We start from the raw sequence: 57,529 nt of genomic DNA on the forward strand, positions 1-57,529 counted from the left end.
CATCACTGCGGGTGTACGAGGAACTGGCGGCGCGGCCCGGGGAGACCGGGGTGCGGCTGGTGCCGGGGGTGCAGTCGGGCGTCTCGCCCGCCGAACTCGGGCCCTGGGCCGGGGAACTCGCCGGGAGGGTGCGGGAACCGGCGCCCGGAGAGCGTCCGGCGGGCGTCGCGTCCGGGCTGTGGGCCCGACTGCCGCTGATCGACATGCCGGCTCATCTGGCCTGGCTGCGGACCCGGTTCGAGGCGGCGGGCGGAACGATCGAGCTCCGTACGGTCCGCTCGCTCGACGAGGCGGCCGCCCTGGCGCCGGCCGTGGTCAACTGCACGGGACTCGGGGCTCGTGAACTCGTGCCGGATCCCGGAGTCATCCCGGTGCGGGGTCAGTTGGTGCTGGTGGAGAACCCTGGGATCGACACGTGGTTCGCGGCCGCGGACGAGGCGTCGAGCGATTTGACGTACTTCTTCCCCCAGCCGGGCCGGCTCGTCCTGGGCGGTACGGCGGTCGAGGGGTCCTGGTCGCCGGAGCCGGACCCGGCGACGGCCGAGGCGATCGTCCGGCGGTGCGCCCTTGTGCGCCCCGAGATCGCCGGCGCCGAAATCCTTGCCCACCGGGTCGGTCTGCGCCCGGCGCGCTCCGGAGGGGTGCGGCTGGCGGCGGTTCCCGGCCCGCACGGCACTCGTCTCGTCCACAACTACGGGCACGGAGGGGCGGGTGTGACCGTCGCCTGGGGCTGCGCCCGGGCGGCGGCGGACCTGGCGAGCTGACGAGCGGCCCCGCGACCGCCATGTCCCGGCAGCCGCCGCCATCGCCGCTGCCACCACCTCCGCCAGCGGCAGCGGCAGCGACAACGACAACGACAACGACCCGGGTTACTTCTCCGGTGGCGTGGGCCCGATGCGGAGTTCGAAGTCGCCGTCGTACCTCTCGTGCCCCGCGATGACGGCGAGATCGACGGCTTCCTCGCCGCGTTCCCCCCGCACGATGATCGGATCGTGGCGCAGATCGCGCATCAGCGCGAAGCACATCGCGATCATCACCACGAGGAACGGCGCCGCGACCAGGATCGTGAGATTCTGCAGTCCCGCGAGGGCGTCGCCCTTTCCGCCGCCGATCAGCAGCATCACCGCCGCCACCGCGCCGGTGACGGTGCCCCAGAACACCACGACGAAGCGGCCCGGCTCCAGAGCGCCCTTCTGCGACAGCGTGCCCATCACGAGGGAAGCCGCGTCGGCGCCGGAGACGAAGAAGATGCCGACCAGGACCATCACCAGCAGGCTCGTGACCGTGGCAGCGGGGTACTGCTGGAGTACGGCGAACAACTGGCCCTCGGGCGTGGTCTCGTTGCCCAGCCGGCCGCGCTCCTGGAGCGTCATCGCCGTACCGCCGAAGATCGCGAACCAGCAGAGGCTGACCGCGCTGGGGACGAGGATCACGCCGCCGACGAACTGGCGGATGGTCCGGCCCCGGCTGATGCGGGCGATGAACATGCCCACGAACGGAGTCCAGGAGATCCACCAGGCCCAGTAGAAGACCGTCCAGTTGCCGAGCCAGTCGGCGACCCCGGCACCGCTGGACGCCTCCGTCCGGCCGATCAGCTGGGGCAGTTCGCCGAAGTAGGTGGCGATCGAGGTGGGCAGGAGGTCCAGCACGATGATGGTCGGCCCGGCGACGAAGAGGAACACCGCGAGCAGCAGTGCCAGCACCATGTTGGTGTTGGACAGCCACTGGATGCCCTTCTCGATGCCGGACACGGCGGAGAGGACGAAGGCGAGCGTCAGCACGGCGATGATGACGACGAGCAGCGCCGTGCTCACCCTGGTCATCCAGCCCAGTTCGCTGACTCCGCTGCCGATCTGGAGGGCACCGAGCCCGAGGGAGGCGGCCGAGCCGAACAGCGTGGCGAAGATGGCGAGGATGTCGATGAAACGGCCTCCCCATCCGTAGGCGTGCTTCGTGCCGATCAGCGGCTCGAAGACCGCGCTGACCGTCTGACGGCGGCGGCGCCGGAAGGTGCTGTACGCGATGGCGAGTCCGACCACGGCGTAGATGGCCCACGGGTGCAGCGTCCAGTGGAACAGGGTCGTGGCCATCGCGGTCTCCATGGCCTGGGCCGCGTCGGCGGGATCGGTGCCCGGCGGCGGGTTGGTGAAGTGCGCCAGGGGTTCGCTGACTCCGTAGAACATCAGGCCGATGCCCATGCCCGCGCTGAACATCATCGCGATCCAGGAGACGGTGCGGAACTCCGGTTCCTCGTCCTCCCGGCCCAGCGGGATCCTTCCGTAGCGGCTCATGGCGAGCCAGAGCGCGAAGATCACGAAGCCGGAGGCGGCCAGGACGAACGCCCAGCCGCCGTTGTGGATGAGTGCCGACAGCATGCCGCTGGACACGCGTTCGAGGCTGTCCGTGGCGACGGAGCCCCAGAATACGAACGCGACCGTGAGGACGGCGGTGACCCCGAAGACCACCCGGTCCGTGACGGGGCCGTTTCTCGTCACCTCCGGACGACCGGGGATGTCCGTCACCGGCGCATCTCCGCGGTCGTCCGGCTGTTTTGCGTCATGTGACTCGTCATGCGGCACAGAAGGCCCCTTTCACGGGTAAACGGAGCCGGGCTTCGTTCTCCGTAGGCCCTCCTACCACATGCGACGCCGTTCATACGGAATCAGCAGCGGGCGATCGGACTCCCGGTCGTGAGGCGGTAGGCGGCCCGCTCGTCGAGCAGCAGAGGGACGAGCGCCCGCAGCGACTGCCGCAGGGGTACGACCGCGCCGTCCGGAGTGCGCCTGGAGACCGCTCCGTGCAGGGCGAGTTCGTCCTCGACCTCGGCGTACTGCGCGGCGGTGAGCCGGTAGCCGCAGGGCGGGTCCTGGATGGTCTCGTCCGGTGTCGCGGGGTCGTTGTCGGCGCCGCCGGTCCACACCGGGCCGCGGTCGGCGAACCCGGTGAGCCGGGCCTTGGTGGTCGCGGCCTCGATCCGGCCGCGCCGGTCGCCGACGAAGTCGAACGCGCCGTCCAGGGCGGCGAGCTGGGAGTCGACACGGCGCCGGTTGTTGAGGGCCGGGTCCGCCTTCTCGGCGTCGGTGAGGGCATCGACCCTGGTCTCGACGAGCAGGCCGACGGAGTGCTTCAGGCCCGCCGTGTTGCGCAGGATGCGCTCCTGGCCGTCGCCCGCGACCTGCCGGACGGGCTCGCCGGTGACGGGGTCGGTCCAGATTCCGTAGATGCCGGTACTGAATCCGGCCTCGCCGGCGGCGGGGCGGACGTACTCCTCGGAGAGGGTGCGGGCCTCGCGGTGCACGTCCGGCGCGGTGTTGAGGTTGCGCGGCCAGAGCGCGAGGAGGTCCTTGTCGTAGTAGCCGGGAGTGGCACCGTATTCGTGCAGGTCGTAGACGACGTCGGGACGGCGGTCGCGGATGACGGCGGCCATGGCACGGCCCTCGGCGGTCTTCAGCGCGATGTGGTCGCGGTTGACGTCCACGCCGTCGGCGTTGCCGCGGGTGTCCGCCGCTCGTCCGTCGGGGTTGGCGGTCGGGATGACGAGGACGGTCGTGCGGTCGAGGAAGCGGCGGGTGCCGGCGTCCCCGGCCCGGGCGAGGTCGCGGACCGTGGTGAGGCAGGCCTCCCGGCCGGACGGCTCGTCGCCGTGCTGACTGCAGATCAGCAGCATGGTGTTCGCCGTGGGCCGGTCGCCTCCGACGCGGACGAGCTGGAGCGGGCGGCCCTGTCCGGTCGTGCCGATGGTGCGCAGCGACACCCGGTCGCTCGACCGGTCGACGGCGGCGAGGAAGGCCCACTCCTCGGGCTGGGTGGTCCAGCGTGCCCCACCGGAGGCCTCGAATCCGGTGCGCGGCACGTCCGTGTGCGCGGCGGCCTGGACGGGCGCGGGTACGGTCACGGCGGCGGCCGTGAGTGCGCAGGCCGCCACGGCGAGGGTACGGATACGACGGTGCATCAGTTGCTGCCTCCGGGGACGGGTCGGATCGGATGCGGTGCGCTCACGCCGGAGAGCCGGGCGCCTGGGGGCGCTCCGATCCGTGCGGCGGTGCCGTCGGTGGCCCGCAGGAACGCCGCCGTGCCGCCGGTGAACGGCAGCCGCGCCACGGTGCGGGACAGATCGAGGGTCAGTCCGGGACGGGTGGAGGGCGGGTCGATGAGCCCTTCGTCGGTCCCGCCGATGATCAGGGCCAGCCGGTGGCCGGCCGGGACGACGTGGTCCGTGGCGTGCAGGTCGAGGGTGAGGCGGTACGGCCTGCCGGGTGTAAGGGGGCGCCCCTTGGCGGGCGAGGCGTGGGTGCCCAGGTCGGCCCAGCCACGGCTGACGACGGTGTACTCGACGTCGGCCGTGCGTGCCGCGGTCTCCTTGTAGCAGGAGCTGTCCCCCGCGGTGCTCGCGCCCCAGCAGGTGCGCCCGGGAAGGGTGGTGATGCCCTCGCCGGCGTGGGCGTAGTCGCGGATGGTGTCGGGGCCGACGTCGACGAGCACGGCCGTCAGATGCGCGGTGCTCGTGGTCGCGGTGGCGGTGACGGTCACCTCGGGGGAACCGGCGAGGCGCAGTGCGCGGCCGAGCGGCCGGGTGGCGAACCCCGCCTTCGCGGGAGTCGAGCGGTCGATGTCGGCGGCCCAGTCGCCCTCGCCGAGCGACGGGTCGTCCGTGAAGGTCTCCGTGGCGCCGGGCCGTGCGGGCCGCAGGCCGAGGGTGCCGACGCCGGGGACGTCCCCGCTCCCGGGGCGCAGGGCGGTCGTGGCGGTGGAACGGGGCGGCCAGACGCGGTCGGTGGACCACTGTCCGGGGGCGCGCTCGATGTCGGCCATGGGCTCGCGGTCGATGCCGTTGTCGTGGCCGAGGAGGTAGTGGTCGAACCAGCGGTGCAGGGTCCTGACCCACTCGGCGCGGCGGAAGTCGAAGGGGTCGACGTGTCCGGTCTGCGAGAGCCAGACCTTGCGCTCGACGCCGTTGGCCGCGAGGGCGTCCCACCACTGCCCGAAGTGCTTCGCGCGGACGTTGAGGTCCTGCATTCCGTGGACGGCGAGGACGCTCGCCCTCACCTTGGCCGCGTCCCGGACGTAGTCGCGCTCGCTCCACAGCGGGGTAAGGTCGCCGGACCGCGGGGCCCCGTCGACGAGACGCTGCTGCACCGCCTGGCAGCGGGTGCGCGCCTCGGGGCTGTTGACGTATCCGGAGAGCCGGTCGGGGCCCGAGTCGTAGAGCGGGGCGCCCTGGGCGAAGTAGTAGTCGTACCAGGAGGAGATGGCGGCGATCGGCACGACGGTGCGCAGGCCCTCGACCCCGGTGGCGGCGACGCCGTTGGCGATGGTGCCGTCCCAGCTCTTGCCGATCATCCCCACGTTCCCGGTGGTCCAGGGAGCGGCGGCGCGCCGGGGGCCGTTCCGGGTGGTGAAGGCACGGGCCCGGCCGTTCAGCCAGTCGACGACGGCCTTGGCCGACTGGACGTCGGAGCGTCCGCCGACGTCGACGCAGCCGTCGGACCGGCTGGTGCCGGCGAGGTCGACGGCGACGAAGGCATAGCCGCGCGGCACGAAGTAGTTGTCGTAGTACAGCGGGAAGCCGACGGGATCACCGTCGGCGTCATAGGTCTTCCTCTGGCTTTCGTTGCCGCGCCCGCAGCAGGAGTAATACGGGCTGGCATCCATGATGACGGGTATTTTCCGGCCATGTTGCGCCGGTTCCCGCGGCCGGACGATGTCGACGGCGACGCGGTCGTTCCGGCCGTCCCCGTCGCCGTCGAGCCGTGTGTCGACCCATACGGATTCCCGTATCGCGTCGTCGTAGGAGTAGACGGGTCTGCTCTCCCGGGGCGCGGCGCCGTGCGCGCCGCCCGGCGGGACGAGTACGGACATCAGGGCGGCTGCGGCCGTCGCGGCGATGGTTCTGCCGGTGAGCCGGATGCGGTGCACACGTATCGGCATGGGCGGACCGTACCCCCGTCAACTTCCGTGCGACAGAGGGCAGTAGTGAGCCGTTCGAGGACGGGAGTGACGAATGGGAGACCGCGCATCATGTCGGCCGAATGGCGATCGCGTGACGGCGGGCGCCATGGACATGACGGAGCGTCGGACGCGTGAATAGGGTCCGAAGAGATCATCCACCCCTGATGTTTGGAGCATTCGTGCACCGCAGAATTCTCGTCCCGAGCGCGCTTGCGGCATCTCTTCTGCTGGCGATCCCGGCATCCGCCGCAGCCGGGGCTCCGGGGAAATCCTCCGGAGAAAAGACGCCCGGGGCCCCGGGCATCGGCGACCCCTACTACCCGGCCAGCGGAAACGGCGGCTACGACGTATCGCATTACGACCTCCGGCTGAAATACCAGCCGGCGACGGACCTCCTGGAGGGCACGGCGACGATTCTCGCCACCACCCGGCAGGGCCTCTCCCGGTTCAACCTCGATTTCGGTCTGCCGGTCGGCGAGGTGCGGGTGAACGGCCGCAAGGCGGCGTTCACCCGCAGCGGCGACCAGGAACTGGAGATCACGCCCGTCTCTCCGCTGGAGAAGGACCGCGCGGTCTCGGTGGTCGTGCGCTACGCCGGGAAGCCCTCCGAGCTGAAGATCGACGGCTGGACCGCGTGGCACCGCACCCCGGACGGCGGCGTCGCCGCGCAGGAGCCCGCCTCGGCCGTGTGGTGGTTCCCGTCCAACGACCATCCGCTCGACAAGGCCACCTTCGACGTCTCCGTCTCGGTCCCCGACGGCACCCAGGCGATCAGCAACGGCGTGCTCCAGTCCCGCTCCTCACGGCTCGGCTGGACCCGCTTCAACTGGCGGTCCGACAAACCTCAGGCCACGTATCTCGCCACGCTGGCCGTGGGGAAGTTCGACATCACCACGGACACGACCGCGAACGGCCTCCCTGTCCTCAACGCGTACAGCAAGGACCTCGGCGGCAACGCGGGCGCGGCGCGGGCGAGCATCGAGCGGACCGCCGAGGTCGCGGAGTGGCTGGAGGGGGTCTTCGGGCCGTACCCGTTCAACGCGCTCGGCGGCTACGTCCCGAACGTGCCCAGCGGGTACGCGCTGGAGACGCAGACCCGGCCGTTCTACAGCCCGCGGCAGTTCGCGGGCGGCGCGAACGTCTCGGTCGTCGTCCACGAACTCGCCCACCAGTGGTACGGGGACAGCGTCTCCGTGAAGGGCTGGAAGGACATCTGGGTCAACGAGGGCTTCGCCCGCTACAGCCAGTGGCTCTGGTCGGAGAAGGAGGGCGAGGGCACGGCGCAGGAGCTCGCCGACTACGTCTACGCACTGCATCCGGCCGACGACGCCTTCTGGACGGTGAAGCCGGGCGATCCGGGGCCGGACAAGCAGTTCGACCTCGCCGTGTACGACCGCGGCGCGCTCGCCCTGCAGGCGCTGCGCAACAAGATCGGCGACGAGGACTTCTTCGCGGTGCTCAAGGGCTGGCCGGCCGCGCACGCCGACGGCAACGCGAGCGTCGGCGACTTCGTGGAGTACGCGGAGAAGGTCTCCGGCGAACGGCTCGCGGAGCTCTTCGACACCTGGCTGTACCGGCCGTCGAAGCCGGCCGCGTCCGCGGCGGCGACGGCCGGGTCCGCTCAGGCGTCCCGCATCGGGCCCGGGGCCCGGCCGGCGGAGCCCAGGTCGTACCGGAAGATCGCCGCGACCGACACCGTGCACGACCACGGCCGCGCCGGCGGGCACGGCCGCTGACCGCGGCATCCGGCGCCGCCGCCCTGCTCCGGGGCGGCGGCGCCTGCGGCTACGCTGGCCCCGCACGACCCGTGTCACCCGTACGGACACCGCCGGTGAGGAGCGCCCCGTGGCCGATCGGAGCAGTGGGCCCAGACCCACCCTGGAAGCCGTCGCCGCGCGGGCCGGGGTGTCCCGGGCCACGGTGTCCCGCGTCGTGAACGGCGGGGCAGGGGTGCGAGCCCCGGTCGCCGACCGGGTGCGGGAGGCGGTCGCGGAGCTCGGCTACGTGCCCAACCAGGCGGCCCGCAGCCTGGTCACACGGCGCAGCGGCGCGGTCGCCGTGATCATCGCCGAACCCGAGTTCCGGGTCTTCTCCGATCCGTTCTTCGAACGCCAGGTGCGCGGCATCAGCCGTGAACTGGTCGTGCACGACTCGCAGTTGGTGCTGCTGTGGGTCGAGGGCCCGGACGACCACGACCGGATAGCCCGCTATCTCGGCGGCGGGCACGTCGACGGCGCACTCGCCTTCTCGCTCCACGAGAGCGACGAACTCCCCTCGGTGGTGCTCGGGTCGGGGGTGCCGGCGGTGTTCGGTGGCCGCCCCGGCGGGCCGGGCGCCGGTTCCGAGCACGCCGTGCCGTACGTCGACTGCGACAACCGGGGCGGGGCCCGTGCGGCGGTGCGCCATCTCGTCGGTCTCGGCCGCACCCGGATCGCCCACATCGCGGGGCCCCAGGACCAGACATCGGCGCTCGACCGGCTGCACGGCTACCGGGACGTGCTGCCGGACGCCGATCCGGGGCTGACCGCCCTGGGCGACTTCACCGCGCGCAGCGGGGAGTTGGCGATGGCCGGGCTGCTCGACGGGGGCGCGGGCGCGCCCGACGCGGTGTTCGCCTCGAACGACCTGATGGCCTCGGGGGCGCTGAAGCTGCTGCGCGAGCGGGGGCTGCGGGTGCCGCACGACGTCGCGCTGGTCGGCTTCGACGACATGGCGTCGGTGGCGGAGTCCACCGATCCGCCCCTGACGACGGTCCGTCAGGACATCGAGGGCAACGGCCGGCTGATGGTACGGCTGCTGATGGAGTTGCTTGAAGCGGGTGGCGCGGAGGCCGCTGGCCCGGCCTCGCTGATCACACCGACGACGCTGGTGCGACGCGCCTCGGCGTGAGGCGACGCGCGGCCTCCCGGGACGTCGGCCACGGTACGGACGACCCGGCCCCGCGCCCGGGCGCGGACTGCACCGGGAGCGCAGACGGCTCCCCGGGCGCGGACGGCCTCCCGGGTGGAAGCGGCGGCGGCTCGCCGGCGTCCCCGTGCGGCGTGCTCGTCCGGCGTCACCCGGCGCGCCGGGGGGTGGGCCGCCGGCCCACCCGCACCGGCGACCACCGCCCCTCGGCCCGGGCCCGGCGGCGGGCCTCCCTGGCCTGCGGCAGATAGCGCAGCCGCTCCGGAAGCAGGGGCACCACCGCCCGGACGACCCGGCCGAAGCGCCGCAGCCGCCGCTCCTGGTCGTCGCTCCAGGGCAGCCCGATCGTCGCGCGGGCGTCCGGCGGCATCAGCCCGATCGTGAGGAAGCGCCTCAGCCGGAGGAATCGGGGCAGGATCAGCGGCCAGCACAGGCGCAGCAGCAGCCGCAGCGGCAGGGGGCCGAGGGCGGGCGGCGGCAGCCGGAGATCGGTGGCCACGAGTTCCCGGACGACGGCGTTGGCCTCCAGTTCGTCGGCGAGGACCTTGCGGTAGTAGGGCCAGAACTCCTCGATGGTGCCCGGCATGTCCTTGTCGCGGATGCCGAGCACCCGGCCGACCCTCAGCCATTCCTCGTAGAGCCGGCGCTCCTGCGCCTCGGTGAACGGGCGGTACAGGTAGCGGATCGCGTGGCGGTGGACGGGGAAGCCGGTGGCGTGGACCCACGCGTAGTAATCGGGTGTGAGCGCGTGGTAGCGCCGTCCCCGGCTGTCGGTGCCCCGCACGGTCCGGTGCAGCCGCCGCAGGCGGCGCCCCTCCTCGGCCGCGGCGTCACCGCCGTACACCCACAGCTGGAGCGAGCGCAGTGAGCGCTCGCCGCGGCCCCAGGGGTCGGTGCGGAAGACGGAGTGCTCGTCGACGCCCGCGCCGACGGCGGGGTGCGCGACCTGAAGGGCGAGGGCGGAGGGGAGCATCAGCAGCCCGCGGACGTCCCCGACGAGGGTCCACAGCACACCGCCCGGCGGCGGGGGCAAGGGGCCGGGCCCGGTGGTGCCGTCGGCTCTCCGCGTCAGGGGTTCCCGTGGCCTGGTCATGGGTGCGCTCCCGGCGGCCGGCGGGCGCGGTGGGGGCGCGCCCGGTCTCACGCTTCCAGTATGCGATCACGACCCGCACGGCGGGGAGCCGGGCCGATCCGTCCCGGGAAGTCCCCTTGAAGAGCCCCGGGACGCGAATTGTCCGTACACGTTCCGAGGAACGTCGAACTCCGGCAAGAAACCCGGCACCTGGTGGTTACCCGAAGGTAACTGCCGCTGCTTTGATGTGCGCGCCGGTATCACCCCCCACCAGAAACGGGAGTTCCAGTGCCGCAATCCGTGCTCCGCCGCGCGTCCGGCGCAGCCCTCTCCACGGCGCTCGCCGTCGCGACTCTGGCGGTCGCCGCGCCGTCGGCGTCCGCCTCACCCGCCGGGCGGACCGCCGCGGCGACACCCTCGCTGAAGGTCCTGACGTACAACGTCTTCCTCTTCAGCAAGACCCTCTACCCCAACTGGGGCCAGGACCACCGGGCCGCCGAGATCCCGAAGGCCCCGTACTTCCAGGGCAACGACGTCGTGGTGCTCCAGGAGGCGTTCGACAACTCCTCGTCCGACGCGCTGCAGCGCAACGCCCGTGCCCAGTACCCGTACCAGACCCCCGTGATGGGCCGCAGCAAGAGCGGCTGGGACGCGACGGGCGGCGCCTACTCGGCGACGGTGCCGGAGGACGGCGGGGTCACGGTCCTCAGCAGGTGGCCCATCGTGCGCAAGGAGCAGTACGTCTACAAGGACGCCTGCGGCTCCGACTGGTGGTCCAACAAGGGGTTCGTGTACACGGTCCTGGACGTGAACGGCAGCCGGGTGCACGTGGTGGGGACCCATGCGCAGTCCACCGACCCGGGCTGCGCGGCGGGTGAGGCGGCGCAGATGCGCAGCCGCCAGTTCAGGGCGCTCGACGCGTTCCTCGACGCCAAGAACATCCCGGCCTCCGAACAGGTCCTGGTGGCGGGCGACTTCAATGTCGACTCGCGCACTCCCGAGTACGCGGCCATGCTGGCGGACGGCGGGCTCACGGGAGCGGACAGCCGCACCGGGCACGCGTACTCCTTCGACCCGCAGGACAACTCGATCGCGGCCGACCGCTATCCGGGCGAGCCGCGCGAGGACCTGGACCACGTGCTGCACCGGGCGGGGCACGTCCGCCCGGCCGGCTGGCGCAACGATGTCGTCAAGGAGCAGAGCGCCCCCTGGACGGTCACCAGTTGGGGTACCGACTACACCTACACCAACCTCTCGGACCACTATCCGGTCGCGGCCTCCGGGCAGTAGCGGGCAGGGCGTAGTCGCGAGGCGTTCGCAGCTGGTCAGGGGCCGCTCTTCGGCAGTGGCTGCAAACCTGTCCGGCTGTCATGGTGGTGTCCATGACGGCTCATGGACGCACGCACGGGCACGCGGAGGACCACGGGCCCGGCCGTTCACACGGACGTACGGACGGCGGGGAGCACGGGCACGCGCACGGCCGGGGCCGCGGCCGTGGACACCACCACCATCACCACCACGGCGAACGCATCGACTCCGCGCTCGAAGGCTCGGCCGAAGGGCTGCGAACGCTCTGGTTCTCCTTCGCGGTCCTGACCGCGACGACCGTCGTACAGGCGGTCATCGCGGCGCTGTCGGGGTCGGTCGCGCTGCTGGGCGACACGGTCCACAACGCGACCGACGCGCTCACCGCGCTGCCGCTCGCCCTGGCGTTCGTGCTGGGCCGGCGCGCTGCGACCCGGCGGTACACCTACGGCTTCGGCCGCGCCGAGGACCTGGCGGGGGTCTTCGTCGTCCTGGTGATCGCCGTCTCCGCCGCCTTCGCCGGGTACGAGGCGTTCCTGAGGCTGCTGGACCCGCAGGACATCACCCATCTCCCGGCGGTCGCCGCGGCCGGGCTCGTGGGCTTCGCGGGCAACGAGTGGGTGGCGAGGGCCCGGATCCGTACGGGGCGCCGCATCGGCTCCGCCGCGCTCGTCGCGGACGGACTGCACGCCCGCACCGACGGGTTCACCTCGCTCGCCGTGCTGCTCGGCGCCGGCGGCGCGGCGCTGGGCTGGCGGTACGCGGACCCCCTCGTCGGCCTCGTCATCACCGGGGCGATCCTGCTCGTGCTGCGCGGCGCGGCACGAGAGATCTGGCACCGTCTGATGGACGCCGTGGATCCGGCACTGGTCGACACCGCCGAACACGCGCTCGCACACGTCGATGGTGTACGGGCCGTGGGGACCGTGCGGATGCGGTGGATCGGGCACACCCTGCGCGCAGAGACCTCGGTCGAGGTCGACCCCGGCCTCACCGTCGTACAGGCGCACGCCGTGGCGGTCGCCGCCGAACACGCCCTGCTCCACGCCGTGCCCCGGCTGGCGGGCGCGAGCGTGCACATCGACCACCCGGGTACGGCCGGCCAGGACCCGCACGCCGCGCTGGCCCACCACTTCGCGCGCTGACCGCGCGGCCCGGCCGGCGACGGGCCGGTGGCGCTCGGCCCCGCGACCGATCGCGAACCTCTCGGTCCCGACGGCCGCTCCGTCCGGCGACCGCTCCGTCCGGCGGCCGCGCGCCACCAGGCGGTATCCCGCGCTACCGGTACCAGGCTGCGGCACTCCAGGCGTACAGCGCGATGGTCGCGGCCACGCAGAGGATGACGACCCAGGAGCCGAGGCTCGTGTGCCGGACGGTGCGCGCGGTCCGCGGCGGACGGGCGGAGCGCGCGGTCCGCGCCGGGCGGGCCGGGCGCGGGGAGCCTCCCGAACGCGCGGCGAATCGGCCGGACTTGGCGGCGGGCGCGAGGCCGGACGGCACCGTGAGCGGCGAGGGGTCCGCGGCGGTCTCGGCGAGCAGCCGGCGGCACACGGCGGCCAGTTCGCCGGTGCCGGCCCCGATGTGCACCACGGCCTCCGAGCGCGCGGGAGCCGTCGTGCCGCCGTCGAGTATGCGTCCGGCGCGCAGGAGGATCTCGTCCCGGCCGCCGCTCGGCGCGAGGCTGATCCAGCGTTGGACGTGCTCGCCCCGGATGACCACGCCTCCCGCGTGATCCCGGTACACGGTGTGCTCACGCCACAGGACGTCCGCCAACTCCGCTGCGGTCTCCCTCAGTTGCGCACTCATGCTCTCCCCCGCTCCGCCGTGCGCCGCTCGAACAAGCACCGCACTCTAGCGTCAGGCGCGCACCGCGCCGCGCGCGGGCTCCGTGCCGTGGTCGTACACCGTCACCGGTATGCCCTGCTCGACGAGCCGGGCCCGCACCAGCGGCTCCACCCGGGACCAGGTGCCGCCCGCCAGCCCGCAGCCGATCCTCGGCATGTGGACGGAGGCTCCGAGCTCGGCGGCCTTCCCGGCGACCGCGCCCAGCCCCGTGCCGATGGCCTCGTACCGCACGGGGACGCCCTTGCTTCCCGTGCGCATCCCCCGCTGGCCCACCATGTTCGCCACCCACACATACGGCCCGACAGGCACGAACTGGACGGCGCCGAGGCCGAAGTCGTTGCGAGCCCGCTCCCGGTGCCAGCGCCGGTACTCCTTCTCCGGCTCCGGCCAGCGGCGCGACACGGCGACGACGAAGCCCTTTCCCCAGCCGCCCAGATCGTTGCAGACATGCACGATCAGCTTGACGCCCTTGCCCTGCGGCGCGGTGGCGTCCCCCCGTAGGTACGTGATCCCCGTCATGGCCCCACCGTACGAGGCCCCTCGGACAATCGGGCGACTGCTACCGGGGCGTTCCAAGGGCCTCGTCGGCCGTCGTGAAACGGTGGACCGCCGGCTTCAGGACTTCGCGGAGGTAGCCGAAGTAGGCCGTTTCCGCCGTTCCTTCCAGCACTGCCAGCAGGAAGGCGAGACACCCCATGTCATGGTGCTCCCACAGTGGGCCGCGTCCCTCGTTGTAGAGCACGGTCCATTCGTCGGGACGCCGGCCGGGGCGCACGAGCCAGTACAGGAACGCCCCCGTGCCCTCCTCGAACGCCCACGGCAGCACGCGGGCCCCGGGTTCCAGCAGCCCGGCGGGCTTCTCCTCGCCCGTCTCCCACAAGCCGGCGAGGATCTCGTCCCGTTCCGCCGTCTGCGCGTGCAGGTCGCAGTCGTCGTCGGCGGAACCGGGGACGAGCAGCCAGATCGTCTCGTCGAAGATGCCGGCGCCGTACGACTCGACGAGTCGCCTGTAGTCGGCGGGCAGAGCCGTACCGAGAGCGCGCTCGGCCTGCGGCCAGTCCAGCGCGGGCGGCGGATCGGCGGGCGGTGGGCAGAGGCGGACGAGGGCATCCATGGCGGTCACGAGGAGAACGCTACGAGAGCCGTTCACCGGCGCCGGTGGGTGGGTCGCGGTCCCCCGCGGGCGGTCGGTCGCCCTGGGACGATCGGTCCGCGTACTCCCTCCCGGTTTCACAACTCTGGTGAGACAGCAATACTGTTGCACTCGACCGGTGCACGCAGGGAGCGGGGGAAGACGATGGCTACCGAGACCGAGGGGCCGACGCTGACCGTCGACGAGCTGGCCGCCCGCGCGGGCGTCACCGTCCGCACCATCAGGTTCTACAGCACCCGTGGTCTGCTGCCGCCTCCGGAGATCGGCCCGCGCCGCGTCGGCCGCTACGGCGCGGAGCACCTCTCCCGGCTGGCCCTGATCGAGGAACTGCAGCACCAGGGCATGACACTCGCGGCCATCGAACGCTACCTGGAACAGCTGCCGCCGGGGCTGAGCGCGCAGGATCTGGCGATCCACCGGGCCCTGGTGGCCTCCTGGGCGCCCGAATCGGCGGAGGAGACCGGCCTGGAGGAGCTGGTGCGCCGAGCCGGGCGGCCGCTGTCGGACCAGGACGTCGAACGGCTCGCGGCCATGGGCGTGCTGGACCGTACCGGCACACCGGACGTGTTCCGGCTCGACGGCGGGCTGCTGCGGCTCGGGGTCGAACTGCTCGACGTGCCGATCGCCCACGAGACGATCCTGGCCTCCCGCACGGTCCTGCTGGAGCACGCCCGGGCCGCCGCGCAGGAGCTGACCAGGCTGTTCCGCGACGAGGTGTGGGGGCCCTACCGCGAACGCGAGTCGGACCCCGACCATGTCGCCGCGATGAAGTCCCTCTCGGCCCATATGCAGCCGATGGTGATCCAGGCCCTCGTCACGGCCTTCCAGCGGTCGCTGCGGGAGGAACTCCGCGCCGCCTTCGGCACGGCGGTCGAGGACGGAACGGCGGCCCCCGCCGCAGCGGCGGACACCCCGGATGGTCCGGCGCGTCCACCGGAGCGGCCCTGACCACCGCGTACGACGCGGTCGCCGAAGCCCGCTGACGGCTGACGGCTGACGGCTGACGGCACACCTGCCACCGGGCCACGGCTCGTCCCGGCCTTCGCCCGGCTACACGTCCCTCTCCGCCCCCGCCTCCGCCCCGCCCAGCCACAGGCAGAACGGATGCCCCGCCGGGTCCAGGCACACCCGGACGTCGTCCTGCGGCTGGAACGCGGCCAGGCTCGCCCCGAGAGCGAGGGCCTGGGCCACGGCTCCATCCAGGTCGGCGACCTCGATCTCCAGATGGGCCTGCATCTGCTGCCCGCCCGGCACCCCCGGCCAGACCGGCGGGACGTGGTGCGGCTCGGTCTGGAAGGACAGCGCCGTCCCGCCGTCCGGCGGGACGAGCTTCACCCAGTCGGGCTCGTCCGCCGCCACCGTCCAGCCGAGCAGCCGCCGGTAGAAGCCGGCGAGCCGGCGGGCGTCGGGAGCGTCCAGCGAGATGCCGCTGAGCCGTGGCCGCTGTGGTCGTGTCATGGGGACCACCCTGCCGGGAGGGGACGGGCCCGCACCAGTGGCGGACCCGCACCGGAGACGGACCCGCGCGTCGGCCGTCCGCCGACGCACTCGTGGCCGCTCGGCGCCCCGGCCGTAAGCGCCCCGGCTGTCGGGCCCCGGCCCGGGCCTCGGCCGTCCGCGCCCCGCCGGTCCGGGTCCGGACCGGTGTCCGGACCGGCCGGGGCTACGGCGGACGTCACTCGTCGGTGAAGACCTCGCCCCGCTCGGCCTTCTCCACCAGCAGCGCCGGCGGCTCGAAGCGCTCGCCGTACGCCGCGGCCAGCTCGCGCGCACGGGCGACGAAGCCGGGCAGGCCCTTGCCCACGCCGGCGCCGCCCTCGTACCCGTTGATGTACTGCAGCACGCCGCCCGTCCACGCGGGGAAGCCGATGCCCATGATGGACCCGATGTTGGCGTCGGCCACCGACGTCAGCACGCCCTCCTCCAGGCACCGGACGGTGTCCAGCGCCTCGGAGAAGAGCATCCGCTCCTTCATGTCCTCGAACGGGACGTGCACGCCGGGCTTGGCGAAGTGCTCGCGCAGCCCCGGCCACAGCCCGGCACGCCTGCCGTCCACGTAGTCGTAGAAGCCCGCGCCCCCGCTGCGGCCCGTGCGCCCGAAGTCGTCGACCAGCCGGTCGATCACCGCGTCCGCCGGGTGCGGGGTCCACGTCCCGCCGGATTCCTTCACGGCCCGCCGCGTCTCGTTGCGGATCTTGCGCGGGAGGGTGAGCGTGAGCTCGTCCATCAGCGACAGGACCTTCGCCGGGTAGCCCGCCTGGGCCGCGGCCTGCTCGACCGACGCGGGCTCGACGCCCTCGCCGACCATCGCCACGCCCTCGTTGATGAACTGACCGATCACCCGCGAGGTGAAGAACCCGCGGGAGTCGTTCACGACGATCGGCGTCTTGTTGATCTGACGCACCAGGTCGAAGGCGCGCGCCAGCGCCTCGTCACCGGTGCGCTCCCCCTTGATGATCTCGACCAGCGGCATCTTGTCCACGGGCGAGAAGAAGTGCAGACCGATGAAGTCGACGGGACGCTCGACGCCTTCGGCGAGGAGCGTGATCGGCAGGGTCGAGGTGTTGGAGCACAGCAGCGCGTCCGGCTCGACGACGTGCTGGATCTCCTGGAACACCTTGTGCTTGAGCGCCTGGTCCTCGAAGACGGCCTCGATGACGGCGTCGCAGCCCGCGAGGTCGGCGGGGTCGGCCGTCGGAGTGATCCGGGCGAGCAGTTCGGCGCGCTTGGCCTCGGTCGTACGGCCCCGGCTCAGCGCCTTGTCCAGCAGTTTCTCCGAGTACGCCTTGCCCCGTGCGGCGGCGTCGGCGTTGACGTCCTTGAGGACGACCTCGATACCGGCGCGGGCGCAGGAGTACGCGATGCCCGCGCCCATCATCCCGGCGCCCAGGACGGCGACCTTGCGGACCTTTCGCCGCTCGATGCCCTTGGGGCGGTTGGCGCCGGAGTTGACCGCCTGGAGGTCGAAGAAGAACGCCTGGATCATGTTCTTGGCGGTCTGGCCGGTGAGCAGCTCGGTGAAGTACCGCGCCTCGATGACCTGGGCGGTCTCGAAGTCCACCTGCGAGCCCTCGACGGCGGCCGCGAGGATGTTGCGCGGCGCCGGGAACGGGGCGCCGTTCAGCTGCTTCTTGAGGTTGGCGGGGAAGGCGGGCAGGTTCGCCGCGAACTTCGGGTTCGACGGCGTGCCGCCGGGGATCCGGTAACCCTTGACGTCCCAGGGCTGCTGGGACTCGGGGTGCGTCTCGATGAAGGCGCGCGCCTTGGCCAGCATCTCCTCGGGCGTGGCGGCGACTTCGTGGACGAGGCCGTTCTCGAGCGCCCGCTGCGGGGAGTACTGGGTGCCCTGCAGGAGGACCTTCAGCAGGGCGTCCGCGATGCCCATGAGCCGCACGGTGCGGGTGACGCCGCCGCCTGCGGGCAGCAGTCCGAGCGTGACCTCCGGCAGACCGATCTTGGAGCCGGGTGCGTCGAGGGCGATGCGGTGGTGGCAGGCGAGGGCGATCTCGTAACCGCCGCCGAGTGCGGCGCCGTTGATGGCGGCGACGACGGGCTTGCCCAGGGTCTCGATGCGGCGCAGCGCCCGCTTGATGCCCATGCCCATGTCGAAGGCCTGCTGGGCGTGCTCGGGGCCGACCTTGATCATGTCCTTGAGGTCGCCGCCCGCGAAGAAGGTCTTCTTGGCGGAGGTGAAGACGATGCCGCGGATGGAGTCCTTCTCCGCCTCGGCGCGGTCGGCGATCGCGGCGATCGACTCGCGGAAGGCCTGGTTCATGGTGTTGGCGGACTGGTCCGGATCGTCCAGGACGAGGGTGACGATGCCGGTCTCGTCCTGCTCCCAGCGGATGGTGGTGCTGGTCGGCGTTGCTGTCATTGCTGCTTCTCCGTACGGGGGAAGGGGCGGGAGGGACGAGGGGTCAGATGCGTTCGACGATCGTGGCGATGCCCATGCCGCCGCCGACGCAGAGGGTTGCGAGGCCGTACCGCTTGTCCTGGCGCTCCAGTTCGTCGATGAGGCTGCCGAGGATCATCGCGCCGGTGGCGCCGAGCGGGTGGCCCAGCGCGATGGCCCCGCCGTTGACGTTGACCTTGTCGAGGGAGAGCCCCATGTCCTTCACGAAGCGCAGGACGACGGCGGCGAACGCCTCGTTGATCTCGACCAGGTCGATGTCGTCGATCGTCAGCCCGGCCTTGGCGAGCGCCTTGCGGGTGGCGGGCGCGGGGCCGGTGAGCATGATGGTGGGCTCGGAGCCGGAGACCGCGGCGGAGACGATCCGCGCACGGGGCCGGATCCCGTAGCGCTCGCCGACCTCCTTGGAGCCGACGGCCACGAGCGAGGCTCCGTCGACGATGCCGGAGGAGTTGCCCGCGTGGTGGACGTGGTCGATCCTCTCCACCCAGTGGTACGTCTGGAGCGCGACGGCGTCGAAGCCGCCCATGTCCCCGATGCCCGCGAACGAGGGCTTGAGCGCGGCCAGGGAGTCCGCCGTGGTGCCGGGGCGCATGTGCTCGTCGTGGTCGAGCACGACGAGTCCGTTGCGGTCCTTCACCGGAACGACGGAGCGGTCGAAGCGGCCGTCCTTCCAGGCCGCGGCCGCCCGCTCCTGGGACAGCGCCGCGTACTCGTCCACGTCGCGGCGGGAGAAGCCCTCGATGGTGGCGATCAGGTCGGCGCCGATGCCCTGCGGCACGAAGTGGGTGTCGAAGTTGGTCATCGGGTCGGCGAACCAGGCGCCGCCGTCGGACGCCATCGGGACGCGCGACATCGACTCGACACCGCCCGCGAGCACCAGGTCCTCCCAGCCGGACCGGACCTTCATCGCCGCCATGTTGACGGCCTCCAGGCCCGAGGCGCAGAAGCGGTTCTCCTGGACGCCGGCGACGGTGTCGGGGAGTCCGGCGGCGATGGCGGAGATCCGGGCGATGTCCGAACCCTGGTCGCCGACCGGGCCAACGACGCCGAGCACGATGTCGTCGATCGCCGCGGGGTCGAGCCCCGGGAAGCGGGAGCGGAGCTCGCGGATCAGGCCGACGACGAGGTCGATGGGCTTGGTGCCGTGCAGGGCGCCGTTGGCCTTGCCGCGGCCGCGCGGGGTGCGGATCGCGTCGTACACATACGCTTCGGTACTCACAACAGAGCCTTTCGCATCACGGGTGAGGGGTGAGGCAGCGGGAGGTTCGGGGTCGGACGGCGTGCGCCGGGGGGGGGGTGCCGTTCCGCGGCGCCGACCGGGAGAAGAGCCGGGCCGGCGGAGCAGCCGGGTCAGGAGAGCGGCCGGGTCACGAGAGAAGCCGGGTCAGGACAGCAGCGCGCGGCCGATGATCTCCTTCATGATCTCGGTGGTGCCGCCGTAGATCGTCTGGATGCGGCCGTCCGTGAAGGCCTTGGCGACCCGGTACTCCGTCATGTAGCCGTAGCCGCCGTGCAACTGCAGACAGCGGTCGGCGACCCGCTTCTGCAGCTCCGTCGCCCACCATTTGGCCATCGAGGCGTGCACCGCGTCGAGCCGGCCGTCGGAGTGGTCGACGATGCAGCGGTCCAGGAACGCACGGGTGACGGCGCACTCGGTGGCCATCTCGGCTATCTCGAAGCGGATGTGCTGGAGCTTCGCCAGCGGACGGCCGAACGCCTCCCGCTCCTTCACGTACTGCGTCGTGATCTCCAGCAGGTACTCGGCCGCGGCGATGCCGGCGACGGCGATGTTCAGCCGCTCCTGGGCCAGGTTGGTCATCAGGTGGAGGAACGCGCCGTCGCGCTGCCCGAGGAGGTTCTCCTTGGGCACCCGCACGTCGTGGAAGAACAGCTCCGCCGTGTCCTGCGCCTTCTGACCGATCTTGTCGAGATTGCGTCCGCGCTCGAAGCCCTCGGTGCCGCGTTCGACGACCAGCAGGGACAGGCCCTTGGCACCCCCTTCGGGCGTGGTCCTGGCGACCACGATGACCAGGTCGGCCAGGATGCCGTTGGAGATGAACGTCTTGGACCCGTTGAGCAGCCAGTGGTCGCCCCGGTCCTCGGCGGTGGTCCGGATGCCCTGGAGGTCGGAGCCCGCCCCCGGCTCGGTCATCGCGATGGCCGTGACGATCTCACCGCTGCAGAAGCCGGGCAGCCAGCGCCGCTTCTGTTCCTCGGTCGCGAGGGAGGTGAGGTACGGGCCGATGATGTCGTTGTGCAGCCCAATCGCGAGGCCCGGCGCTCCGGCCCGGGTGAACTCCTCGGCGAGGACGGCGCTGTAGCGGAAGTCGGTGTTCCCGCCGCCGCCGTACTCCTCGGGCACGGCGAGACCCAGCAGGCCCTGGCGGCCGGCCGCCAGCCAGGCGTCGCGCGAGACGATGCCGTCCTTCTCCCACTGCTCGTAGTGGGGCAGCACCTCCTTGCCGATGAAGGTGCGGACCGTCTCGCGGAACGCGTCGTGCTCGGCGTCGAAGATCTGTCGTTTCATGCCTGGAGCTCCTTCGAGCCTGCTGCGGTCGGGGCGGGGTCGGAGCCGTCGGAGCCGTCGGAGCCGTCGGAGCCCAGGATGCCGGGGACGTCCCAGTCGCGGGCGACCTCCTCGGCGTCGGCGCCTGGTCGCGCGGGCGGGCGATACACGGCGCCGGGAGTGGCGGAGAAGCGGGGGGCCGGGGCCGGCTGGGTGATCCCGCCGTGGTGGGTGAAGGTGCCGCGGGCCACGAGGTGCGGATGCTGCGGCGCCTCCCGCAGTGAGAGCACGGGGGCCACGCAGGCGTCGGAGCCCTCGAAGACCGCGGTCCACTCGTCGCGCGTCCTCGTGCGGAAGCGCTCGGCGACGGCGGCGCGCAGTTCCCCCCAGCGGTCGAAGTCCTTGCGGGCGGGTGCCTCGCCCTCGATGCCGAGCAGCCGGATGAATTCGTCGTAGAACTGCTGCTCGAGCGCGCCGACCGCCATGTACCGGCCGTCGGCGGTCTCGTAGTTCCCGTAGAAGGGGCACCCGCCGTCGAGGAGGTTCACGCCGCGGCGGTCCTGCCAGCCGCCCGCGGCCATCATCCCGTGGATCATCGTGGCGAGGTGCGCGGCGCCGTCGACGATCGCCGCGTCCACGACCTGGCCGGCGCCGCCGGGGGTGCGGGCGTGCTGGAGGGCGGCGAGTACGCCGATGACGAGGTAGAGCGAACCGCCCGCGTAGTCGCCGACCAGATTCGCGGGGACGGCGGGCGGTTCGTCCGCCTTCCCGATCATGCCCAGGGTTCCGGTGATCGCGATGTAGGCGATGTCGTGGCCGGCACGCTGGGCGAGCGGGCCCTCCTGGCCCCAGCCGGTCATCCGGCCGTAGACCAGCCGCGGATTGCGGGCGTGGCACTCCTCGGGCCCCACCCCGAGCCGCTCGGCCACCCCCGGGCGGTAGCCCTCGATGAGCACGTCCGCGCGCTCGACGAGGCCGAGGACCCGCTCGGCGGCCCCGTCGGCCTTGAGGTCGATCAGCACGGACCTCTTGTTCCGGTTCGTGAGGTCGTAGGCAGGGTCGATCGCCAGCCCGGAGCCGCCGGGCCGGTCGATGCGCACGACGTCGGCGCCCAGGTCGGCGAGGAGCATGGCGGCGAACGGGCCGGGCCCGATTCCGGCCAGTTCGACCACGCGCACACCGGCCAGCGGACCGCTCGGCGGGCCGTTCCCTGTCGCTGCCATGAAGCCCCCAGCACTATGACACAACTGATGTAACATCAGTGATGTTAAGAACACGTTCCACTCTGCACAAGCCCTTGAGGCGAGCAAGCGCTTGGTTTCCGGCCGACGGCGATATGGTCTGCCGTCGGATCCAGGAATCGGAGACTCCCATGCGTATACCCCGCCCACTCCGTGCCGCAGCGCTCGTCGCACTTCCGGCGGCACTGCTCGTCGCCTGCTCCTCCGCCGACAACGCCTCGTCGAAGGCCGGCGGAAGCCCCACGGCGGCCCGGGCCGGGGTCGAGGCGGAGCAGCCCGCAGCGGCGGCCGAGCCGGAGGAAGCCACCACCCCGGCAGCCGGGGACACGCCGCCGCCCGAGAAGGTCCGCGACGCCTTCGCGGGACTCCAGGCCACGCTCCAGGACGGCTGCACGACGGAAGAGCAGTGTGCGTACTTCCTCGGCCGGGTGTACGACGAGCTGGAACGGCTCGACCGGGCCATGAAGGCCGACCCCAAGGGCCCCGGCCACTTCCCGGAGCCGATCGAGTGGATGGCCGGCCTGCGCGGGACGGTCGGCCCGGACCGCTCGTACCCGAACCTCCGTGCCCACCAGGCGGAACTGGTCGGCACCCGCGACCGGATCAACACCTGGATGCAGGACCACCCCGACGACTACCGCTGAGGCGGTGCGCGCGCCGTCGGTCCGTCACGGGCGATCTCGGCGCGTCACCGGATGAGGCAAGGGTTGGGGGACGGACCTCCCGGGCGGGCTCCGGAGGCGCGGCCCCGCCGGCTCGGGGCCCGGACGAAACGGCCTTTCCCGGACGCGATCGGGGCGACGGGGCGGCACGGGGCGCGGCCCGGGCGGGCGGCGTGCCCGGCTGCGGGATCGCCCGCCCCGTCCGCCGCCGTCAGCGCCCGTCGAGTTCGGCGATCAGCTTCTTCGTGGCGATCGCGCGGTAGCTCTCCTCGACCCAGTCGCAGAGCACCTCCGCCGACGGAGCGCCCTTCCCGGCCAGCGGGATCCGCACCCAGCCCGCCTTGCCGAGGCCGTACCCCGACGGCTCGGCGCCGGGGCAGGAGAGGGCGTGCGCGTGCAACGCCTCGTCCTTGAGCTTCACCCCGACCCCGAGGGGATGGCTGCCGTCCGTGACGCCCATGAAGGCGAAGATCTTCTTGTTGACCTTGACGACGGTGTCCCCCCAGGGGAACTCCTCGGCGGCCCCGGGCAGCCCCAGGGCAAAGGACCGCACCTTCTCCCATTTCGCCAGAGCGTTACTCGGCGGTGCCGCCATCCCGTCCTCCCGGTGGAGCGCGTCGTTCGGTCTCACGCTAGCCTCGGCCGGCGACAAACGGCGCGGGACAGGACCCACAGCGGGGTGGAGGGCCAGTGAACAGGCAGAACGGACCGGATCGGCCGTACGACATCGTGCTCTTCGGGGCGACCGGATTCGTCGGCGCCCTCACCGCGGAGTACCTGGCCGCGCATGCCCCCGAAGGCTGCCGCTGGGCCGTTGCCGGGCGCAGCCGGGCGCGGCTGGAGCAGTTGCGCGAACGGCTCACGGCAGTCGACCCGGCCTGCGCGGACCTGCCGCTCGTCGTCGCGGACGCCGCGGACCCGGACTCGCTGCGCGCGCTCGCCGAGTCGACGCGCGTAGTGGCGACGACGGTCGGCCCGTACGTCTGGTACGGCGAGCCGCTGGTAGCCGCCTGCGCGGAGGCCGGGACGGACTACGCCGACCTCACCGGTGAGCCGGAGTTCGTCGACTCCGTCTACGTACGGCACGACGCCCGGGCCCGCGAGACGGGCGCCCGGCTGGTGCACGCCTGCGGCTTCGACTCGGTGCCGCACGATCTGGGCGTGTACTACACGGTGCGGCAGCTGCCGCAGGACGTGCCCCTGCGCGTCGACGGCTTCGTCCGTGCCGGCGGGATCTTCTCCGGCGGGACGTTCGCCTCCGCGCTCACGGCGATGGGCCGGCAGCGGCAGGCCGCGCGCATGGCCCGGGAGCGCAGGCTCCACGAGCCGCGGCTGATGGGCCGCCGCGCCAGGGCACCGCTCGGCGCGCCCCGCTTCAGCAGGGAGACCGGCGCCTGGGCCCTCCCGCTCCCGACGCTCGACCCCCGGATCGTGGCCCGCTCCGCCGCCGGCCTGAAGCGCTACGGCCCCGATTTCCAGTACCGGCACTACGCCTCGGTGAAGACGCTGCCGATGGCCCTCGGCGGGCCCGTCGCGCTCGGCGCCCTCGCCGCGCTGGCCCAGGCGGGGCCTGCCCGCGAGTGGTTGATGAAGCGTTACGAGCCGGGGCGTGGTCCCAGCGCGGAGCAGCGCGAACGGAGCTGGTTCCGGGTCCGCTTCGTCGGCGAGGGCGGCGGCCGCCGGGTCTTCACGGAGGTCTCGGGCGGGGACCCCGGCTACGGCGAGACGGCGAAGATGCTCGCCGAGTCGGCGCTCTGCCTCGCCCTGGACGAACTCCCCGCCACCGCGGGTCAGGTCACCACGGCAGTCGCGATGGGCGACGCGCTGCTGGCACGGCTGCGGGCCGCGGGGATCGTCTTCCGCGTCGCGGACGCGCGTTGAACGCGGAATTCCCGCGTTCAGGACGGTCCCTCGAAGGAGGGGTCCGGAACGCCTGTGCGCAATGATTCCGGACCCCTTCCCGGAAGCATTCCGGCGGTCGTTTCCCGAGCCGTTCCCGGAAGGTGCCTGCGAATTCGGCCGACGCGCTGATCGGCAGCTTCTCGGGTAGCGTTGTTGAACGACGTGCCCATTCCGGTCGCCCTTCGCTGCTGACCCCTCCGTCGCCTCCCCCGCGCGTCCGCTGCTGGTTCGCGGCGTGACAAGAATCCGGCCGGGCGTCCAGAACTCCACCCGACCTCGCGGTTCTGGACGAGTGCAGAGCTTCGAAAGGAACGCACCATGCCCTTCGCCACCGCCAAGGACGGCACAGAGATCTACTACAAGGACTGGGGGTCGGGCCGGCCCGTCGTCTTCTCCCACGGCTGGCCGCTGATCGCCGACTCCTGGGATCCCCAGCTGAAACTCATGGCCGACAACGGGTTCCGAGCCGTCGCCCACGACCGGCGCGGCGGCGGGCGCTCCGGCCAGCCCTGGGACGGGAACAACCTCGACACGTACGCAGACGACCTGGCCGCGGTCATCGAGGCGCTGGATCTCAGGGACGTCATCCTGGTGGGCCACTCGACGGGCGGTGGCGAAGTCACCCGGTACATGGGACGCCACGGCACCGGCCGCGTCGCCAAGGCCGTACTGCTCGGCGCGATTCCGCCGCTGATGCTCAAGACGGACGCGAATCCCGAGGGCCTTCCCATCGAGGTCTTCGACGAGATCCGCGAGGGCGTTCTCACGGACCGCTCCCAGTACTACAAGGACCTCAGCGCGCCCTTCTACGGAGCGAACCGCGACGGATCGACGGTCAGCCAGGGCACCCGCGACGAGTTCTGGCTGTGGTCGATGACGGTCGGTATCAAGGGCGCCCACGACTGCATCAAGGCGTTCTCCGAAACGGACCTCACCGAGGACCTCAAGAAGATCGACGTCCCCACTCTGATCGTCCACGGCGACGACGACCAGATCGTGCCGATCGTGGCCGCCGGGGACAAGTCGTCGAAGCTGGTCAAGGGCGCTGTCTACAAGGTGTACCCGGGAGCGCCCCACGGCCTGTCGATGGTTCCCAAGTACGCCGAGCAGTTCAACGCCGATCTCCTCGAGTTCGCACGCGGCTGAGCCGGCGGCGAGCGGCGGAAAGGGCCGAGGGCGGATCCGGCGGCGGCGTCGGATCCGCCCCGGTGCCGTGCCGGGCCACGCGGCCCCGGATCCGGGAGCCCGGGCTCCCGGGCTCCCGGGCTCCCGGGCTCAGCCGTACCGCTCGTGCCTGCTGGTCCGCTCGTCCTGCTCGTGCCTGTCGGCGGGGGGCTTCCTGTCGGCACGGCGCTCCCCCGCAACCCGCCTGCCTCCCGCACCCGGTGGCCTCGCTCACCGCCGCCGTCGAGCCGCGATCAGATCGCGAACCGTCGCCGCGGCAACGGAGAGAACGAAGAGCGTGGCGAGGCCCAGGATCCCCCAGGCGAGCCCGTCGCGGCCGTCGAACTCCGTCTCGCCCAGCCAGCGCAGGCAGTAGTTGGCCGACGCGGAGACCGGGAAGGTGAAGTTCCAGAAACCGAGACTGAACGGGAGGCAGAGGTACGCCTTGAGCAAGGCGATCTGAACGAGCGCCATCACGACGAAGACGCCGAAGAAGGCCAGTTGCAGAGGCCCGATCGGCCCGGGGTAGGCCACGAAGGTCGCGATTCCGCCCGTCGCCGGCGGGGCCAGCAGCACCGACAGGGACGGCAGGACCCGCTCCGGGAGCGGACCGCCCGTGATGAGGCGCGCGGTGATGACGCCGCCGATGACGACCCAGAAGAACATTCCCACGCCCAGAGCCGCCCTGGCCGCGGACACCGCCTGAACGCTCGCCAGGCCGATGGCTGCGATGAACGGCCCTGCGACCAGCGGGAGGGTGTAGCCGGGATGCAGTTGCTGGAAGGTCAGTTGGCCGGTCAGCCAGTGCGCGAGCAGTTGCGCGGCGACCACTGCGAGTGCGGTCACCAGGACCCAGCAGACGGTCCGTGCCGCCGCGAGAGGCATGTACCGGCCGAAGTGCACGATCAGCAGGATGCCGACGACGGGCAGGAAGGCCGCCCCTGCCCCCGACGCCGCGCTTTCCCGGTCGCTGCGGAACGCACCTCTGTGACGCGCTCTTTCGCCGATGTAGACGGCGGAGAAGACCAGCCACAGCACGCCCGAGATGGCGTACAGGGTGTCGTCGACCCACTCGGGTGCGTTCAGCACCAGCACGCCCGCGGTCCATGCGCCACCGAGGCCGGCGATGCCCAACGGAATGGCGAAATGCGGAAGATGGACCAGCCTGTTGGTCGGCGTCTGAGCGGTGGAAGCCATGACACCCGCCCTGGATCGGCGAAAGCACGAGGTACGTTGCGGGATCCGCTGCGCCCCGGGACCCCGCGGCGGGTACGCCGGGGAGCCGGCGCGGGCGGCGGAAGACGGGCGGCTCGCCCCCGGGTACGGGACGAACGCGGGCACCGGCAATTTTACTCACCAGGGCGCGATCCCTCGCGGCGACGAGGCGACACCAGCCCCGTCTCGTAGGCGACGACGACGGCCTGCGCCCGGTCGCGCAGGCCGAGCTTGGCGAAGATCCGGACGACGTGGGTCTTCACCGTGGCCTCGCTCAGCGTCAGCTCCGCGGCCAGTTCGCCGTTGGACAGACCGCGGCCCATGAGGCTCAGCACCTCGCGTTCCCCGGGCGTCAGCGCGGCGAGGTCCGGGGGGACCGCTTCCTGCCCGGCCGGGGCCGAGTGCTCCCCTCCGGCTCCGTGCCGGCGCTCCGGCCCCGCGAAGGGCTCCACGAGCCGCCGTGTGATCGAGGGCGCGAGCAGGGCGTCACCCGTGTCGACCAGGCGCACCGCGGCGGCGAGGTGCTCGGGGGTGACGTCCTTCAGCAGGAAGCCGCTCGCACCGATGGCCAGGGCGGAGTAGACGTAACGATCCAGGTCGAAGGTGGTCAGCATGAGGACCTTGCAGTTCGGAAGGTGCTCCAGGATGCGCCTGGTGGCCTCCAGCCCGTCCATGTTCGGCATGCGGATGTCCATGAGCACGACGTCCGGCCGCAGTGTTCGCGCCGCCGCGACCGCCTGCGCCCCGTCGGCGGCCTCGCCGACCACTTCTCCGACGCCGCCACGGCGTCGGAGGTACCCAACGGTACGGAGCGGGCTACGGGGGCACTCCCTGCCCGGGCGCTGCTGTCCACGGTCCCGTACCTCACCGTCAAGGACCGCATCGGCAGTGTGGCGAACGCCTACCTGCCCCATCTGCTCGGGTTCGGCGTACTCGGCTTGGCCGTGGCGGTCCTGACCGTGGCCAATGTGGTGAGCGGCGCCGTCGTCGCGGGTTTCCGGGCCATCGGCATCCTCAAGTCCCTGGGATTCACTCCCCGTCAGGTCGTCGCCGTACACCTGACGGCGGTGCTGGTGCCCGCGGCGGCGGGAAGCCTCCTGGGCGTGACCACCGTAACGCTGGCGGCCGGCCTCGCGGCCACACTCACCGCGTTCGGCAAGGCGGTGCAGGGCACAGCCGACGCCGTGGTGTACGCGGGGAGGGCCGCCCGTGGCGAAACCACGCCCGAACAGGGCGACGAGGAGACCGAGGCACTGCTGCGCTCGCTGCCCGGGGCGGCCGATGTCGTCGCCCTCGCGTGGCTGGACCTGTACCTCGCGGGTGACCCGCAGCGCATCCAGGTCCAGTTCATCCGCGGGGAGTAACGTCGGTGCCGCGGTCGGTCTCCCCCTGGGACTCGGCGCGCACCGTCTGGTCGTTCCGGCCATGACCGATGCGGCGGGGCTGAGGGCCCCGTCGTTCCTGATGGACGTGTGGCATGCCCCGGTGATCGTCCTGCTCGGCCTGTCCGGCGTCGTCATCGCCATCGGCGGGGCGCTCGTCCCGGCGCGTTCGGCGGGCCGCTCGACCGTCGCGCAGGCGCTGCGCAACGAGTGACCGTCCCGGTGCCCTCCGGGCGGTCAGCCCGCGGTCGCCTCGCGCAGCGCCCGGCGGCACAGGGCGTCGGCGCGGCGGGTGGACTCGGGGATGCGGAAGTCCGGGGAGAGCGCGAGGGTGTGGGCGCACGCGTTGTCGAGCGAGACGCGGTGGCCGACCGAGACGAAGACCGGTTTGACGCCGTCCTGGGTGCGCAGGGCCCGTCCGACCACTGCTCCGTCGTCCGCCACCAGCGGGGATGCGTCGCCCCGCGACCCGCCGGGCGGGTCGTAGGCGAAGGTGAAGGGGTTCTTGGCGACGCCGATCACCGGCAGGCCCGTCAGCACGCCGAGATGGCTGGCCAGTCCGAAGCGGCGGGGGTGGGCGAGTCCGTAGCCGTCGCACACGACCAGTCCGGGGCCGTGCTCGAGCGACTCGAGCGCGGCGAGCACGGTCGGGATCTCACGGAAGGCGAGCAGCCCCGGTACGTAGGGAAAGGCGACCCGGCCGGACGCGGTGGTCTCCTCGACGACGTCGAGGGTGGCGGCGTCGAGGACGACGGCGGCCGCGACGACGACACCGCGCTCGTCGTCGTAGGCCACGTCGACCCCGGTGACGAGGCCCGCGCCCGGCGGCGGCCCGGGTTCGTCCAGGACGACGCGGGTCCTGAGATCGTCCTGGACGGCGCGTGCTTCCGTCTCGTCGGCGGGTGTCCTGATGAGCGTCATGGTGACTCCCAGCCTAAACCTGGGGCTAACCTGCCGATCATGTTCGTACTGGAATTGACCTACACGGCACCCCTCGATCGCGTCGAGGAGCACCAGGATGCCCATGTGGCCTGGCTGGCAGGCCTGTACGAGGAGGGCGTACTGATCGCCTCCGGCCGGAAGAACCCGCGCGACGGCGGTGTGCTGATCGCGGCCGGTATCGACCGCGACCGGGCCGAGCGGATCGCGGCGTCGGACCCGTACACGACGGCGGGGGTGTGCGCGTACCGGATCAGGGAGTTCATCGCGACGAAAACGGCGCCTGCCCTGGAGCGGTACAGGGAACAGCCCTCCGTGTGACGCGTGCGGGGCGGGGCCGGCCGCCGGTCGAGCCGTCCCTGTCCGCGCTCCGGGGCACGGCTCGACGCGGTCGTCGCGCCGGCTCCCGGCCGGCGGCTCCGGACGCCGAATCGTGCGGTGCCCGCATTCGCCGCAGTCGTACGCGGGCCGGCGGCCGGTACCGGGCGGCGTCCACCCGGTACCGGCCGCACCCGCGTCGGAACGGCACGGACGGCGGCCGATGCGGTGTCACCGCCGCGGCCGTCACCACTCCAGCCGCGCCGCGCGTCCCTTCTCGCCCGCCGCCCAGCAGCCGAAGTCCGGTGTGCAGTCGACGGTGTCGTACGAGCCGGTGTCCACGGTGCGCCAGGTCCGGCCGGCGTCGATGGTGAGGTCGGTGCCGGTGGGGCCGACGGCGAGGGCGGCACTGCGGCTGTGGGGGAGCCAGGCGACGCCGGAGCGGTAGGCGGGCGGCGGGGTCGCGGACTGCCGCCAGGTGCGGCCGCCGTCCCTGGTCACCGCGCCCGCCTGCGGCGACGCCTCGCCGGTGCGGTAGTCGCCGCCGACCGCGAGGCCGTGCGCACGGTCCCGGAAGGCGAGCGCGAAGACGCCCCGCGCCGGGTCGCCGGCCGGGATCGTGGACTCGGCCGCCGTCCAGTGCAGCCCGCGGTCCGCCGAGTGCAGCACCCGCGCGGTGGCGCCGCCTCCGGTCGCGAGCCAGACGTCCCTGGGTCCGGAGCTGACCAGGCACTGGCCACTCGCCGCGAAGCCGGCCTCGCCCGGCTGGGCGTCCGGCATGCCGGTGCTCGGCAGCACCCTCCACGACCTGCCGCCGTCCCGGGTGGAGAGGATCCGGTACTTGCCGTCGACCGGGTCGCTCATCGCGAGCCCGTGCCGTGGGTCGAAGAAGGTGATGCAGTCGTAGAACGCCTTCGGGTCGGTGTTGCGGAACGCCTCCTTCCAGGTGGCTCCCCCGTCCTCGGTGCGCAGCACCCTCGACGCGTCACCCTCGCCGATGGCCAGCACGACCGCTCTGCGGGCGTCGAAGGCCTCGACGTCGCGGAACTCCAGTTCGCCCGCCCCCGGCGGTGAGACGTTCCGCCAGTTCCGTCCGCCGTCCGTGGTGTGCAGCACGGTGCCCTTCGAGCCCGCGAGCCAGGCGGTGGTGCGGCCGACCGCGGCGAGGCCGCGGAACCGGACGTCCGTCCCGGTCTCCTTGAGCTCCCAGTGCAGGGCCCGGCCCTTGTCGTGTCGGGCCTCCGCCTGGGCGGGCACCGACAGGGCGGCGCACAGAACGGCGGCGAGCGCCACCCCGCTCAGCCCCGCCGACACCGTTCGTCTCGACTTCCCCTTGGGTCTCATGGCGCGCGAACGTAGCCGACCCCCGGCACCCGGTCCAGAGCGCCTCCCGTACCGTCCGGGCCGAGGCAACGGTTCCGCGAGCGCGCACCCCCGGAGGCGTCCTGTGCCGCCGTCCCCGCCGCACGCCCGCACAGCGGGCCGCCCGCTCCCGCGGTCGGCGGTCGGCGATCACGCAACGGAGGCCCACGAGACGGCAGTCCACGCCCAGGCAGTCCACGCGACGGGCAACGGCACGGACGACGTGCGCCGAACGGGACGGAAAAAGGAAAGGGCAAGGAGGTCACCGACTCCTTGCCACTCTCAACTTATAGCGCACCCGGGGGCTTGCGGCAAGGCCCCGGTCGTGCCGCAGAATCGTCGGCCGAAGCCAGAACCTGCGGAAATGGGGCTTTTGTGGTTGACGTGATCATCGCCGGCGCTGGACCGACCGGGCTGATGCTGGCCTGCGAACTGCGCCTGGCAGGAGTACGGACGGTCGTTCTGGAGAAGCTGGCCGAGCCGACCCGGCAGTCCCGCGGGCGCGGGCTGCACGTGCGCAGCGTCGAGGTGATGGCCCAACGCGGTCTGCTGGAACGGTTCCTGGAGGTCAGCGAGCGGTTCTCGGTCGGCGGCCCGTTCGCCGGCGTGGCCGCGCCGTGGCCGGACCGGCTGGACACGGCACACCCGTACGGCCTCGCCACCCCGCAGACGGTCACCGAGCGACTGCTGACCGAGCGCGCCCTCGAACTCGGCGCCGAGATCCGGCGCGGCTGGGAACTGGTCGGGCTGAGCCAGGACGAGCACGGGGTGACCGTCGAGTCGGCCGACGGCACGCTGCTGCGCTCGCGCTACCTCGTCGGCTGCGACGGCGGCCGCAGCACGGTGCGCAAGCTGATCGGCGTCGGGTTCCCAGGTGAACCCGCCACGGTCGAGACGCTGTTGGGGGACATGGAGTTGACGGAGGATCCGGCGACGGTCGCCGCCGCCGTCGAGGAAGTCCGCAAGACCCAGCTGCGGTTCGGCGCCATCGCCGACGTGGACGGGAATCAGGGGGTGTACCGCATCATCGTGCCCGCCGACGGCGTGGCCGAGGACCGCACGTCCGGGCCGACCCTCGAGGAGTTCAAGGAGCAGCTGCGGGCCTTCGCCGGCACGGACTTCGGCGTGCACTCGCCGCGCTGGCTGTCCCGCTTCGGCGACGCCACCCGGCAGGCCGAGCGCTACCGGGTCGGCCGGGTGCTGCTGGCCGGGGACGCGGCGCACATCCACCCGCCGACCGGCGGCCAGGGGCTGAACCTCGGTGTGCAGGACGCGTTCAACCTCGGCTGGAAGCTGGCCGCGGCGGTCAAGGGCTGGGCTCCGGACGGGCTGCTGGAGAGCTATCACGCCGAGCGGCACCCGGTGGGCGCCGCCGTACTGGACAACACCCGCGCGCAGATCTCGCTGCTGGGCACCGATCCGGGCGCCACCGCGCTGCGGGAGCTGTTCTCGAAGCTGATGGAGTTCGAGGAGGTCAACCGGTACGTGACCGAGATGATCACCGCGGTCGGGGTCCGCTACGACCTCGGCGAGGGCCATGAACTGCTCGGCAGGCGGATGCCGGACCTGGAGCTGAAGCAGGGACGCCTCTACGAACTCATGCACGGCGGCCGCGGATTGCTGCTCGACCGGACCGGCGGGCTTTCCGTGGCGGGCTGGGCGGACCGGGTCGACCACGTCGGCGACGTCGGCGAGGAGCTGGACGTGCCCGCCGTGCTGCTGCGGCCGGACGGCCATGTGGCATGGGTCGGCGACGATCAGCAGGGTCTGCTCGGCAGGCTGCCGCAGTGGTTCGGCGCCGCCGCCGGCTGAGCGGCCGCCGCGCCGCCGAGCACCCCTGCCGCGGGGCATCCGTGGCCGGGGGATCGCGGACCGGCACCGGAGTCGGGACCGCTCGCCGGGCGCCGGAGTCGGGATCAAAATCGCCGCACCGGCACCGGAATCGGGATCGGGTGTCACGGGCTCCGCGAGTCCGCGGACCCGGGGGCGCCGCCGGGCGGTGACGCAGCTCACGCACCCCACCGATGCACGGATTCCGCCGTTCACTCGTCTTCCTGTGTGGCAGAAACGTGTCGCCCGGCAGCAGCGAAGTGAGGGAGCGGGCCTTGTCCAGCGTTATCGAGCAGGCCGTACAGGTCCGTCTGGTCGCGTCCGCGCCACGGATGGAATCCGTACCCGCGACCCTGCGCTACGACCCCCGCGACCCCTTCGCCGTGAGCATGTGGTTCCCCGCCCCGGCCACGCTGGAGGGCACGGAGGTGTCCTGGGCCTTCTCGCGCGATCTGCTCGTGCAGGGCGTGGACGAGCCCGCCGGGCTGGGCGACGTACGCGTACGTCCGTACGGCTACGACCGGACCGTCCTCGAGTTCCACGCCCTCGAAGGCACCGCGCTGATGCACATCCGCACCTCCGAACTGCGCCGGTTCCTCAAACGCGCACAGGGCCTCGTGCCGGCCGGGCGGGAGCACCTCCACCTGGACCTGGACGCGGACCTGGCCGAGCTGATGCGCGACGCCTAGATGGGTGATGCCTACGGTGTCCCGCGATCCCGGGCGGGGGCGACCCTCGGTGGAGCCGCCGGAGCACTGCGACGGCATCCCCGCCCTGTCCGTTGAGCCCCGTCCGATAAATCGTTTGCCCGGCTGGCCGGCCCGGCGTATTTTCGTTTCCGGCCCTGTTGTCGTCGATCGGAGTAGGACGTTGCTCGTCTGAGGTCCTGAGACACCGTGTCACGCGGCTTTCCGCCCGCGTGCCCGTGTGCGACCTCGGCGTACGAGCCGTCACGTTCCCGGACCAGGGCCTTTGTGCCGTCCGACCGGTGTCTCACCCGTTGCCCCCTTTTTTTCTTCTGACGCAACAGGGAGACCCGTATGTCTACCTTCCCCACCTACGTGACTTGCTCCTCGCTGTCCTTCTCCTGGCCGGACGGCACTCCCGTGCTGGAGGACTTCCAGCTGGCCGTCGGCCCCGGCAGGACGGGGCTGATCGGGCTCAACGGCTCGGGCAAGTCCACACTGCTGCGACTGATCGCCGGCGAGCTCACGCCCTCCGAGGGCACTGTGCGGATCGCGGGCGAAGTCGGCTACCTGCCGCAGAACGCCGTGCTCGACACCGCGCTGCGCGTGGACGAGGCCCTCGGGATCGCCGCCACCCGCACCGCGCTGCACGCGATCGAGGCCGGTGACGCACGGGAGGAGCACTTCACGGCGGTCGGCGACGACTGGGACGTGGAGGAGCGGGCCCGTGCCACCCTCGACCAGCTGGGGCTCGGGCACGTCGGCCTCGACCGGACCGTCGGCGAGATGTCGGGCGGCGAGTGCGTGCTGCTCAGGCTGGCGGCGCTGCTGCTGGCGCGGCCCGACGTGCTCCTGCTCGACGAGCCGACCAACAACCTGGACCTCGTCGCCCGGGGGCGGCTGTACGAAGCCGTGGAAGCCTGGAGCGGGGTGATGATCGTGGTCAGCCACGACCGTGAACTGCTGGAGCGGGTCGACCAGATCGCCGACCTCAGGGACGGTGAGGTGACGTGGTACGGCGGCGCGTTCTCGGCCTACGAGGAGGCGCTGGCCATCGAACAGGAGGCCGCCGGGCGGATGGTCCGCGTCGCGGAGGCCGATGTGCAGCGGCAGAAGCGCGAACTGGCCGAGGCACAGGTCAAACTGGCCCGCCGCAAGAGGTACGGGCAGAAGATGTTCGAGCAGAAGCGCGAGCCGAAGATCATCATGGGCGCGCGCAAGCGCCAGGCGCAGGTCTCGGCGGGCAAGCACCGCACCCTGCACGCGGAGAAGCTGACCGAGGCCAAGGAGCGGCTCGCCGAGGCCGTGGACGCGGTACGGGACGACGACGAGATCCGGGTGGAACTGCCGTACACCAAGGTCCATCCGGGCCGCGGCGTGCTGCGCCTGTCCGAGGTCGAGCTCCTCTACGGGGCCCGCGTCGAGGGCGAGTTCGAACTGCGCGGACCGGAGCGGATCGCGCTCGTCGGGCGCAACGGGGCCGGCAAGACGACCCTGCTCCGCACGATCGCCAGGGAGTTGCAGCCGGTGGCGGGCGAGGTGGCGGCGGAAGTGCCGCTGCGCTTCCTGCCCCAACGGCTGGACGTGCTCGACGACGAACTGAGCGTCGTGCGGAACGTCGCGCGGTTCGCGCCCAAGGCGACGGACAACGCGATCCGGGCTCGGCTCGCCCGCTTCCTGTTCCGCGGGGCGCGGGCCGATCGCCCGGCAGGAACCCTCTCCGGAGGCGAGCGGTTCCGCGCGACGCTGGCGGCGCTGCTGCTCGCCGAGCCCGCCCCGCAGCTGCTGATGCTGGACGAGCCCACGAACAATCTCGACATGGCGAGCGTGCGGGGGCTCACGGAGGCATTGGAGGCGTACGAGGGCGCACTGATCGTCGCGAGCCACGACGTCACGTTCCTGGAATCGCTGGGGATCACCCGCTGGCTCCTGCTCGACGGGGAGCTGCGGCCCACGACGGCCGAGGAGGTACGGGAGGAGTTGATGGGGACGTGAAGTACTGAACCGGTGCGCCCCCCGACTGCGGGAGCCCGGGGGCGGAGCGTGGCCGGGAGGCGAGGCGGTTCCCCCGTCCCGCACGGGTCCACACGACCGCGGCGGGGCGCGGACCGGCGCGCTGTGTGGGACGGGACGGAATCGGGCAGGTGGGGCTCATGATGGCCCTGCCGCCCCCCAATTCGGTCCCTGGAGAGCCCGTGCCGAGCAGAAGAGCACTGATCCGACGCCCGAGTCCCCGCGTGGCGGACGGCCTGGTCACCCATGTGGAGCGCCGCGCCGTCGACCCGCGGGTGGCGCTCTCCCAGTGGAAGGCGTACGGCGAGGCCCTGCGCGCGCACGGCTGGGAGACGATCGAGGCCGAGCCCGCGGACGACTGCCCGGACGGGGTCTTCATCGAGGACAGCGTGGTGATGTTCCGCAATGTCGCCCTCATCGCCCGCTCGGGGGCCGAGACGCGTCGCCCGGAGACGGCCGGCGTGGAGGAGGCGGTGGCGAGACTCGGCTGCTCGGTGAACTGGGTGTGGGAGCCGGGGACGCTCGACGGTGGCGACGTACTCAAGATCGGCGACACCGTCTACGTGGGCCGGGGCGGACGGACCAACGCGGCCGGGGTACAGCAGCTCCGCGCGGCCTTCGAGCCCCTGGGGGCGCGTGTCGTCGCCGTGCCCGTGTCGCGCGTACTCCATCTGAAGTCCGCGGTGACCGCGCTGCCCGACGGCACCGTGATCGGCTACGAGCCGCTGGTGGAGCAGCCGTCGCTGTTCCCCCGGTTCCTGCCCGTCCCCGAGGAGACCGGGGCGCATGTGGTGCTGCTCGGTGGCGCAAAACTGCTGATGGCGGCGAGCGCCCCGAAAACGGCGGAGCTCTTCGCCGATCTTGGATATGAGCCGGTTCAGGTGGACATCAGCGAGTTCGAGAAGCTCGAAGGCTGCGTGACGTGTCTCTCCGTACGGCTCAGGGACCTGCATACATAACGGCGCGCAAGCGGACATCACGGCCACACGCTTGGCCGATGGCTTATCGCCCCTTTAACCTACGGTTTCGTAACCTACGAGGCCGTAGGTAAGACGCATGCCGTGATCCGGCCACTGCCTTGCCCTCGGCGTCGTGCGTTGCGCTCTGACGTCCCTCCCCCAGCACCCGTCCCCCAGGAGCCCCCGTGACGATCACCTCTCCCCACCTCGGCAGTTCGGAAGTGTGGACCGACGCCCGGCTGCTGTACGCGCTGGAGGAGGTTGTGGAGAAGGAGCTCAACCGCCACCTGAAGGTCGCCAAGGACTGGATGCCCCACGAGTACGTGCCGTGGTCGGACGGCCGGAACTTCCCCGGCCTCTTCGAGGACGGCGAGGAGTGGGAGCCCGGTCAGTCCAAGGTCACCGACGTGGGGAAGACCGCCCTCGTCGTCAATCTGCTGACCGAGGACAACCTGCCCAGCTACCACCACGAGATCGCGACGCTCTTCGGCCGCGACGGCGCCTGGGGCACCTGGGTGCACCGCTGGACCGCCGAGGAGGGCCGGCACGGCATCGTCATGCGCGACTACCTGCTGACCTCGCGGGCCGTCGACCCGGACAAGCTCGAGCAGTTCCGTATGGCGCACATGTCGGAGGGCTTCGAGTCCGACAACCGCCACTCGATGCTGCACTCGGTCGCGTACGTGGCCTTCCAGGAGCTCGCCACCCGTATCTCGCACCGCAACACTGGCCACCAGTCGGGCGACCCCGTCTGCGACCGGATGCTGTCGCGGATCGCCACCGACGAGAACCTGCACATGGTCTTCTACCGCAATCTGCTCGGCGCGGCCTTCGAGATCGCGCCGGACCTGACCATGCAGGCCGTGCGGGACGTCGTGGTGAACTTCCGGATGCCCGGGCACGGGATACCGGGATTCGAGCGCGCGGCGGCGCAGATGGCGATCGGTGAGATCTACAACCTGCGGATCCACCACGACGACGTGCTGCAGCCGGTGCTGCGCTTCCTGAAGGTGATGGAGATCGACGGGCTCGGCCCCGAGGGCATCAAGGCGCAGGAGGAACTGGGACTGTACATGGGCGGGCTGGACGCCGAGGCCGGCAAGTTCGACGAGAAGCTGGCGGCCCGCAAGGCCCGGCTGGCGGCCCGCGCCAAGGGCTGACCGCCGGCGCCCGCCCCGCGCCGGCGCCCGCCACGGCACCTCCGACCGCCCCCGTCGCGTCATGCGACGGGGGCGGTCGGCGTCGTGGGCCCTGCCGCTTCGCGGGCGTCGGGCGACGCTCCCCGGTGTCCGCCGGGCCGGGCGTGTCGGCGCTCCCCCCGCCCCCGGCGCCCCGGCTGTGGCCCAGCTCCGCGCCCCGGCGACGACGCCCCTCCCCGGCTCCCTCACGCCGGCGGACGCGGGCTCCGGTCAGGTCCGGGGCGCGGTCGGCCGAGGCGGGAGAAGGCCCTGACCCGGCCGGTCGGCGCCGCGGCGGCCGGGCAGCCCGACCGCCGCCGGGGCGAGCGGACGCCTTCACCGGCCGGAATGCGGTGTTCAGCGGGGGACGGGCTGCGGGCGGCCGAGGCGCGCACCGTAATCTGTGCGGCGTGAAGCCCGCGACCCGCATCATCCTCATAGGCGCCCCGGTTGCCGTCGCCGTGTCCATGATCCTCGGCGTCGGCAGCGAGGACGAGATCCCGCTCGCCGACCGGCCGCGGGAGGCGCAGAACACGACGGCCCCCGTGCAGAACCCGCTCAAGTCGGGCTCGGCGTCCGAGCGGCGGGCGCTGGAGGCCAGGATCGACAAGATGCCCGCGGGACTCGCCGCTCCCGCCAAGAAGGAGATCGCCGCGCGGCTGGTGTCCACCGCCGAGCACTCCACCCTGAACTGGCGCGGGCAGTACGACGCCATCGAGGACCTCGGCGACGGCAACGGCTACACCGCCGGGACCATCGGTTTCTGCTCCGGCACCAACGACATGCTGCAGCTCGTCGAGGCGTACACCGCCGACCACCCGGACAACGGGCTGGCGCGGTATCTGCCCGCCCTCAGGGAGGTCGACGGCACCGACTCGCACGAGGGGCTGGACCCCGGCTTCACCGACGCCTGGGTGGCGGAGGCCGGGAAGCCGGCCTTCCGCGCGGCGCAGGACGCCGCCCGCGACCGGATCTACTTCGACCCGGCCGTCCGGCTCGCCAAGATGGACGGCCTCGGCACGCTGGGCCAGTTCATCTACTACGACGCGATGCTGCTGCACGGCCCGGGCCTCGAGCCCGACGGCTTCTACGGCATCCGCCAGGCGGCCATGAAGAAGGCCAGGACGGCGGCGGAGGGCGGCGTGGAGAAGACGTATCTGAACGCGTTCCTCGACGAGAGCCGTTCCGCCATGCGGTCCCGGACCGGCACCGCCCAGCGCGACACCTCGCGCATCGACACGGCGCAGCGGGTGTTCCTGCGGAACGGGAACATGGGACTGGCGGCACCGCTGGAGTGGCGGATGTACGGGGAGACCTTCCGCATCCCGGCCTCCTGACGGCGGGGGCACATGGGGCCCGGCACGGTAAGCCGGGCCCGCCGCGCCCCGTCGGGACGCCACCGCGACCGCGCTCCTCCACGCAGCGGACGACGGCAGCGCCGGCCGGACCCGACGGCACCGCGGCCCGGGACCGGACGTGAGCACGGCCCGGGACGGGACGCGCCGGGTGCCGCGCCCGCGTCACCAGTCGGCCACCCGGTAGTCCTTGAGGAAGACCCCGGACACCGGCGCGCCCGCCTCGCCCCGCACGATCGGGTCGTAGACACGGGCGGCTCCGTCCACGATGTCGAGCGGCGTACGGGTGCCGACCGCGGCGATCCGCGCCTTCCGCGGGGCGGGGTTCTCGTCGGTGATCCAGCCGGTGTCCACGCTGCACATGTACACGCCCTGCGCGGCGAGTTCCTCCGCGCTCGTACGGGTCAGCATGTTGAGCGCGGCCTTGGCCATGTTGGTGTGGGGATGGCCGCCGGTCTTGTTGCGCACGGCGAACCGCCCCTCGACAGCGGACACGTTGACGATGTACCGGCGCGACCGCGGCGAGGCGAGCAGCAGCGGAAGCAGCCGGTCGCACAGCAGGGCGGGCGCCACGGCGTTGACCAGCTGCACCTCCAGGAGCTCGGCCGGGTCGAGCTCGCCGATGCGCGCCGACCAGGAGTTGGCGGCCGAGAGGTCGGGTAGCAGCCCGGCCTCGTCGGCGCCCGTGAGCACGAGGTCGAGCGAGGCGGACCGGACGGCCGCGGCGGCCGTCGGCGCGTACCCCGGAGCCGTCAGTACTCCCGCCGGGCGGTCGCCGCCCTCGCCGGACGCGAGCAGCGCGTACGACTCCGGCGGCCTGCGTATCGTCTGCGCGGCGTTGTTGACGAGTATGTCGAGTGGCTCGCCGTCGGCCCGGAGCCGCTCGCACAGTCCGATGACCTGGCGCGGGTCGCGCAGGTCGATCGCGACGACGGTGAGCCGGTCGATCCACTCGGCGCTGCCCGGCACGGCGTGGAAACGCCGCAGGGCGTCCTGCGGGAAACGACTCGTGACCAGCACGTGCGCTCCGTCGCGGAGCATCATCAGCGCCAGCCGGAAGCCGATCTTCACCCGCCCGCCGGTGAGCAGCACCCGCCGGCCGGACAGGTCCGTGCGCAGGGTGCGCCGTGTCGTGTTGTCCCGCGCGCAGTCGGGGCACAGCCGGTGGTAGAAGGCATCCGCTTGTCGATACAACGACTTGCAGACATAGCAGTGCCGCGGCTTCAGGAACGTCCCCACCGTGCCGCGGCGCGACTCCAGCGCGGCGTCCTCACGACGGTCAAGGGCACCGGTCGCGGTGGCGGCAGTGAGCAGGGCATCGGCCTCGGAACGCGCCCTCCGGCGGGCCTTGCGGCGCTTGTTCCGGCTCTCCCTGGCGAAGGAAGCGGCGAGCTCCTCGCCGCGCATCCGCGCCGGATCCTCCAGCGGGAGGCCCCGCAGCCGCTCCACCGTGCGGCCGAAAGCCGCCAGCTCGTCGTCCGTGACCGTGGCGTCCGACGCGTCCGGGGTGGCGCCCGTCGTCGTCGCGTACATCTGCTCCATGCGCAGGTGATCGTAGCCAGCGCCGGAGAGCGTCAGCATCCCGATTTCCACTCACCCGGGAGGCGTACGCCGTTTCCGCGCTTCGGGGACGATCTGCCGAGGCGGTCCACCATCAGTCGCGATGTTCACGTGGCCCCCGACCGGTCGGGCCGCTCCTCCCGCCCCTCGATGAATCCCTTCACGGCCGCCGGCTGCGGCGCTGGATCCGAGAGCGCCGCAGCCTGCCGCGTTCCTTCTCCGAGAGGCCGCCCCAGACGCCGAACCGCTCGTCGTTGGCGAGCGCGTACTCCAGGCACGCCACGCGGCCGTCGCAGGCGTCGCACAGTTCCTTGGCCTCGCGGGTGGAGGAGCCGGGGGCCGGGAAGAAGAACTCGGGGCCGACCTGGGCGCAGAGGGCGTTTTCCTGCCAGGAGAGTTCCTGGTCGGCGGCGGGAGCAATGCTGTTCATGGGCATGATCGACAGACTGCCCCGTGCCGATAAACAGCATGTCAATGAAAGCTCAACGTCCGCGTTTCGGCCAACCGCGGCCGGGGACGGCCGACCTCGCCGACCCGCGCCCCCGGTAGCACCGGCGCGGGCCGCCGTTGTGCCGGTGGTTCACGCCGCGTTCGCGCCGCCCGCGCTCTTCGCCGCGGTCTCGATCACCGCGAAGCGGGCCCCGTACGGGTCGGCGAGTTTGGCGATGCGGCCGACGTCCTCCAGGTCGATCGGCGGAGTGCGGACCGTGCCGCCGCGTTCCTCCGCCTTCGCCGCGGTCGCGTCGGCGTCGACGACCTCGAAGTACGGCAGCCAGTACGGTCCGCCGGCCGCCTCCACCGGGTCGGTCTCCAGGGGGACGAGGCCGGCGAACATGGCGTCCTCGCCGGCGCCTGCCGGGTTCACGGTGACGTAGGTGTCACCGCCGGGGATGGGCACGGCGAACTCGTCCCACCCGAAGACGGAACGGTAGAACCCGAGCGCCGCGTCCGGGTCCGGGGTGCACAGCTCGGCCCAGCACAGCGAGCCGGTCTCGTTCACGACGTCGAGGCCCGGGTTGGTGCCGGGCTGCCAGGTGGCGAAGCCCACGCCCGCCGGGTCGGTGAAGTGGGCCATGCGGCCGAGGTCCCGCACGTCCGCCGGCTCGTGGGTGACGGCGCCGCCGCCCTTCCTCACCCGTTCGGCCGTGTCGTCCGCGCTGGGCGACTGGAAGTAGAGGGTCCAGCCGGGCGCCCCCTGCTCGGGGGGCACGGTCATGCCGCCGGCCGCGGTCCTCCCGTCCAGTTCGAACATGCCGTAACCGCCGGCCCGGGGGCCCGCGGAACGGAACGTCCAGCCGAACAGTTCGCCGTAGAACGAGGCCGCGCCCCGGAGGTCGGGGGTGGCGAGGTCGAGCCAGTTCGGAGAGCCGGTGAGATAGCGCGTGGTGAGCATGGACATCGCTCCTTCGTGGGCGGCCGGCGGTCCCGTCACGGGGCTCGCGAGCCTCGTGGTCCCCGGGACTTCGGGGGCCCGTCGTCGTGCCTCACCCCCCTCGTGGGTGTGCCGTCGACCCCATCGAGTGTGCTACCGGTCCCGGTCCCCCGCACCCGGGGCGGCCGTCGTCGCGCATTCCCGCCCGGCCGCCGTCACGGGCGCCCACGTCGCGTAGGGGTGGAACGGGGTGGGACGAGGACGCGGGACCAGCTGGAGCGCACGGGTTCGTGATGACGTCGCCGCCCACGTGGTTGGGGGGTATGCCTCGGTGGCCGGGACGGACCGCGCGGCGTGCGCGACGATCCGTTCCCCGTTCCGGGTCGAATCGCTCGAACTGCCGCAGCACGGCTTCCGTGGCGTCGCCCGGATAGCCGTTCGCGGACGTACGCGCAGGCGTGGACCGGGGTGCACGCCGCCGTGCGACCGGCCGGGATCGGCGAGATACTGCTGCGCCGCCAGGACGAACGGGCGCTCCGGCATCCTGCCCGGTCGACCTGCCGTTCCGTGTGCGCCGCCGCCTCCACCGTGCCTCCGACGTACTCCAGCAGGGCGACGAGGGCGTCGGAGACCGGGCGTGAACCGCAGTCCCGCCCGCGCGAGGTTGACCCCGCCCGCGAGCCCGTTGGGGCCGGATCCGACGGCGATCGCGTCGGCCGTGCCTCAAGGGAACGGAGGTCACGCCGATATGATCCGCGCATGACGACCAGAAAGGCTCATGCCGGGTAGGCGCCGCCGCCCGTCCCCGCTCCTCCCCTCGGCGCGCTCGCCGCCGGGCCCACTCACGCTTCCGTGCGCCCGTGCCCGCGACGTCAGCACCGTCCTTCCCGAGGAGCCACCATGCAGGTCACACCCCTGAATCCGTACGCACGTCTCCCGCGCCCGTACCGCGCGATGCACACGGTGGACAGCACGATCGACGCCGAAGGCCGGGCCCACTGGCTGCTGTCCGAGCGGCCGCCGGCCACCGGGCCCGCCCCCGAGGGCGGCGGCCACGAGCCGTACGACGCCCTGGTCGTCACGGTCGGCGACGGCGACCCGCGGCAGACGCATCTGAGCTCCGTCGTGCATCCCCGGGGACTGCTGGGCGCCCTCCCCGACGGGGGTTTCGTCGTCGCTGCAGCCCGAACACGCCGCGCCACCGGGCCCGGTGAGCAGGTGCAGGTCTTCGACGCGCTGGGCCGGGCGTCCTGGACGTTCGACGTCGGGGACGCCGTCGAGCACCTGCTCGTGGACACCGGCGGTGATCTGTGGGTGGGGCACTTCGACGAGAACCCCGAGGGAATCCGCCGGTGGAATGTGTCGGGTGAACTGCTGTGGGAGTCCGGTGACACCGCGCCGGGAGCCGGCTGGATCATGGACTGCTATGCGCTGAACATCGGCCGCCACACGGTCTGGGCCTGCCCGTACACCGAGTTCCCCGTGCTGGAGATCCGCGAGGGGGCGCCGGTGCGGGTGCGCTCCAACGGCGTGCGCGGCGCCAGGGCACTGGCCGTCGCCGGGGAGCGGATCGTCTTCTTCGGCGGGTACGGGGACGACGCCGACCGGCTCGTGGTGTGCGCGACGACCGGCAGCGGTGTCGAGCCGGCGAAGACCACACGGGTCGTCCGTCCCGACGGCGGGCGGCTCGGACGGCGGCGCGTCGTGAGTCGCGATGCGAGGGTGTACGTGCAGGAGGAGCCGTACACCGAGTGGTACGTGCTCGACGCGGGCGCGACCCTCCCGGCGGCGCTCTGACGCCGGGCGCGCGGGCGGGTTGCGGTGGCCCGGGCCGGCCGCCCTGGGCGCAGAGTTGGCCGTACGGCGTCGCCCTCCGTCCCGTGCGATCACTCGTGCCGGTGGTCCGGCCGTGTGCCCACCGCGCCGGGGCCGGTCGCTGCGGCAGGGTGGACGGATGCACCCCCGGATCAGGCCCCTCACCCTCGCCGTACTCCTCGCCGCGACCGGTCTCGTCGCGACCGGCTGCGTCTCCGTGCCCGGGACGCCGTCGCCCCCCGCGCCCGGCCTCGTGCCGGCCGGGGCCCCGTCACCGGCACCCGTCGCCCCGGACCGCCCCGCGGAACAGGCGCCCGCCCACGGCGAACTCGCCTCCACCGGGCCGCAGACGTCGCCGCGGCCGCGGCCGTCGAGCGGCCGCGAGGCGGACGACGGCCGGCGGGCCGAGGGGCGCGCGCCGGGCGGGGCGGTCGCGCCGCAGGGGCGGGAGCGTCGCGCGGCCGCGCCGCAGCAGCCGGCACGCGGTGAGCGGGGCGACAAGGCCTCGGCGGAGAAGGCGCGTTCGCCGCGCAAGCACAGGAAGCACCCGGGTGTACGACCGCCCCGGGTGCGGACGCACTACGACATGGGTGATCTGTGCCGGGCCTCGGACGGCGTGGCGGACCCGTCCTTCGTCGCCATGTGCCGGGCGAGCTACGGCCGCTGAGGAGTCCGCGACCGGCGCCGGGCCGGACGGACGGCTCCCGCCGGGCCGTCGGAGCCCGGGACCGTGCCCGTTCCGGCTCGGACCGGGCTCGGTGCAGGCGCGATACCCGCGCGGCCCCCACAGGCCGCGCGGGTCCGCGACGCCTGCGCGGGAGCCTCGTCCGCATTCCCCGCGCAGGCTGTCCCCTGGGCCCACCCCGTCGTTGCTCCTGTCCGCCCCGTCGCCGGTACGACGCCGTGGCGCACGAACCCGTTCCGCACCGGGCGAGTTCGGTGCGGATCCGTCCCGCCCGAGCCCGTTCCGCTCCGAGCCGGTTTCACACGAGCCGGTTCCGCCCGAAGTGCCGCTCAGTGCGCGTGCGACCCCGACGCGCCCTCGGCGCCCGACGCGGTCTTCGCACCGGTCTTCGCACCGGTCTTCGCACCGGTCTTCGCACCGGTCTTCGCACCGGTCTTCGCGCCGGGTGACGCAGGCGCCGCCGGATGGTGCGGCTCGTACCCGGGGATCGTGCCGTCCGGCTTGGCGACCAGGAACAGGCCCGCCATCCCCATGTCCGAGTGGCTCTGCACATGGCAGTGGTACATCCAGGCGCCGGCTCCCACACCCTCACCCGCGATGATCTGGAAGCCGAAGGAGTCCGCCGGCCCGGTGATCTTGTTGTCGACGATCCGGGAGGGGTCGTCGGGTCCGGTGAGCAGGCCGGTCCTGTTGTCCGCCCAGCGGTGACCGTGCATATGGAAGGTGTGGTAGTACTCGCCGTGCGTGATCATCACGATCTCGACCCGGTCGCCCACGGTCGCCCGGAAGTCCGGACTCTCGTGCCCCGGCCTGTTGTTGATCGTCATGTCGTTGAAGACGATCGTGAACTGCCTGTCCGGCAGGAGGTCGCCCTTCCTGCGCACCACGACGGGTCCGTACAGCCCCTTGCGGATGCCGCCGGTGCCGTGGTCCGTGCCCACCACGTGGTCGTGGTAGTGCCAGTAGCCCGCGCTGCCCGCCCGCCAGGTGCCGTCCTTGCGCCGGCCCGGGGCGTGGGTGCGCCAGGTGTAGGTGCGGGTGGCGCCCGGTTCGACATGGCTCCTGCTCGTCCGGGTGCCGTCGCTGGCGATGTCGTAGTCCACGCCGTGGACATGGAGGCTGGCCGGCACGTCCATGGTGTTCTCGAGCTGGATGTGCAGGGTGTCCCCCTCGACGAGCTCGATCATCGGACCGGGGATCGTCGCCTTGCCCTTCTCCAGGCCGTACCCCATCTGACCGTCCGCCAGTTTCTCGGCGTACAGCTTGAGATGGCGTACCTGGCCGCCGGCCGGGGCAGTCTTCGGTGCGCCCTCGGCGGAGGTCGCGGCGGAAGCGGTGGCAAGGGACAACGATGTCACACCCGTCGCCGCGACCGCGCCGCCCGCCAGCAGGCGCCGGTTGAAGCTCCGTCTGTCCATGTGAACTCCCCAGTGCCGTAAGGAAAATCGGGTTGGGCCGGGCACACCGTAGTCGGCTGATCTTCGTTTCTCCACACCCAGGACAAAGTTCGTCGGATTGCGACCATACCTATTGGCGGTTCGCCGAAAGAGGTCTAGCTTCACGGCTGTTGCTGTGACCAATGAGGGGTGGGTGACCACATGCACCGCGCACCACATCACCGGTCGAGATCCCGTCGCGGGACGGCGGCGGCACTGCTGGCCGGGACGATGGCCGCGTCCTTGCTCGGCGGGACCGCCGCGACGGCGAGACCCGCGCCGGATCCTCTGTCGCCCAGGACGACAACGTTGTCCCTGCCATCGCCACCGGGCGGCGCGAACGTACGGGTGCTCGTCTTCCATGCCTCCGCCGGCCAGGAGCCGCCGACCGTCGACCCCGGGATCGCGGCCATCGAGCAGATCGGGCTGACGGGGCCGGCGGCGGGCCGGTTCCGCACCGAGGCCACCGACGACGCGTCCGTCTTCACCAACGCCAAGAAGCTCGGCCGGTACAACGCCGTGGTCTTCCTGACCGGCGGCGGGGACGTGCTCGACCCCGAGCAGGAGGCGGGCCTGGAAGCGTACATGGAGGCGGGCGGCGGTTTCGTCGGCATCCACGACGCCGCCCGCGCGGAGCCGTACTCGGACTGGTTCACCGGTCTCGTGGGCGCCCGGCCCACCACCTCACCGGCCGCCGTCCAGCGCGCGGTCGTCGAGGTCGGCGACCGGCTCCACCCGGCGACCAAGAGCCTCCCGCTGAACTGGAAGCGGCCCGACAAGTGGCTCAACTGGACGGTGAACCCGTCCGGTTCGGTCCACACCGTGGCCCGGGTCAAGGAGAGCTCGTACCAGCCGGGCCAGGGCGCCAACGGCTGGGACCACCCCGTGTCGTGGTGCCGGGACTACGACGGCGGCCGCTCCTTCTACACCGGCATGGGCGGGACGGCCGACTCGTTCGCCGAGACGGACTTCCGGGACCATCTGCGCGGCGCGCTGGCCTGGACGTCCCGCACCTCGCAGGCGGACTGCAAGGCCACCATCACCGCCAACTACACGGCGCAGCGGGTGACCCAGCCCAACCAGCCCGGACAGAACGACCAGATCGGCGAGCCGCACGGCCTGGTCGCGGCGCCCGACGGGCGGATCCTGTACATCGGGCGCGGCGGCGCGGACTCGTCCCAGCCGGTCGTGACCGACTGGAACGACCCCGGCATCGGCAAGGGCGAGGGCGAGATCCACGTCTACGACCCGAAGACGAAGAAGGTGACCCTCGCGGGCGCGCTCACGGTCTTCGGCAACAAGGGCGGCGGTGACGAACTCACCAAGAACGAGGAGGGGCTCCTCGGCATCGAGCTCGACCCGGAGTTCGAGACCAACGGCTGGGTGTACCTGCACTACACACCGCACTCGCGGATCAACCGCGACACGCACATGGCGGAGCGGTACGTCTCCCGCTTCACCCTCGACCTCGCCACCAACAAACTGGACACGGCGAGCGAGAAGGTGCTGCTGAAGTGGCCGGTGCAGATCCACAGCTGCTGCCATTCGGGCGGGGGGATGGCCTTCGACTCCAAGGGCAACCTCTACATCGCCACCGGTGACAACAACTCGTCCGGCTTCAGCTCGGGTTACTCGGGCAACAACCCGCAGCCGAACTTCAAGGGCGTGTCGTTCGCGGACGCACGCCGCACCGCGGGCAACACCAACAATCTCAACGGCAAGATCCTGCGGATCCACCCCGAGGGCGACGGGACCTACACCCTGCCCGAGGGCAACCTCTTCACCGGTGAGGAGCCGGACGAGGGCGGCGGCAAGACCCGCGGCGAGATCTATGTGATGGGCGTGCGCAACCCGGCGCGGATCTTCGTCGACAGGACGACCGACGTCCTGTACGCCGGCTGGGTCGGCCCGGACGCCGGTTCGCCGTCGACGACGTGGGGTCCGGCCAAGTACGACACGTTCGCCGCGATCACCAAGGCGGGCAACCACGGCTGGCCGTTCTGCATGGGCAACAACCAGCCCTACCGGGACCGCAACCTGCCCGACCCGAGCGTGCCGCTCGGCTGGTACGACTGCGCCAGGCCGAAGAACGAGTCGCCGAACAACGACGGCCTGGTGAACCTGCCGCCGGTGACGCCGAACACGATCTGGTACTCGCCTCAGGGCGGCGGCCCGGACTACCCGCGCGACGCCGCCGGTGTGCCCAGCTACAAGGTGGAGGAGCAGAAGCTGCTGCTGCCGTGGCTCAAGGGCGGCGGTCAGGCGACCATGAACGGCCCGGTGTACCGGTTCGACGACGCGAAGGGCGACCCGGCCGTGCGCTGGCCCGCGTACTGGGACGGCAAGTGGTTCGTCGGCGACTTCTACGACGGCGACCAGCCGCGGCACGCCGTGCTGACCGACCCGAAGACGGTCGGCAAGGGCGGACTGCCCGTGCACGCCGAGTCCCTGAAGAAGATCATCCCGGTCGGCGCGGACGGCATCCGCAACCTCATGGACTGGAAGTTCGCCCCGGACGGATCGCTGTACGTCCTCGACTACGGGCGCGGCTTCTTCACCTCCGATTCCAGGTCCGCGCTGTGGCGCGTGACGTACAAGGGCGGCGGGCCGACCCCGGCCGCCGATCAGCTCGCGAGGAAGGCGGCGCAGCAGTGAGACCATTCCGGCAGGGACAGCTCCGTCTGTGGACGGCGCTGCTGGGCGCGCTCGTGATGGTGCTCGGGCTGACCTCGACCGTCGCCTACGGGCGGGCGGGTGAACGGGAGGCGGACACGACCGCGGCCCAGACGCTCACCTGGACCGCGGGCGACCCGATCGACCGCTATCTGTCGTTCCCGACGACCGCGGTGGCGGGCGCGACGACGATCGTCTTCGAGAACAGCAAGACGACCGGCAACACCACCGGGATGCCGCACACGCTGTCCTTCGACGTCTCGGATCCCGAGTACAACAACGACGTTCCGCTGAACATCCTGGCGAACCCCAACGACGACCAGGGCGGGAAGCACTCGGTCGAGGTCACCCTGACGCCGGGGCGGTACCGCTTCCACTGCACGATCCCCGGCCACGGCCAGATGCAGGGCATCCTCACGGTGACCGACCCGGGCGGTGAGGACACGACGGCGCCCGAGACCTCCGCGAAGGTCGAGGGCGAGAAGAACGCCGACGGCGCCTACATCGGCCACGCCACGGTGACCGTGGCGGCGACGGATGCCGGTTCGGGGGTCAACACCGTCGAGTACGCGCTGGGCGCGGACGGGGCCTGGCAGCCCTACACCGCACCCGTGATGGTCCACGAGACCGGCACCCACAAGGTCCGCTACCGGGCCACCGACAAGGCCGGCAACACCGCCGCCGAGAAGGCCGTCGACTTCACCGTCGTCGCCCCGCCGACGGACGACAAGACCCCGCCGGAGACGTCGGCGACGGTAAGCGGCGAGAAGAACGAGCAGAGCGAGTACCTGGGCATGGCGACGGTCACCGTGACCGCCTCCGACACGGGCTCCGGGGTCAACACCATCGAGTACGCGCTGGGCGCGGACGGGGCCTGGCAGCCCTACACCGCACCCGTGATGGTCCACGAGACCGGCACCCACAAGGTCCGCTACCGGGCCACCGACAAGGCCGGCAACACCGCCGCCGAGAAGGCCGTCGACTTCACCGTCGTCGCCCCGCCGACGGACGACAAGACCCCGCCGACGACCGCGGCGACGGTGACCGGAACCAGGAACTCGGACGGTGCGTACATCACCAGCGCCACGGTGACGGTGACGGCGGCCGACACGGACTCGGGTGTGGAGCGCATCGAGTACTCGCTCGACGCGGGCCCGTACCTGGCCTACACCGCGCCCGTGATCGTCGACCGGGTCGGGTTCCACACCGTGCAGTACCGGGCCACCGACAAGGCCGGCAACACCTCCGAGGCGAAGAAGGAGTCCTTCACGGTCGCGGAGAGCGGCGGCGTCCCCGCCCCGAACTGCCCGGAGTACGACGAGCGGCTGACCGTGATCGTCGGCAGCGTCGACACGGGTGTGCCGAACCGGGTCACCCGCTCCCGGTGCACGATCAACGAGCTGATCGAGGACGAGAAGGACTGGAGCTCCCACGCCCTGTTCCTCAAGCACGTCGACGCGGTGCTGGACCGGCTCCTGGCCGACGGCGTGATCGACCAGCGCGAGCACAGGAAGATCTACAAGGCCGCCAAGCAGTCCGGCATCGGCAAGCCGGGCCAGACCGCCGGCTACCGCGACCTGTTCGACGGCACGGCCGCCTCGTTCGCCAAGTGGCAGCACGTGGGCGGCGGTTCGTTCGGTCTCAACGCCGACGGGTCGATGACCAGCGGCACCACCAAGGGCGGCCTGGGCATGCTGTGGTTCCCGCGGCGGCAGTACGGCGACTTCTCGCTGAAGCTCCAGTGGCGGGACGACGCCCCGGGCACCGGCAACGCCAACAGTGGTGTGTTCGTGCGCTTCCCGTACGTGCACGACAACCCGGAGGAGCCGCGGCCGGAGTGGGTCGCCATCAAGTACGGCCATGAGGTGCAGGTCCTGGACCGGCCCGACGGCGACATGTACAAGACCGGCTCCGTCTACGGCTTCGACCGCGTCGGTCTCGGCGGGGCCGGGGTCACCCCGAAGGGCACCTGGAACGACTACGAGATCCGGGTGGAGGGCCAGCACTACTCGGTCTACCGCAGCGGTGTCCTGATCAACGAGTTCGAGAACAGCGGCGGCCAGGAGTTCGTCCCGGCGCGGGCCGACGACCCGGGCACGGACGGGCGGCGCTACGCCCAGGGCTACATCGGCCTCCAGGTGCACGGCACCACCGATGTGATCTCGTACCGCAACATCCGCGTCAAGGAGCTGTAGCCGACACGGCGCACGGTGCTCGGTGCCCCACCGCCGGCGGGCGGTGGGGCACCGGCGTGCCGGCCCCGCCCGGCCCGCCCGTTCAGCCGTCGCCCGGTGGAGTCGCCTCCCCCGGCGACCCCTCGCCGGGCCCGGTCCGCCCCGGTGCCGTTTCCCCGGATCCGCCCCGGCTCCCGGCGGCCGAGCGCCCGGCCTTCTTCGCACCGCCGGCCGGGGCGTCCTTCTTCGCACGGCTCGGCTGCACCCGCTTCGGCTCGCCGGGCATCTTCGGGTACTCCGGTGGATACGGCAGATCGCCCAGCCCGTGCTCCGCCTCGTCGCGGCGGGCGATTTCCAGCAGCCCCTCCAGGCCGAATCGGTGGTCGTCCATGTCGGCGTGGACGTCACCGGCCTCGGCGTAGCGCGTCTGCATCGACCTGATGTCGAAGTCCTCGGGGACGGCGTCGTCGATCTCCTCCCAGCGCAGCGGCGCGGACACCGGGGCGTGGGGGCGGGGCCGCACGGAGTAGGCGGAGGCGATGGTGCGGTCGCGGGCGGTCTGGTTGTAGTCGACGAAGATCCGCGCGCCGCGTTCCTCCTTCCACCACTTGATGGTGACGTGGTCCGGCATGCGGCGTTCCAGCTGCCGTCCGCAGGCGATGGCGGCGCGCCGGACCTGGGTGAAGGTCCAGCGCGGTTCGATGGGAACGAACACATGGATGCCGCGTCCGCCGGACGTCTTGGGCCAGCCGCGCAGCCCGGCCTGGTCGAGGACGTCCCGCAGCTCGTGGGCGGCGCGGACGGCGTCGGCGTAGTCGGTGCCGGGCTGCGGGTCCAGGTCGATGCGCAGCTCGTCGGGGTGGTCGGTGTCCTCGCGGCGGACCGGCCACGGGTGGAAGGTGACGGCGCCGAGGTTCGCGGCCCAGGCGACGGCGGCGGGCTCGGTCGGGCACATCTCGTCGGCCGACCGGCCGCTGGGGAACGTGATGTGGGCGGTGGGGATCCAGTCGGGGAGGTACTTCGGGGCGCGCTTCTGGAAGAACGACTCGCCGGTCACCCCGTCGGGGTAGCGCTCGAGGGTGGTGGGCCGGTCCCGCAGCGCACGGGTGATGCCGTCGCCGACGGCGAGGTAGTACCGGACCATGTCCATCTTGGTGTAGCCGCGTTCGGGGAAGTACACCTTGTCCGGATTGGACACACGGACGGTCCGCCCGCCCACTTCCACTTCCACCGCTCCGGCCATGACCGTCAGCGTAGGCCGTGCCAGGATTCCGTGCATACCGGACAATCACCCTATGGATCTGCCGGTGATGCCACCCGTGAAACCGATGCTCGCCAAATCCGTGGCGAAGATCCCGCCCGGGATGCAGTACGAGGCCAAGTGGGACGGCTTCCGTGCGATCGTCCACCGGGACGCGGACGAGGTGGTGATCGGCAGCCGCACCGGGAAGCCGCTGACCCGCTATTTCCCCGAGCTGGTCACCGCCCTGCGCGCCAATCTGCCGCAGCGCTGTGTCGTCGACGGCGAGATCGTGATCGCCCACGAGGGGCGGCTCGACTTCGACCGGCTCACCGAGCGCATCCATCCGGCGGACTCCCGGGTGCGGATGCTCGCCGAGCGCACCCCGGCCGGTTTCGTGGCGTTCGACCTCCTCGCCCTCGGCGACGACTCGCTGCTCGACACACCGCTCGCCGAGCGGCGCGCGGCGCTCGTCGGGGCGCTCTCGGGTGCGCGCGAGCCGGTGTACGTCGCGCCGGCGACGACCGACACGACCGTCGCGGAACAGTGGTTCGAGCAGTACGAGGGGGCCGGGCTCGACGGGGTGATCGCCAAGCCGCTGGACCTCCCGTACCGGCCCGACGCACGGCTGATGTACAAGATCAAGCACGAGCGGACCGCGGACGTGGTCGTCGCGGGCTACCGCTTCCACAAGAGCGGGCCGGTCGTCGGTTCACTGCTGCTCGGCCTGTACGACTCGGAGGGCGCGCTGCAGCACGTGGGCGTCTGCGCCGCGTTCTCCATGAAGCACCGCGAGGAGCTGGTCGCCGAGCTGGAGCCGCTGCGCCTGGCGGACGTGTCGGAACACCCGTGGGCGCGCTGGGCCGAGGAGGAGGCGCACGAGTCGGCCCGGCTGCCCGGCGCGCCGAGCCGCTGGTCGGGCAAGAAGGACCTGTCGTGGGTGGCGCTGCGGCCCGAACGGGTGGTGGAGGTCGCATACGACCACATGGAGGGCGACCGCTTCCGGCACACGGCGCAGTTCCGGCGGTGGCGGCCCGACCGCACTCCGGAGAGCTGCACGTACGCCCAGCTGGAGGAGCCGGTGCGCTACGACCTCTCGGAGGTGCTGTCGGCGCCGCCGTCCAGGTGAACCACGGACGGCGGCTTCCGTGTGGGGGCCGTGCCCGCCGGGAGGCCGGCCCCGATCAGCGGTACAGCGCTTCGATCTCGGCCTCGTACGCCTCGGCCGCCGCGTGCCGCCTGACCTTGAGCGACGGCGTCAGCAGTCCGTGCTCCTCGGTGAACTCCCCCGCGACGAGGCGGAATTCACGGATGGACTCCGCCCGGGAGACGGCCTGGTTGGCGTAGTCGACCGCCTCGCCGACGTCGGCGATCATCTCCGGGTCGTCGCAGAGCTCGGTGAGCGGTGTGTCCGCGGGCCGCCTGCGGACCGCGAGCCAGTGCGGGACCGCCTCGGGGTCGAGCGTGACGAGTGCGGCGACGAAGGGGCGGCCGTCCCCCACCACGACGCACTGGCCGACCGGCGGGCGGCTGCGCAGCCGGTCCTCCAGGACCGCGGGTGACACGTTCTTGCCACCGGAGGTGACAAGGATGTCCTTCTTCCGGCCGGTGATGGTCAGATAGCCCTCGTCGTCGAGGCTCCCGAGGTCACCGGTGGCGAACCAGCCTCCGTCGAGCACCTCCGCGGTGGCGGCCGGGTCGTTCCAGTACGAGCCGAAGACGATGCCGCCCTTGACCAGGACCTCGCCGTCGTCGGCGATCCGTATCGCCGTCCCGGGCACGGGCAGGCCGACGGTGCCGGGGCGGGGACCCAGGGGCGGGATGATCGTGGCGGCCGCGGTGGTCTCGGTGAGGCCGTACCCCTCGTAGACGATGATCCCGGCGGCGTAGAAGAAGAGATTGAGCCGGCGGTCGAGCGGGGAGCCGCCGCTGATGGCGTAGCGCAGCCGGCCGCCGAGCTCCTTGCGGACGCGCCGGTAGACGAGCAGGTCGTACAGCACCCAGGCGAGGTACAGCCCCGGTCCCGGTCCCTTCCCCCGGCCGAGGAACTTCCCGAGGTACGTCTCGCCGAACCGTACGGCGATCCGGTCGGCCCGCTCGAAGGAGGCACCGCGTCCGATCCGCTCGGCGGTCGCCCGGCCCGTGTCGTGGATCTTCTCGAAGAGGTACGGGACGCCGACGACGAACGCGGGCCGGAACGACCGAAGTTCGGGGCGGAGTTCGTCGGGTCTGATGCCGGGGCAGTGGCCGAGCTCGATGCGCGCCAGGAGACAGGCGAGCTGGATGGTCCGGCCGAGGATGTGGGCGAGGGGCAGGAACAGCAGGGTCGAGGCGGTCTGGCCGGTGATCTCCTTGAACAGCGGGTGGAGCAGCTCCACGGTGTTGGCGGCCTCCGCGTGGAGATTGCCGTGGGTGAGCACACAGCCCTTGGGGCGGCCCGTGGTCCCGGAGGTGTAGCAGAGGGTGGCGATGCTGTCGGGGCCGAGGGCGCTGCGCCGCTCGGCGATCTCCTCGTCGGAGGTGCGGGTGCCCAGCTCGGTGAGCTCGCGCAGCGCGCCGCCGTCGATGCTCCAGGTCCGGGGCGACGGCGAACCGGGCGTCCGAGTCGCTCAGTACCCAGGCGATCTGCTCGGCGGACGAGGTGGCGTAGACGGGGACGGACTGCCCGCCCGCGGCCCACACCGCGAAGTCGAGGACGGTCCATTCGTAGCGGGTGCGGGACATCAGGGCGACCCGGTCGCCGGGCTCGAGACCCGCGGCGACGAGTCCCTTGGCGACGGCGGTGACCTCCCGGGCGAACGCGGCCGAGGTGACGGGCCGCCAGCCGTCGCCCTCCTTCCGGCGGAGGACGACGGCACCGGGGGCCTCCTCGGCGCTGACGAAGGGGATGTCGGCCGCGGACCCGGAGGCTGAGGGCCGGGCGAGCGGAGTGGCGCGCACCTCGCGCACGGTGCCGTTCTCCCTGATCAGTTCCACGGTGGCGCGTCCCGCAAGGTCGGCTCGGCGCCTGGCCCGCCTCAGATCCCTGCGTACGCCCATCGTCGGCTCCTGTTCGGCGCAAGCGGACTTACCGGGGGTTACAGGAAGGTCAACTTACTCCCGCGTAAGGAGAAATCAACGGTCGCGACCGAACGGTTTCCACACAGAGACGTCCCGGCTGACGAACCGTGAAGCGCATCAGGTACGTATAGAGGAGAACACCACCCATGCCCGGCGACCCCGGAGCAACATCAGAAAAGGACACCACGTGACCGCGTCCAACCTCGTCCCCGTCCCGATTCCCGACGGTGTGGCCGCCCTGATCGGGTCCTGCATGCCGCTCGGCGTGCTGCAGGCGGAGATCGACGCCGAGTGCGCGGCGCGCGAGGCCATGCGGTTCCGGGCACCGCTCTGCGGCGAGGACCAGGTCGACCGCGAGCACGCCCTGGCCGCGCTCGCCCGGGCGAACAAGATCCTCGCCGCCTACAACCCGGGGCTGGTGGTGCGTCCCGGCGGGCCGCGCTCGTAGGCCGACACGGCGGGCGCCGTGACCGGACCCCGGGCCCCTGCCGTCGACCGCCGGCGGGAATCTGTTGACACCTGGCACTCCCGCCACTGTCAGGGGTCCGGGGCCCGCCGTTAGCGTCACTGCGTGACCAAGATCCTTCTTATCGTCCACGTCCTGGCCGCGATCATCGCCGTGGGTCCGGTGACCGTGGCGGCCAGCATGTTCCCCCCGACCGGCCGGCAGGTCATCGCCTCGCCCGAGGACGAGCGGGCCCGCGCCGTCCTGAAGAACCTCCATGGCGTTTGCCGGGCGTACGCGCTCGTCGGCGTCACCGTCCCGGTCTTCGGGCTCGCCACCGCGATGCAGCTCGGCGTGCTCGGCGACGCCTGGCTGATCGTCTCGATCGTGCTCACCGCCGCGGCCGCCGCCGTCCTGGCGGCGCTGGTGCTGCCCCGGCAGAGCGCGGTGCTGGAAGGTCCCGCGGTGATAGCCGACACCAAGCGGCTGGCGATGTACACGGGGATCTTCAACCTGCTGTGGGCGGTCGTCACCGCACTGATGATCGTGCGGCCGGGCTCGACGACGAGCGTCTGAGGCCGTCCCGGGGTTCCGCGGGGCAGAACGACCCGACGGTCCACCGGCAGATGCCGGGAAGCCGCTCCACCGACCGCCCGGCCGGCGCGCGTTCGCGCCACACGGCGACGACACCCGCGTACTGCGGGGCACGGCGCCGGCAGGAGGCCAACCGCCTTGCCTCGCACGGGGGTCGGGGTGCCGCGGACCCATCGGCCCCGGCCCGGCGACGGGCGGCGGCGCGCCGGTCCCGGCGTGCACGAGCCGCCCGCGGCGGGCGGGGTGGGCGGGGCGGCTCACTCCATGAAAGTGCCGTTCACATACACCCAGGCGCCGTCGTGCCGCTCGAAGTGGCTGCGCTCGTGAAGCTGTCCGGGATGACCGCCCTGGGTGTAGCGGGCGACGAAGGTGACCGTGCCGGTGGTGTGGAACACGCTGCCCTCGCCGGTGTCCCGGATCTCCAGGCCCGTCCAGCGCATCGCGGGCTCGAAGTCCACACCGCTCGGCCGGTAGTCGGGGTGCCAGGTGCGCAGCAGATAGGCCTCGTCACGGACGACGAAGGCGCAGTAGCGGGATCGCATCAGGAGTTCCGCGGTGGGGGCGGCGGACGCCCCGGCGTGGAACCTGCCGCAGCAGGCCCCGTACGCGGCGGGCAGTCCGCACGGGCAGGGCGAGCCGTCGGTGACGATGGGCTGCGGGGGGCGGGTGGTACGTCGGGCCATGGGGCCATTGTGTCTTGACCGGTGTCGCGCTGGGTGAATGGGCCCGCGCGGCGCTTCCGGGTCACGGGGGCCGTCCCTATGCTCCTGCGCCGGACCTCACAGTTACCGTCGAGTAGGGGCTGGGCATGGATCGGTTGGGAACCACGTCGGGAGCGACCCGGCGCACCTTCATCGCGGGAGCCGCGGCGGCCGGCTCCGCGGCCGCCCTCACCGCAGGGGCCTCGGCCGCGTCGGCGGCGCCCCGCGCGCCGCGGCCGTCCGTCGCCGTCCTGGGCGGCGGCGTCGCGGGGCTCACGGCGGCCCATGAACTGGCCGAGCGCGGCTTACCCGTGACCGTCTACGAGCGCAGAGCCCTGGGCGGCAAGGCCCGGAGCATGGACGTGCCGGACAGCGGCAGGGGCGGCCGGCGCCATCTGCCCGCCGAGCACGGCTTCCGCTTCATCCCCGGCATCTACCACAACCTGCCGGACACGATGCGCCGCATCCCCTTCCCCGGCAACCGCAACGGCGTCTGGGACAACCTCGTCGCACCGCCGGAGATGTCGTTCGCCCGCACCGGCCGCGAGGACCTGCGCATCCCGCTCCCCTGGCCCGGTCACCGCCCGGCCGACCTCACGCTCGACGAGATCCGCCGCGCGCTGATCGCCTTCCTCGACACGGTCACCCACATCCCGCCGCACGAGACGGCGTACTTCGCGGGCCGCGGCCTGGTCTTCCTCACCAGCTGCGACGAACGGCGCAACGAGGCCTGGGAGCGTACGCCGTGGTGGGAGTTCATCAGGGCCGAGCGGATGTCGTACGACTACCAGCGCATCCTCGCCGTGGGGCTGACCCGCAACATCGTGGCGACCAAGGCCGAGGAGGCCAGCACCCGGACGGTCGCCACCCTGCTGGAGGCGTTCGTCTTCAACGCGCTGGGGCGCGGCGCGGACGGCC

The 57,529-nt window shown here is 72.2% G+C and carries 48 protein-coding genes and 2 pseudogenes (2 of these 50 only partly in view); 26 read left to right on the forward strand and 24 right to left on the reverse strand.

Annotated elements, in window-relative coordinates; translation table 11 throughout:
- Positions 1-764, forward strand: the 3' portion of a protein-coding gene (locus BLT82_RS22995) for an FAD-dependent oxidoreductase (RefSeq protein ID WP_167746064.1). The gene continues 193 nt to the left of window position 1, outside the view; only the last 764 of its 957 coding nucleotides appear in the window; its start codon lies beyond the left edge, outside the window; it ends in the stop codon at positions 762-764.
- 105 nt (positions 765-869) lie between these two features.
- Here the strand turns inward: BLT82_RS22995 and BLT82_RS23000 are convergent, their stop codons facing one another.
- The 3 genes from BLT82_RS23000 to BLT82_RS23010 all read right to left on the reverse strand — a co-directional run bounded on the left by BLT82_RS23000 (position 870) and on the right by BLT82_RS23010 (position 5,928).
- Entirely contained in the window at positions 870-2,522 is a 1,653-nt protein-coding gene (locus BLT82_RS23000; RefSeq protein ID WP_093657884.1) for a BCCT family transporter, read from the reverse strand.
- A gap of 140 nt (positions 2,523-2,662) precedes the next feature.
- Complete coding sequence (locus BLT82_RS23005; protein WP_093657886.1) at positions 2,663-3,952, reverse strand: M14 family metallopeptidase; 1,290 nt, start codon at positions 3,950-3,952, stop codon at positions 2,663-2,665.
- Entirely contained in the window at positions 3,952-5,928 is a 1,977-nt protein-coding gene (locus BLT82_RS23010) for a Xaa-Pro dipeptidyl-peptidase (RefSeq protein WP_093657888.1), read from the reverse strand. The genes BLT82_RS23005 and BLT82_RS23010 overlap by 1 nt, the downstream gene beginning before the upstream one ends.
- 200 nt (positions 5,929-6,128) lie before the next feature.
- On the opposite strand from BLT82_RS23010, the gene BLT82_RS23015 reads away from it, so the two are divergent.
- Entirely contained in the window at positions 6,129-7,685 is a 1,557-nt protein-coding gene (locus BLT82_RS23015) for a M1 family metallopeptidase (RefSeq protein WP_093657890.1), read from the forward strand.
- A 109-nt stretch (positions 7,686-7,794) separates the two neighbouring features.
- A complete protein-coding gene (locus BLT82_RS23020) occupies positions 7,795-8,838 on the forward strand; it encodes a LacI family DNA-binding transcriptional regulator (RefSeq protein ID WP_093657892.1) in 1,044 nt (347 codons plus the stop codon).
- 166 nt (positions 8,839-9,004) lie between these two features.
- Here BLT82_RS23020 and BLT82_RS23025 read toward each other — a convergent pair whose 3' ends face one another.
- Positions 9,005-9,949, reverse strand: a complete 945-nt coding sequence (locus BLT82_RS23025) for an oxygenase MpaB family protein (protein WP_093657894.1) — start codon at positions 9,947-9,949, stop codon at positions 9,005-9,007.
- Positions 9,950-10,216: 267 nt separating this feature from the next.
- On the opposite strand from BLT82_RS23025, the gene sph reads away from it, so the two are divergent.
- Both sph and BLT82_RS23035 read left to right on the forward strand, forming a co-directional pair.
- Positions 10,217-11,218 (forward strand): sphingomyelin phosphodiesterase, encoded by a 1,002-nt coding sequence (gene sph, locus BLT82_RS23030; RefSeq protein WP_093657896.1) that lies wholly within the window; start codon positions 10,217-10,219, stop codon positions 11,216-11,218.
- Between the two features lie 92 nt (positions 11,219-11,310).
- Positions 11,311-12,378 (forward strand): cation diffusion facilitator family transporter, encoded by a 1,068-nt coding sequence (locus BLT82_RS23035; protein WP_244292093.1) that lies wholly within the window; start codon positions 11,311-11,313, stop codon positions 12,376-12,378.
- 133 nt (positions 12,379-12,511) lie between these two features.
- Here BLT82_RS23035 and BLT82_RS23040 read toward each other — a convergent pair whose 3' ends face one another.
- The 3 genes from BLT82_RS23040 to BLT82_RS23050 are packed head-to-tail and all read right to left on the reverse strand — an operon-like array spanning position 12,512 to position 14,192.
- Entirely contained in the window at positions 12,512-13,039 is a 528-nt protein-coding gene (locus tag BLT82_RS23040; protein WP_093657900.1) for a hypothetical protein, read from the reverse strand.
- A gap of 51 nt (positions 13,040-13,090) precedes the next feature.
- Positions 13,091-13,597, reverse strand: coding sequence for a macro domain-containing protein (locus tag BLT82_RS23045; protein ID WP_093657902.1), 507 nt, complete (start codon positions 13,595-13,597; stop codon positions 13,091-13,093).
- Positions 13,598-13,637: 40 nt separating this feature from the next.
- The gene (locus BLT82_RS23050; RefSeq protein ID WP_244292102.1) at positions 13,638-14,192 is read right to left on the reverse strand and encodes an SMI1/KNR4 family protein; all 555 of its coding nucleotides are present in this window, start codon (positions 14,190-14,192) and stop codon (positions 13,638-13,640) included.
- A gap of 183 nt (positions 14,193-14,375) precedes the next feature.
- On the opposite strand from BLT82_RS23050, the gene BLT82_RS23055 reads away from it, so the two are divergent.
- Complete coding sequence (locus BLT82_RS23055; protein ID WP_244292094.1) at positions 14,376-15,179, forward strand: MerR family transcriptional regulator; 804 nt, start codon at positions 14,376-14,378, stop codon at positions 15,177-15,179.
- A 102-nt stretch (positions 15,180-15,281) separates the two neighbouring features.
- Here the strand turns inward: BLT82_RS23055 and BLT82_RS23060 are convergent, their stop codons facing one another.
- The 5 genes from BLT82_RS23060 to BLT82_RS23080 form a co-directional block, all read right to left on the reverse strand.
- Positions 15,282-15,689: a VOC family protein gene (locus BLT82_RS23060; protein WP_093657904.1), complete on the reverse strand. Its 408-nt coding sequence runs from the start codon at positions 15,687-15,689 to the stop codon at positions 15,282-15,284.
- Between the two features lie 217 nt (positions 15,690-15,906).
- A complete protein-coding gene (locus tag BLT82_RS23065) occupies positions 15,907-18,105 on the reverse strand; it encodes a 3-hydroxyacyl-CoA dehydrogenase NAD-binding domain-containing protein (protein WP_093657906.1) in 2,199 nt (732 codons plus the stop codon).
- Between the two features lie 43 nt (positions 18,106-18,148).
- Positions 18,149-19,363, reverse strand: a complete 1,215-nt coding sequence (locus BLT82_RS23070; protein WP_093657908.1) for an acetyl-CoA C-acetyltransferase — start codon at positions 19,361-19,363, stop codon at positions 18,149-18,151.
- A gap of 165 nt (positions 19,364-19,528) precedes the next feature.
- A complete protein-coding gene (locus BLT82_RS23075) occupies positions 19,529-20,671 on the reverse strand; it encodes an acyl-CoA dehydrogenase family protein (protein WP_093657910.1) in 1,143 nt (380 codons plus the stop codon).
- Positions 20,668-21,873 (reverse strand): CaiB/BaiF CoA transferase family protein, encoded by a 1,206-nt coding sequence (locus tag BLT82_RS23080; protein ID WP_244292095.1) that lies wholly within the window; start codon positions 21,871-21,873, stop codon positions 20,668-20,670. The genes BLT82_RS23075 and BLT82_RS23080 overlap by 4 nt, the downstream gene beginning before the upstream one ends.
- 149 nt (positions 21,874-22,022) lie before the next feature.
- On the opposite strand from BLT82_RS23080, the gene BLT82_RS23085 reads away from it, so the two are divergent.
- On the forward strand, positions 22,023-22,535 hold the full coding sequence (locus BLT82_RS23085) for a hypothetical protein (RefSeq protein ID WP_093657914.1): 513 nt from the start codon (positions 22,023-22,025) through the stop codon (positions 22,533-22,535).
- 229 nt (positions 22,536-22,764) lie between these two features.
- On the opposite strand, the gene BLT82_RS23090 is transcribed toward BLT82_RS23085, so the two are convergent.
- Positions 22,765-23,148: an MmcQ/YjbR family DNA-binding protein gene (locus BLT82_RS23090; RefSeq protein ID WP_208868013.1), complete on the reverse strand. Its 384-nt coding sequence runs from the start codon at positions 23,146-23,148 to the stop codon at positions 22,765-22,767.
- Positions 23,149-23,243: 95 nt separating this feature from the next.
- On the opposite strand from BLT82_RS23090, the gene BLT82_RS23095 reads away from it, so the two are divergent.
- Both BLT82_RS23095 and BLT82_RS23100 read left to right on the forward strand, forming a co-directional pair.
- The gene (locus tag BLT82_RS23095; RefSeq protein WP_093657917.1) at positions 23,244-24,434 is read left to right on the forward strand and encodes a saccharopine dehydrogenase family protein; all 1,191 of its coding nucleotides are present in this window, start codon (positions 23,244-23,246) and stop codon (positions 24,432-24,434) included.
- Between the two features lie 339 nt (positions 24,435-24,773).
- Positions 24,774-25,601 (forward strand): alpha/beta fold hydrolase, encoded by an 828-nt coding sequence (locus BLT82_RS23100; RefSeq protein ID WP_093657919.1) that lies wholly within the window; start codon positions 24,774-24,776, stop codon positions 25,599-25,601.
- A gap of 249 nt (positions 25,602-25,850) precedes the next feature.
- On the opposite strand, the gene BLT82_RS23105 is transcribed toward BLT82_RS23100, so the two are convergent.
- Positions 25,851-26,816, reverse strand: coding sequence for an SLAC1 family transporter (locus BLT82_RS23105; RefSeq protein ID WP_093657921.1), 966 nt, complete (start codon positions 26,814-26,816; stop codon positions 25,851-25,853).
- 152 nt (positions 26,817-26,968) lie between these two features.
- Positions 26,969-27,604 (reverse strand): annotated as a pseudogene (locus BLT82_RS23110) (response regulator); the annotation flags it as partial.
- 120 nt (positions 27,605-27,724) lie between these two features.
- On the opposite strand from BLT82_RS23110, the gene BLT82_RS23115 reads away from it, so the two are divergent.
- Both BLT82_RS23115 and BLT82_RS37220 read left to right on the forward strand, forming a co-directional pair.
- A complete protein-coding gene (locus BLT82_RS23115) occupies positions 27,725-28,198 on the forward strand; it encodes an FtsX-like permease family protein (protein WP_143041519.1) in 474 nt (157 codons plus the stop codon).
- Positions 28,199-28,259: 61 nt separating this feature from the next.
- A complete protein-coding gene (locus BLT82_RS37220) occupies positions 28,260-28,430 on the forward strand; it encodes a hypothetical protein (protein ID WP_167746065.1) in 171 nt (56 codons plus the stop codon).
- A gap of 23 nt (positions 28,431-28,453) precedes the next feature.
- Here the strand turns inward: BLT82_RS37220 and BLT82_RS23120 are convergent, their stop codons facing one another.
- On the reverse strand, positions 28,454-29,137 hold the full coding sequence (locus tag BLT82_RS23120; RefSeq protein ID WP_093657928.1) for an endonuclease V: 684 nt from the start codon (positions 29,135-29,137) through the stop codon (positions 28,454-28,456).
- A gap of 39 nt (positions 29,138-29,176) precedes the next feature.
- Between BLT82_RS23120 and BLT82_RS23125 the strand changes: the two genes are divergently transcribed.
- The gene (locus BLT82_RS23125; RefSeq protein WP_093657930.1) at positions 29,177-29,476 is read left to right on the forward strand and encodes a YciI family protein; all 300 of its coding nucleotides are present in this window, start codon (positions 29,177-29,179) and stop codon (positions 29,474-29,476) included.
- 243 nt (positions 29,477-29,719) lie between these two features.
- On the opposite strand, the gene BLT82_RS23130 is transcribed toward BLT82_RS23125, so the two are convergent.
- Positions 29,720-30,817 (reverse strand): WD40/YVTN/BNR-like repeat-containing protein, encoded by a 1,098-nt coding sequence (locus BLT82_RS23130; RefSeq protein WP_208868011.1) that lies wholly within the window; start codon positions 30,815-30,817, stop codon positions 29,720-29,722.
- A 393-nt stretch (positions 30,818-31,210) separates the two neighbouring features.
- Here BLT82_RS23130 and rox point away from each other — a divergent pair, with 393 nt between their 5' ends.
- From rox to BLT82_RS23160, 6 genes are all read left to right on the forward strand, one after another.
- Entirely contained in the window at positions 31,211-32,647 is a 1,437-nt protein-coding gene (rox, locus tag BLT82_RS23135) for a rifampin monooxygenase (protein ID WP_093657932.1), read from the forward strand.
- Positions 32,648-32,940: 293 nt separating this feature from the next.
- Positions 32,941-33,354, forward strand: coding sequence for a spore wall synthesis regulator SsgD (gene ssgD, locus BLT82_RS23140; protein WP_093657934.1), 414 nt, complete (start codon positions 32,941-32,943; stop codon positions 33,352-33,354).
- A 351-nt stretch (positions 33,355-33,705) separates the two neighbouring features.
- Complete coding sequence (locus BLT82_RS23145) at positions 33,706-35,346, forward strand: ABC-F family ATP-binding cassette domain-containing protein (protein WP_093657936.1); 1,641 nt, start codon at positions 33,706-33,708, stop codon at positions 35,344-35,346.
- 200 nt (positions 35,347-35,546) lie between these two features.
- A complete protein-coding gene (gene ddaH / locus BLT82_RS23150; RefSeq protein WP_093657938.1) occupies positions 35,547-36,323 on the forward strand; it encodes a dimethylargininase in 777 nt (258 codons plus the stop codon).
- Between the two features lie 185 nt (positions 36,324-36,508).
- The gene (locus BLT82_RS23155; RefSeq protein ID WP_093657940.1) at positions 36,509-37,483 is read left to right on the forward strand and encodes an acyl-ACP desaturase; all 975 of its coding nucleotides are present in this window, start codon (positions 36,509-36,511) and stop codon (positions 37,481-37,483) included.
- Positions 37,484-37,968: 485 nt separating this feature from the next.
- The gene (locus BLT82_RS23160) at positions 37,969-38,838 is read left to right on the forward strand and encodes a chitosanase (RefSeq protein WP_093658082.1); all 870 of its coding nucleotides are present in this window, start codon (positions 37,969-37,971) and stop codon (positions 38,836-38,838) included.
- 183 nt (positions 38,839-39,021) lie between these two features.
- Here BLT82_RS23160 and BLT82_RS23165 read toward each other — a convergent pair whose 3' ends face one another.
- From BLT82_RS23165 to BLT82_RS23175, 3 genes are all read right to left on the reverse strand, one after another.
- Entirely contained in the window at positions 39,022-40,389 is a 1,368-nt protein-coding gene (locus BLT82_RS23165) for an SDR family NAD(P)-dependent oxidoreductase (protein WP_093658084.1), read from the reverse strand.
- Positions 40,390-40,576: 187 nt separating this feature from the next.
- Positions 40,577-40,852, reverse strand: coding sequence for a WhiB family transcriptional regulator (locus tag BLT82_RS23170; RefSeq protein WP_093657942.1), 276 nt, complete (start codon positions 40,850-40,852; stop codon positions 40,577-40,579).
- Positions 40,853-40,996: 144 nt separating this feature from the next.
- Complete coding sequence (locus BLT82_RS23175) at positions 40,997-41,809, reverse strand: VOC family protein (protein ID WP_093657944.1); 813 nt, start codon at positions 41,807-41,809, stop codon at positions 40,997-40,999.
- 879 nt (positions 41,810-42,688) lie between these two features.
- On the opposite strand from BLT82_RS23175, the gene BLT82_RS23180 reads away from it, so the two are divergent.
- Together BLT82_RS23180 and BLT82_RS23185 are read left to right on the forward strand one after the other, a co-directional pair.
- Positions 42,689-43,585, forward strand: a complete 897-nt coding sequence (locus BLT82_RS23180; protein ID WP_093657946.1) for a hypothetical protein — start codon at positions 42,689-42,691, stop codon at positions 43,583-43,585.
- A 157-nt stretch (positions 43,586-43,742) separates the two neighbouring features.
- Positions 43,743-44,270, forward strand: a complete 528-nt coding sequence (locus tag BLT82_RS23185; protein ID WP_093657948.1) for a hypothetical protein — start codon at positions 43,743-43,745, stop codon at positions 44,268-44,270.
- Between the two features lie 347 nt (positions 44,271-44,617).
- Here the strand turns inward: BLT82_RS23185 and BLT82_RS23190 are convergent, their stop codons facing one another.
- A complete protein-coding gene (locus tag BLT82_RS23190) occupies positions 44,618-45,706 on the reverse strand; it encodes a multicopper oxidase domain-containing protein (RefSeq protein WP_093657951.1) in 1,089 nt (362 codons plus the stop codon).
- 180 nt (positions 45,707-45,886) lie between these two features.
- On the opposite strand from BLT82_RS23190, the gene BLT82_RS23195 reads away from it, so the two are divergent.
- Both BLT82_RS23195 and BLT82_RS23200 read left to right on the forward strand, forming a co-directional pair.
- A complete protein-coding gene (locus BLT82_RS23195) occupies positions 45,887-48,379 on the forward strand; it encodes a ThuA domain-containing protein (RefSeq protein WP_093657953.1) in 2,493 nt (830 codons plus the stop codon).
- 56 nt (positions 48,380-48,435) lie between these two features.
- On the forward strand, positions 48,436-50,592 hold the full coding sequence (locus tag BLT82_RS23200) for an OmpL47-type beta-barrel domain-containing protein (protein WP_093658087.1): 2,157 nt from the start codon (positions 48,436-48,438) through the stop codon (positions 50,590-50,592).
- Positions 50,593-50,674: 82 nt separating this feature from the next.
- On the opposite strand, the gene ligD is transcribed toward BLT82_RS23200, so the two are convergent.
- Positions 50,675-51,814 carry a non-homologous end-joining DNA ligase gene (gene ligD / locus BLT82_RS23205; protein WP_093657955.1) on the reverse strand — a complete coding sequence of 380 codons (1,140 nt, stop codon included), beginning with the start codon at positions 51,812-51,814 and terminating at the stop codon, positions 50,675-50,677.
- Positions 51,815-51,866: 52 nt separating this feature from the next.
- On the opposite strand from ligD, the gene BLT82_RS23210 reads away from it, so the two are divergent.
- Positions 51,867-52,940 (forward strand): ATP-dependent DNA ligase, encoded by a 1,074-nt coding sequence (locus BLT82_RS23210; RefSeq protein ID WP_093657957.1) that lies wholly within the window; start codon positions 51,867-51,869, stop codon positions 52,938-52,940.
- Between the two features lie 55 nt (positions 52,941-52,995).
- Here BLT82_RS23210 and BLT82_RS23215 read toward each other — a convergent pair.
- Positions 52,996-54,850 (reverse strand): annotated as a pseudogene (locus BLT82_RS23215) (AMP-dependent synthetase/ligase).
- 208 nt (positions 54,851-55,058) lie between these two features.
- Here BLT82_RS23215 and BLT82_RS23220 point away from each other — a divergent pair.
- Positions 55,059-55,319, forward strand: a complete 261-nt coding sequence (locus BLT82_RS23220) for a hypothetical protein (RefSeq protein WP_093657959.1) — start codon at positions 55,059-55,061, stop codon at positions 55,317-55,319.
- Positions 55,320-55,442: 123 nt separating this feature from the next.
- Complete coding sequence (locus tag BLT82_RS23225) at positions 55,443-55,892, forward strand: hypothetical protein (RefSeq protein WP_093657961.1); 450 nt, start codon at positions 55,443-55,445, stop codon at positions 55,890-55,892.
- 275 nt (positions 55,893-56,167) lie between these two features.
- Here the strand turns inward: BLT82_RS23225 and BLT82_RS23230 are convergent, their stop codons facing one another.
- Positions 56,168-56,593: a YchJ family protein gene (locus BLT82_RS23230; RefSeq protein ID WP_093657963.1), complete on the reverse strand. Its 426-nt coding sequence runs from the start codon at positions 56,591-56,593 to the stop codon at positions 56,168-56,170.
- A 125-nt stretch (positions 56,594-56,718) separates the two neighbouring features.
- Here BLT82_RS23230 and BLT82_RS23235 point away from each other — a divergent pair, with 125 nt between their 5' ends.
- Positions 56,719-57,529: the beginning of a hydroxysqualene dehydroxylase gene (locus BLT82_RS23235; protein WP_093657965.1), read on the forward strand. 971 nt of this gene lie beyond the right edge of the window; only the first 811 of its 1,782 coding nucleotides appear in the window; it begins with the start codon at positions 56,719-56,721; the stop codon falls past the right edge of the window.

The sequence above is a fragment of the Streptomyces wuyuanensis genome, assembly GCF_900103455.1.
Lineage (GTDB): Bacteria > Actinomycetota > Actinomycetes > Streptomycetales > Streptomycetaceae > Streptomyces > Streptomyces wuyuanensis.

Coding starts and splice junctions, on each gene's coding strand:
- BLT82_RS23005 (WP_093657886.1), bottom strand. CDS start 3,952: ATGCACCGTCGTATCCGTACCCTCGCCGTGGCGGCCTGCGCACTCACG.
- BLT82_RS23010 (WP_093657888.1), bottom strand. CDS start 5,928: ATGCCGATACGTGTGCACCGCATCCGGCTCACCGGCAGAACCATCGCC.
- BLT82_RS23025 (WP_093657894.1), bottom strand. CDS start 9,949: ATGACCAGGCCACGGGAACCCCTGACGCGGAGAGCCGACGGCACCACC.
- BLT82_RS23035 (WP_244292093.1), top strand. CDS start 11,311: ATGACGGCTCATGGACGCACGCACGGGCACGCGGAGGACCACGGGCCC.
- BLT82_RS23040 (WP_093657900.1), bottom strand. CDS start 13,039: ATGAGTGCGCAACTGAGGGAGACCGCAGCGGAGTTGGCGGACGTCCTG.
- BLT82_RS23045 (WP_093657902.1), bottom strand. CDS start 13,597: ATGACGGGGATCACGTACCTACGGGGGGACGCCACCGCGCCGCAGGGC.
- BLT82_RS23050 (WP_244292102.1), bottom strand. CDS start 14,192: ATGGATGCCCTCGTCCGCCTCTGCCCACCGCCCGCCGATCCGCCGCCC.
- BLT82_RS23055 (WP_244292094.1), top strand. CDS start 14,376: ATGGCTACCGAGACCGAGGGGCCGACGCTGACCGTCGACGAGCTGGCC.
- BLT82_RS23060 (WP_093657904.1), bottom strand. CDS start 15,689: ATGACACGACCACAGCGGCCACGGCTCAGCGGCATCTCGCTGGACGCT.
- BLT82_RS23065 (WP_093657906.1), bottom strand. CDS start 18,105: ATGACAGCAACGCCGACCAGCACCACCATCCGCTGGGAGCAGGACGAG.
- BLT82_RS23075 (WP_093657910.1), bottom strand. CDS start 20,671: ATGAAACGACAGATCTTCGACGCCGAGCACGACGCGTTCCGCGAGACG.
- BLT82_RS23080 (WP_244292095.1), bottom strand. CDS start 21,873: ATGGCAGCGACAGGGAACGGCCCGCCGAGCGGTCCGCTGGCCGGTGTG.
- BLT82_RS23085 (WP_093657914.1), top strand. CDS start 22,023: ATGCGTATACCCCGCCCACTCCGTGCCGCAGCGCTCGTCGCACTTCCG.
- BLT82_RS23090 (WP_208868013.1), bottom strand. CDS start 23,148: ATGGCGGCACCGCCGAGTAACGCTCTGGCGAAATGGGAGAAGGTGCGG.
- BLT82_RS23100 (WP_093657919.1), top strand. CDS start 24,774: ATGCCCTTCGCCACCGCCAAGGACGGCACAGAGATCTACTACAAGGAC.
- BLT82_RS23105 (WP_093657921.1), bottom strand. CDS start 26,816: ATGGCTTCCACCGCTCAGACGCCGACCAACAGGCTGGTCCATCTTCCG.
- BLT82_RS37220 (WP_167746065.1), top strand. CDS start 28,260: ATGACCGATGCGGCGGGGCTGAGGGCCCCGTCGTTCCTGATGGACGTG.
- BLT82_RS23120 (WP_093657928.1), bottom strand. CDS start 29,137: ATGACGCTCATCAGGACACCCGCCGACGAGACGGAAGCACGCGCCGTC.
- BLT82_RS23125 (WP_093657930.1), top strand. CDS start 29,177: ATGTTCGTACTGGAATTGACCTACACGGCACCCCTCGATCGCGTCGAG.
- BLT82_RS23130 (WP_208868011.1), bottom strand. CDS start 30,817: ATGAGACCCAAGGGGAAGTCGAGACGAACGGTGTCGGCGGGGCTGAGC.
- BLT82_RS23145 (WP_093657936.1), top strand. CDS start 33,706: ATGTCTACCTTCCCCACCTACGTGACTTGCTCCTCGCTGTCCTTCTCC.
- BLT82_RS23160 (WP_093658082.1), top strand. CDS start 37,969: ATGATCCTCGGCGTCGGCAGCGAGGACGAGATCCCGCTCGCCGACCGG.
- BLT82_RS23165 (WP_093658084.1), bottom strand. CDS start 40,389: ATGTACGCGACGACGACGGGCGCCACCCCGGACGCGTCGGACGCCACG.
- BLT82_RS23170 (WP_093657942.1), bottom strand. CDS start 40,852: ATGCCCATGAACAGCATTGCTCCCGCCGCCGACCAGGAACTCTCCTGG.
- BLT82_RS23175 (WP_093657944.1), bottom strand. CDS start 41,809: ATGCTCACCACGCGCTATCTCACCGGCTCTCCGAACTGGCTCGACCTC.
- BLT82_RS23180 (WP_093657946.1), top strand. CDS start 42,689: ATGCAGGTCACACCCCTGAATCCGTACGCACGTCTCCCGCGCCCGTAC.
- BLT82_RS23185 (WP_093657948.1), top strand. CDS start 43,743: ATGCACCCCCGGATCAGGCCCCTCACCCTCGCCGTACTCCTCGCCGCG.
- BLT82_RS23190 (WP_093657951.1), bottom strand. CDS start 45,706: ATGGACAGACGGAGCTTCAACCGGCGCCTGCTGGCGGGCGGCGCGGTC.
- BLT82_RS23195 (WP_093657953.1), top strand. CDS start 45,887: ATGCACCGCGCACCACATCACCGGTCGAGATCCCGTCGCGGGACGGCG.
- BLT82_RS23200 (WP_093658087.1), top strand. CDS start 48,436: ATGGTGCTCGGGCTGACCTCGACCGTCGCCTACGGGCGGGCGGGTGAA.
- ligD (WP_093657955.1), bottom strand. CDS start 51,814: ATGGCCGGAGCGGTGGAAGTGGAAGTGGGCGGGCGGACCGTCCGTGTG.
- BLT82_RS23210 (WP_093657957.1), top strand. CDS start 51,867: ATGGATCTGCCGGTGATGCCACCCGTGAAACCGATGCTCGCCAAATCC.
- BLT82_RS23230 (WP_093657963.1), bottom strand. CDS start 56,593: ATGGCCCGACGTACCACCCGCCCCCCGCAGCCCATCGTCACCGACGGC.